Origin of the sequence: Algoriphagus sp. PAP.12 (assembly GCF_026652115.1) — a bacterium.
In the GTDB taxonomy this organism is placed as follows: Bacteria; Bacteroidota; Bacteroidia; order Cytophagales; family Cyclobacteriaceae; genus Algoriphagus.
Map to the genome: position 1 here is coordinate 749,730 of NZ_JAPPSQ010000001.1, position 52,986 is coordinate 802,715.

Annotated in this window: 49 protein-coding genes (1 of these 49 cut by a window edge); 28 read left to right on the forward strand and 21 right to left on the reverse strand. The window is 38.2% G+C overall.

The features are described from left to right. Positions 1–1,643, forward strand: the 3' portion of a protein-coding gene (locus O0V13_RS03180; RefSeq protein ID WP_268033537.1) for an ABC transporter ATP-binding protein. Its footprint begins 148 nt before the window's first position; 1,643 of the gene's 1,791 nt are visible here — the last part of the coding sequence; its start codon lies beyond the left edge, outside the window; it ends in the stop codon at positions 1,641–1,643. Between the two features lie 20 nt (positions 1,644–1,663). Here the strand turns inward: O0V13_RS03180 and O0V13_RS03185 are convergent, their stop codons facing one another. Next, positions 1,664–2,332, reverse strand: a complete 669-nt coding sequence (locus O0V13_RS03185) for a class I SAM-dependent methyltransferase (RefSeq protein ID WP_268033538.1) — start codon at positions 2,330–2,332, stop codon at positions 1,664–1,666. 155 nt (positions 2,333–2,487) lie between these two features. Between O0V13_RS03185 and O0V13_RS03190 the strand changes: the two genes are divergently transcribed. Continuing rightward, entirely contained in the window at positions 2,488–3,858 is a 1,371-nt protein-coding gene (locus O0V13_RS03190; protein ID WP_268033539.1) for an exopolysaccharide biosynthesis polyprenyl glycosylphosphotransferase, read from the forward strand. After that, on the forward strand, positions 3,848–4,783 hold the full coding sequence (locus tag O0V13_RS03195; protein ID WP_268033540.1) for a class I SAM-dependent methyltransferase: 936 nt from the start codon (positions 3,848–3,850) through the stop codon (positions 4,781–4,783). The genes O0V13_RS03190 and O0V13_RS03195 overlap by 11 nt, the downstream gene beginning before the upstream one ends. Here O0V13_RS03195 and O0V13_RS03200 read toward each other — a convergent pair. Further along, positions 4,769–5,683, reverse strand: coding sequence for a universal stress protein (locus O0V13_RS03200; protein ID WP_268033541.1), 915 nt, complete (start codon positions 5,681–5,683; stop codon positions 4,769–4,771). The two genes, O0V13_RS03195 and O0V13_RS03200, sit on opposite strands and share 15 nt — an antisense overlap. A gap of 103 nt (positions 5,684–5,786) precedes the next feature. Between O0V13_RS03200 and O0V13_RS03205 the strand changes: the two genes are divergently transcribed. The 3 genes from O0V13_RS03205 (at position 5,787) to O0V13_RS03215 (ending at position 11,488) form a co-directional block, all read left to right on the forward strand. Further along, positions 5,787–6,338: a 2'-5' RNA ligase family protein gene (locus O0V13_RS03205; RefSeq protein ID WP_268033542.1), complete on the forward strand. Its 552-nt coding sequence runs from the start codon at positions 5,787–5,789 to the stop codon at positions 6,336–6,338. A gap of 491 nt (positions 6,339–6,829) precedes the next feature. After that, a complete protein-coding gene (locus tag O0V13_RS03210; RefSeq protein WP_268033543.1) occupies positions 6,830–9,982 on the forward strand; it encodes a SusC/RagA family TonB-linked outer membrane protein in 3,153 nt (1,050 codons plus the stop codon). Positions 9,983–9,994: 12 nt separating this feature from the next. After that, positions 9,995–11,488, forward strand: a complete 1,494-nt coding sequence (locus tag O0V13_RS03215) for a RagB/SusD family nutrient uptake outer membrane protein (RefSeq protein ID WP_268033544.1) — start codon at positions 9,995–9,997, stop codon at positions 11,486–11,488. Between the two features lie 247 nt (positions 11,489–11,735). Here the strand turns inward: O0V13_RS03215 and O0V13_RS03220 are convergent, their stop codons facing one another. Next, the gene (locus O0V13_RS03220; protein WP_268033545.1) at positions 11,736–12,227 is read right to left on the reverse strand and encodes a DUF6702 family protein; all 492 of its coding nucleotides are present in this window, start codon (positions 12,225–12,227) and stop codon (positions 11,736–11,738) included. A gap of 83 nt (positions 12,228–12,310) precedes the next feature. Here O0V13_RS03220 and O0V13_RS03225 point away from each other — a divergent pair, with 83 nt between their 5' ends. The 3 genes from O0V13_RS03225 to O0V13_RS03235 all read left to right on the forward strand — a co-directional run bounded on the left by O0V13_RS03225 (position 12,311) and on the right by O0V13_RS03235 (position 16,175). Next, entirely contained in the window at positions 12,311–12,892 is a 582-nt protein-coding gene (locus O0V13_RS03225; RefSeq protein ID WP_073571652.1) for a HupE/UreJ family protein, read from the forward strand. Between the two features lie 13 nt (positions 12,893–12,905). After that, positions 12,906–15,239, forward strand: coding sequence for a M1 family metallopeptidase (locus tag O0V13_RS03230; RefSeq protein WP_268033546.1), 2,334 nt, complete (start codon positions 12,906–12,908; stop codon positions 15,237–15,239). A 156-nt stretch (positions 15,240–15,395) separates the two neighbouring features. Next, entirely contained in the window at positions 15,396–16,175 is a 780-nt protein-coding gene (locus O0V13_RS03235; RefSeq protein WP_268033547.1) for an NIPSNAP family protein, read from the forward strand. A gap of 100 nt (positions 16,176–16,275) precedes the next feature. On the opposite strand, the gene O0V13_RS03240 is transcribed toward O0V13_RS03235, so the two are convergent. Next, on the reverse strand, positions 16,276–17,403 hold the full coding sequence (locus O0V13_RS03240; protein WP_268033548.1) for an amidohydrolase: 1,128 nt from the start codon (positions 17,401–17,403) through the stop codon (positions 16,276–16,278). Positions 17,404–17,577: 174 nt separating this feature from the next. On the opposite strand from O0V13_RS03240, the gene O0V13_RS03245 reads away from it, so the two are divergent. The 6 genes from O0V13_RS03245 to O0V13_RS03270 all read left to right on the forward strand — a co-directional run bounded on the left by O0V13_RS03245 (position 17,578) and on the right by O0V13_RS03270 (position 25,527). Continuing rightward, positions 17,578–17,754, forward strand: a complete 177-nt coding sequence (locus O0V13_RS03245; RefSeq protein ID WP_166669819.1) for a hypothetical protein — start codon at positions 17,578–17,580, stop codon at positions 17,752–17,754. 9 nt (positions 17,755–17,763) lie between these two features. Beyond that, a complete protein-coding gene (locus O0V13_RS03250; protein WP_268033549.1) occupies positions 17,764–18,369 on the forward strand; it encodes a pseudouridine synthase in 606 nt (201 codons plus the stop codon). Between the two features lie 199 nt (positions 18,370–18,568). After that, a complete protein-coding gene (locus O0V13_RS03255; RefSeq protein ID WP_268033550.1) occupies positions 18,569–19,540 on the forward strand; it encodes an AAA family ATPase in 972 nt (323 codons plus the stop codon). Positions 19,541–19,725: 185 nt separating this feature from the next. Beyond that, complete coding sequence (locus tag O0V13_RS03260) at positions 19,726–20,958, forward strand: hypothetical protein (protein WP_268033551.1); 1,233 nt, start codon at positions 19,726–19,728, stop codon at positions 20,956–20,958. 80 nt (positions 20,959–21,038) lie between these two features. Further along, positions 21,039–23,942 carry a TonB-dependent receptor gene (locus O0V13_RS03265; protein ID WP_268033552.1) on the forward strand — a complete coding sequence of 968 codons (2,904 nt, stop codon included), beginning with the start codon at positions 21,039–21,041 and terminating at the stop codon, positions 23,940–23,942. 151 nt (positions 23,943–24,093) lie between these two features. Beyond that, positions 24,094–25,527, forward strand: coding sequence for an ATP-binding response regulator (locus O0V13_RS03270; protein ID WP_268033553.1), 1,434 nt, complete (start codon positions 24,094–24,096; stop codon positions 25,525–25,527). Between the two features lie 10 nt (positions 25,528–25,537). Here the strand turns inward: O0V13_RS03270 and O0V13_RS03275 are convergent, their stop codons facing one another. The 5 genes from O0V13_RS03275 to wecB form a co-directional block, all read right to left on the reverse strand. Beyond that, positions 25,538–26,362: a mechanosensitive ion channel gene (locus O0V13_RS03275; RefSeq protein ID WP_268033554.1), complete on the reverse strand. Its 825-nt coding sequence runs from the start codon at positions 26,360–26,362 to the stop codon at positions 25,538–25,540. Next, on the reverse strand, positions 26,355–26,594 hold the full coding sequence (locus O0V13_RS03280; RefSeq protein ID WP_268033555.1) for a hypothetical protein: 240 nt from the start codon (positions 26,592–26,594) through the stop codon (positions 26,355–26,357). Before O0V13_RS03280 ends, O0V13_RS03275 begins: the two co-directional genes overlap by 8 nt. Continuing rightward, the gene (locus O0V13_RS03285) at positions 26,584–27,171 is read right to left on the reverse strand and encodes an RNA polymerase sigma factor (protein ID WP_268033556.1); all 588 of its coding nucleotides are present in this window, start codon (positions 27,169–27,171) and stop codon (positions 26,584–26,586) included. The genes O0V13_RS03280 and O0V13_RS03285 overlap by 11 nt, the downstream gene beginning before the upstream one ends. Before the next feature lie 181 nt (positions 27,172–27,352). Beyond that, entirely contained in the window at positions 27,353–27,838 is a 486-nt protein-coding gene (locus O0V13_RS03290; protein ID WP_268033557.1) for a cupin domain-containing protein, read from the reverse strand. Beyond that, positions 27,835–28,932, reverse strand: coding sequence for a non-hydrolyzing UDP-N-acetylglucosamine 2-epimerase (gene wecB, locus O0V13_RS03295; protein WP_268033558.1), 1,098 nt, complete (start codon positions 28,930–28,932; stop codon positions 27,835–27,837). The genes O0V13_RS03290 and wecB overlap by 4 nt, the downstream gene beginning before the upstream one ends. Before the next feature lie 128 nt (positions 28,933–29,060). On the opposite strand from wecB, the gene O0V13_RS03300 reads away from it, so the two are divergent. The 3 genes from O0V13_RS03300 to O0V13_RS03310 are packed head-to-tail and all read left to right on the forward strand — an operon-like array spanning position 29,061 to position 31,958. Further along, complete coding sequence (locus O0V13_RS03300) at positions 29,061–29,726, forward strand: hypothetical protein (protein ID WP_268033559.1); 666 nt, start codon at positions 29,061–29,063, stop codon at positions 29,724–29,726. Further along, positions 29,723–31,429, forward strand: a complete 1,707-nt coding sequence (locus O0V13_RS03305) for a capsule assembly Wzi family protein (RefSeq protein WP_326492700.1) — start codon at positions 29,723–29,725, stop codon at positions 31,427–31,429. Before O0V13_RS03300 ends, O0V13_RS03305 begins: the two co-directional genes overlap by 4 nt. Positions 31,430–31,445: 16 nt before the next feature. Next, positions 31,446–31,958, forward strand: a complete 513-nt coding sequence (locus tag O0V13_RS03310) for an FKBP-type peptidyl-prolyl cis-trans isomerase (RefSeq protein ID WP_268033560.1) — start codon at positions 31,446–31,448, stop codon at positions 31,956–31,958. A 256-nt stretch (positions 31,959–32,214) separates the two neighbouring features. On the opposite strand, the gene O0V13_RS03315 is transcribed toward O0V13_RS03310, so the two are convergent. Both O0V13_RS03315 and rlmH read right to left on the reverse strand, forming a co-directional pair. Further along, positions 32,215–33,051, reverse strand: a complete 837-nt coding sequence (locus O0V13_RS03315; protein ID WP_268033562.1) for a hypothetical protein — start codon at positions 33,049–33,051, stop codon at positions 32,215–32,217. Positions 33,052–33,153: 102 nt separating this feature from the next. Then, positions 33,154–33,627, reverse strand: a complete 474-nt coding sequence (gene rlmH / locus O0V13_RS03320; protein WP_268033563.1) for a 23S rRNA (pseudouridine(1915)-N(3))-methyltransferase RlmH — start codon at positions 33,625–33,627, stop codon at positions 33,154–33,156. A 93-nt stretch (positions 33,628–33,720) separates the two neighbouring features. On the opposite strand from rlmH, the gene O0V13_RS03325 reads away from it, so the two are divergent. Together O0V13_RS03325 and O0V13_RS03330 are read left to right on the forward strand one after the other, a co-directional pair. Beyond that, positions 33,721–36,846 (forward strand): S41 family peptidase, encoded by a 3,126-nt coding sequence (locus tag O0V13_RS03325; protein ID WP_268033564.1) that lies wholly within the window; start codon positions 33,721–33,723, stop codon positions 36,844–36,846. Between the two features lie 159 nt (positions 36,847–37,005). Continuing rightward, positions 37,006–37,506: a fasciclin domain-containing protein gene (locus O0V13_RS03330; RefSeq protein WP_268033565.1), complete on the forward strand. Its 501-nt coding sequence runs from the start codon at positions 37,006–37,008 to the stop codon at positions 37,504–37,506. Between the two features lie 41 nt (positions 37,507–37,547). On the opposite strand, the gene O0V13_RS03335 is transcribed toward O0V13_RS03330, so the two are convergent. Continuing rightward, on the reverse strand, positions 37,548–38,018 hold the full coding sequence (locus tag O0V13_RS03335) for a YcxB family protein (RefSeq protein ID WP_268033566.1): 471 nt from the start codon (positions 38,016–38,018) through the stop codon (positions 37,548–37,550). A 150-nt stretch (positions 38,019–38,168) separates the two neighbouring features. On the opposite strand from O0V13_RS03335, the gene O0V13_RS03340 reads away from it, so the two are divergent. Beyond that, the gene (locus tag O0V13_RS03340) at positions 38,169–38,396 is read left to right on the forward strand and encodes a hypothetical protein (protein ID WP_268033567.1); all 228 of its coding nucleotides are present in this window, start codon (positions 38,169–38,171) and stop codon (positions 38,394–38,396) included. Here O0V13_RS03340 and O0V13_RS03345 read toward each other — a convergent pair. Next, positions 38,393–38,803, reverse strand: a complete 411-nt coding sequence (locus O0V13_RS03345) for a Fur family transcriptional regulator (RefSeq protein ID WP_268033568.1) — start codon at positions 38,801–38,803, stop codon at positions 38,393–38,395. The genes O0V13_RS03340 and O0V13_RS03345 overlap by 4 nt on opposite strands. Before the next feature lie 91 nt (positions 38,804–38,894). Next, positions 38,895–41,423, reverse strand: a complete 2,529-nt coding sequence (locus tag O0V13_RS03350) for a zinc-dependent metalloprotease (protein ID WP_268033569.1) — start codon at positions 41,421–41,423, stop codon at positions 38,895–38,897. A gap of 455 nt (positions 41,424–41,878) precedes the next feature. On the opposite strand from O0V13_RS03350, the gene O0V13_RS03355 reads away from it, so the two are divergent. Then, complete coding sequence (locus tag O0V13_RS03355; RefSeq protein ID WP_268033570.1) at positions 41,879–42,712, forward strand: mechanosensitive ion channel family protein; 834 nt, start codon at positions 41,879–41,881, stop codon at positions 42,710–42,712. A 41-nt stretch (positions 42,713–42,753) separates the two neighbouring features. Here the strand turns inward: O0V13_RS03355 and O0V13_RS03360 are convergent, their stop codons facing one another. The 3 genes from O0V13_RS03360 to O0V13_RS03370 are packed head-to-tail and all read right to left on the reverse strand — an operon-like array spanning position 42,754 to position 44,496. Next, complete coding sequence (locus O0V13_RS03360; protein WP_268033571.1) at positions 42,754–43,431, reverse strand: nitroreductase family protein; 678 nt, start codon at positions 43,429–43,431, stop codon at positions 42,754–42,756. A gap of 55 nt (positions 43,432–43,486) precedes the next feature. After that, complete coding sequence (locus O0V13_RS03365) at positions 43,487–44,308, reverse strand: hypothetical protein (RefSeq protein ID WP_268033572.1); 822 nt, start codon at positions 44,306–44,308, stop codon at positions 43,487–43,489. 23 nt (positions 44,309–44,331) lie between these two features. Further along, positions 44,332–44,496 (reverse strand): hypothetical protein, encoded by a 165-nt coding sequence (locus tag O0V13_RS03370; RefSeq protein ID WP_268033573.1) that lies wholly within the window; start codon positions 44,494–44,496, stop codon positions 44,332–44,334. A gap of 284 nt (positions 44,497–44,780) precedes the next feature. Here O0V13_RS03370 and O0V13_RS03375 point away from each other — a divergent pair, with 284 nt between their 5' ends. The 4 genes from O0V13_RS03375 to O0V13_RS03390 all read left to right on the forward strand — a co-directional run bounded on the left by O0V13_RS03375 (position 44,781) and on the right by O0V13_RS03390 (position 48,288). Further along, positions 44,781–46,364: a MutS-related protein gene (locus tag O0V13_RS03375; protein ID WP_268033574.1), complete on the forward strand. Its 1,584-nt coding sequence runs from the start codon at positions 44,781–44,783 to the stop codon at positions 46,362–46,364. Between the two features lie 80 nt (positions 46,365–46,444). After that, entirely contained in the window at positions 46,445–47,587 is a 1,143-nt protein-coding gene (locus O0V13_RS03380; RefSeq protein ID WP_268033575.1) for a 5-(carboxyamino)imidazole ribonucleotide synthase, read from the forward strand. Continuing rightward, positions 47,584–48,099: a 5-(carboxyamino)imidazole ribonucleotide mutase gene (purE, locus tag O0V13_RS03385; protein WP_268033576.1), complete on the forward strand. Its 516-nt coding sequence runs from the start codon at positions 47,584–47,586 to the stop codon at positions 48,097–48,099. The genes O0V13_RS03380 and purE overlap by 4 nt, the downstream gene beginning before the upstream one ends. 33 nt (positions 48,100–48,132) lie before the next feature. Next, on the forward strand, positions 48,133–48,288 hold the full coding sequence (locus O0V13_RS03390; RefSeq protein ID WP_268033577.1) for a hypothetical protein: 156 nt from the start codon (positions 48,133–48,135) through the stop codon (positions 48,286–48,288). Here O0V13_RS03390 and O0V13_RS03395 read toward each other — a convergent pair. Both O0V13_RS03395 and O0V13_RS03400 read right to left on the reverse strand, forming a co-directional pair. Then, positions 48,278–48,739 carry a hypothetical protein gene (locus tag O0V13_RS03395; RefSeq protein WP_268033578.1) on the reverse strand — a complete coding sequence of 154 codons (462 nt, stop codon included), beginning with the start codon at positions 48,737–48,739 and terminating at the stop codon, positions 48,278–48,280. The genes O0V13_RS03390 and O0V13_RS03395 overlap by 11 nt on opposite strands. A 24-nt stretch (positions 48,740–48,763) precedes the next feature. Further along, positions 48,764–49,111: a DUF3127 domain-containing protein gene (locus tag O0V13_RS03400; RefSeq protein WP_073571682.1), complete on the reverse strand. Its 348-nt coding sequence runs from the start codon at positions 49,109–49,111 to the stop codon at positions 48,764–48,766. Between the two features lie 339 nt (positions 49,112–49,450). Between O0V13_RS03400 and O0V13_RS03405 the strand changes: the two genes are divergently transcribed. Continuing rightward, positions 49,451–50,053, forward strand: coding sequence for an RNA polymerase sigma factor (locus O0V13_RS03405; protein ID WP_268033579.1), 603 nt, complete (start codon positions 49,451–49,453; stop codon positions 50,051–50,053). Continuing rightward, positions 50,028–50,261, forward strand: coding sequence for a hypothetical protein (locus O0V13_RS03410; protein ID WP_268033580.1), 234 nt, complete (start codon positions 50,028–50,030; stop codon positions 50,259–50,261). Before O0V13_RS03405 ends, O0V13_RS03410 begins: the two co-directional genes overlap by 26 nt. A 30-nt stretch (positions 50,262–50,291) precedes the next feature. On the opposite strand, the gene O0V13_RS03415 is transcribed toward O0V13_RS03410, so the two are convergent. Continuing rightward, positions 50,292–51,143: an alpha/beta hydrolase gene (locus O0V13_RS03415; protein ID WP_268033581.1), complete on the reverse strand. Its 852-nt coding sequence runs from the start codon at positions 51,141–51,143 to the stop codon at positions 50,292–50,294. Positions 51,144–51,169: 26 nt separating this feature from the next. Next, positions 51,170–52,600, reverse strand: coding sequence for an aldehyde dehydrogenase family protein (locus O0V13_RS03420; RefSeq protein WP_326492701.1), 1,431 nt, complete (start codon positions 52,598–52,600; stop codon positions 51,170–51,172). Between the last annotated feature and the right edge of the window lie 386 nt (positions 52,601–52,986).

Genomic DNA, 52,986 nt, shown 5'->3' on the forward strand with positions numbered 1-52,986 from the left:
CCCTGACCTTACTAACTTTTCCATATGTAGCTGGGAAATTGATAGATACAGCACAAGGAAAGGACTGGTATGTGACGGATATCAATTCAATTGCTTTGATCCTCATTGCGATTTTGGGTGTTCAGAGTTTGTTCTCATTTTTCAGAGTTTGGACCTTTGCCTTGGTTTCTGAGAGATCAATGAGAGATGTGAGATCGGCTCTATATAGTAGACTGCTTCGCCTGCCGATGACATTTTTTGATAAAAGAAGAACAGGAGAGTTGATTTCCAGAATTACTTCAGATGTCAGCCTGCTTCAAGATACATTCTCTGTGACCTTAGCAGAGCTTTTTAGGCAGGTGATTACCTTAATAGCAGGTATCGTATTCCTGATGGTCACTACCCCAAAGTTGACTTTGTTTATGTTGGGGACATTCCCTGTTCTGGTTCTTTTGGCCATGTTTTTTGGAAGGTTCATTCGAAATCTATCCAAGAAAACTCAAGATGAATTGGCAGCTGCTAATGTGATTGTTGAAGAAACTCTTCATTCTATCAGTACTGTCAAATCATTTGTAGGTGAGGTTTATGAGTCAAAAAGATATCATAAGGGGCTGAATAATGTAGTCGATGTGGCTTTAAAAACTGCCAAATATCGAGGTGCATTTATTTCATTTATCATTTTCGCCCTTTTTGGAGGAATAGTAGCCGTTATGTGGTATGGAGCGAGCCTGGTTGCTTCAGGTGAGATGAGTATTGGAGAGTTAGTTTCATTTGTTCTTTATACCACCTTTATAGGTGGCTCCATTGCAGGGCTGGGAGATATTTATAGTCAAGTACAGAAGGCAATTGGGAGCTCTGAAAGAGTTTTGGAGATTCTGGAAGAGCCTTTGGAGAAAAGTTCTACTTATCATAAATCCGAGCTTGAAGGTAAAATTGAATTTGAACATGTAAGCTTCAGATATCCTACCCGTCCTGAGGTCGAGGTGCTTAAAGATTTGTCTTTCTATGTCAATCCTGGAGAGAAGATAGCCTTGGCTGGTCACTCTGGGGCTGGAAAGTCTACGATCATTCAGCTCCTATTGAAATTTTATGATCTTGATTCAGGAGAAATATTGGTTGATGAGAAAGGACTTGATACGTGGGATCTAGAAAAGCTTAGATCGCATATCGGGATGGTTCCTCAAGAGGTATTGCTTTTTGGAGGTAGTATTCGAGAAAATATAGCATATGCTCGACCAGATGCCTCAGAGGATGAGATTATCCTGGCAGCTAAAAAAGCAAATGCTTGGCAATTTATCTCCAAGTTCCCTGAAGGACTGGACACCATGGTTGGTGAAAGAGGAGTTAAACTCTCTGGAGGTCAAAGACAGCGGGTTGCAATTGCAAGAGCGATATTAAAGGATCCATCTATTTTGATATTGGACGAGGCGACTTCTTCATTGGACGCGGAGTCTGAGCATCTTGTACAGGAGGCTTTGGACGAATTGATGAAAGGAAGGACAACTATCATCATTGCGCATCGATTGGCTACAATCAGAAAAGTGGACAGAATCTATGTCTTAAGTGATGGAAAAATAGTGGAGCAAGGTAGTCACACAGAGCTCCTCCACGAGAAAGACGGCTTTTATGCTAACCTTGTTAAGCTTCAATTTGCTGAAAGCTAAAGAAAGATTCTTCTTTGAAATTAAAGGTTGTGTGCAGTGATTGATTTGCACATCCCTAACCAATTTTCCTTATAGATTTGACTATCAGGGAACAAGGATTTCATTTCCTTTTCATCCAAAAGGCGGATTTCTTCCAAATATTGTTTTGCGTCTTCCTCTGACCATTTTTTCAATCTGCTCAGTCTGGTTTTGGTTAAAATAAACTCCATCCATGATTTTGGAAGGTTTTGAGCAAAAGGAAGCGCATAATGTGCTTCAATTGGAAAATACCTGTTTGGTGTTTGGATGTAGTACTTTTTACCTACTCGAAGAATCTCCTTAGCCATTTTTTGCTGATTCTCCCAAGTATAAAGATGTTCTATTACAGAGTTGGAAAAGACTAGATCAAAGTGATTATCAGTATATTCTGGCATATTGGTGCCATCGCCAATTTTACTAATCATATTGGGATTTCCAGTTTCCTCTATTGTTAAATTCAATAATGTAATCTCAATGTTAGGCATTGAAAGTAACTGACTTTGACTCCAGAAATATGCTGTTCCACCAACATCTAAAATCTTAATTTTCTGGTTGTGCTTATAATTGTTATAAAAAAGTGATTCAAATATAGCTAAACGCTTTTTACGAAATTTAGCACCAATAGAATCGGAATTGTCTGAGGATGCAAATAAATTACTGATTAAATTCATGGTTTGCCTTTAGGCTTTACTGTAAATAAATTCCGGGCAAAAGTAACCATGCTTGGGGATTCTTTTCGTAATTTTGGAAACAAATCATAAATCCTTTTCCTTGATTAGGTTTTGCAGGGTTTTTGCAAAAAAAAATTGTTTGGTGTAGAATTTTTATGAAACGTAGATTTGACAAGTATTTTCCTTGGCTTTTTTTAGGAAGTGATTTCATTGCCTCCCTTGTTTCATTGATTTTTTGTTATCTATGGCTACGATCTTTTGAATTAATTCAAGAAACTCAAATTCAGTCCCTTATATCACTTTCTTGTTTGTGGATTCTGATTTCTGCTTTGAGGAAGGATTTTAAAATTGGGAGGACAGACGAATACGATCATACTTTAGGGGTTTTAGCAATTACCGTAGTTTGGTTTGTAGGCGCTTCAATTTTTCTCTGGACTCCTTTTCATGCTCCATCTTTCCAATTCATTCCAATATTATTGTTCAGCTTAGGCATGATGTTGGTGATGGGAATTTTCAGAGTTGGTGTTCACATGGTTTTGAGGCGATATAGAGCAAAAGGGAATAATTTTCAAAATGCCGTAATTGTTGGAAAGGGAGGAACAAGTCCAAAGCTTGCAGATGTTTTCAAAATTAGAAAGGAGTTTGGGATCAATTTCTTGGGATATTATGATAATCAAACTTCTTGTAATCAGACAAGAGGAGGGATTATTGATTTCTTCGAAGAAGCTCCCAAATTAGATTTGGACCTAATCTATATTCACGAGCATCTCGAACCAAAGTTGGTCAAAAAAGTAATTGACTTTGCAGATGAAAATTATGTTAAGGTCAAGATGATACCTGGAGGTAGTCTTCAACTTGAAAAAAATCTATCTTTTTCTCGATATGGGGACTTTTTCGTCATCAATGTCAATGAAATCCCATTAGACAATACATTTAATAATTTTGCAAAAAGGACGTTTGATGTGTTCTTCGCCAGTTTGGTGATAGTTCTTATCCTTTCGTGGTTAATTCCTTTGGTAGGCCTATTGATCAAATTGGAATCAAAGGGACCTGTATTTTTTATACAGAAAAGGAATGGAGTGAATAATAAAGAATTCAATTGTTTGAAGTTTAGATCTATGACTCCAAATGATTATTCAGATACACACCAAGCGACTAAAAATGATCCTAGAGTAACAAAAATTGGTTCATTTCTCAGAACCACATCCTTAGATGAAATGCCTCAATTTATAAATGTTTTATTAGGTGATATGTCAATAGTTGGTCCTAGACCTCACACTATACCAATGAACAAATCCTTCAAATCTCAAATTGAAAAATATAATTCAAGGCATAAAATTCGTCCAGGGATTACGGGGCTAGCTCAAGTAAGAGGATTTAGAGGTGAAATAGAAAACCCACATCAAATTAGATCTAGGGTAAGATTGGATTCATTCTACATTAATAATTGGTCTTTTTTATTAGATATGAATATCATGGTTAAAACTATCCATGAGCTAATATTCAATAGAGAAAATGCCTATTGATTTTTCACCTTGTAGGTGCCATTATTGCGGTTCGACAGCTTTGGGAGAATTTTCTGCCCAAGAGCGAATGTTTGGGAAGGGAGATACGTTTTCATATCAAGAATGTGAGGAATGTGCGTCCATCCAGATTAATCCAATTCCGGTTAACCTTGGAGATTATTACACAGGAGATGAGTATTATTCTTTCATTCCTCTAGTTAAATCAGGTTCTTTTTCAAATCTATTAAAGGCAATCAGACTTCGAGGGTTTTTGAATTTGAAAATTGATGGATTGGCGCCAAAAGTTTATGGCTATTGGCTAAAAAAGGTTTTTACAAATTTCGATGTTTCTGTTGCGGATGTTGGATGCGGGAATGGACAGCTTTTGTATGAATTAAATGCTGGAGGATTTAAGGACTTGATCGGGTTTGACCCATTTTTAGATAAATCAATTGAAGTTGCAGAGGGGCTATGCCTTTTGAAATCTGAGTTAAGTGAATCCGATCAAAAGTTTGATCTGATCATGTATCATCATGCGTTCGAACACCTGAGGGACCCTGAAAAGGAGTTGCAAGTTTGCTTCGATAAATTAAACTCAAAGGGGAAAGCCTTGATCCGGATACCGGTTACAGATTCAGAAGTTTGGCAAAAAGAAAGAGAATATTGGGTACAACTGGATGCTCCTAGGCATTTAACTATCCCAAGTGTCAAAGGGATATCAGGACTTTCCGAGAAAATAGGGTTTAAGGTTGATGCCGTTGAATTTGATTCCACTGAGTTTCAGTTTTGGGGAACAGAGCTTTACAAAAGAGGTCAAAAACTAAGAAGTAATGGCTGGGATGAGTTTTCACAGACAGAAATGGAGAAGTGGAAAAAGAAAGCCCTCCACTTTAACAGGGAGGGCAAAGGAGATCAAATTTGTTTGTATTTATCAAAGCCTGAATAAGGCATCAAAGAATCCCATCGTTTCACCTTTCTTTTTAAAGATCAACATTGGAAGAACATTATTTGCTTTGATGACTTTTTCAGCAGTACTTCCTAGAAGGATTGCTGCTGATTTTGTTCTGCCTCTTGAACCCATAATAAACATATCCACTCCCAATTTCATGGCCTCTTTTAGTAGCAATTCTCCTGCATCTTCCCCTTCGTCCAAAACGAAGTCGCATTCTAGCTCTGGATGATCATGATGAGAGACAAAAGCTTCAAAATCCTTTTTTGCATTCGCTTTCATGATGTCAGCAAATTCTTCATATGATTTCCCTGTTTTGGAATACCCATGAGGAACCTGATAAATGTGAACTGGAACCAATTGGGCTTTTAATTGATCGGCGATTCTTTCTCCGAAATCATAGATCATATGATTGTGCTCGGAGAAATCTGTAGGAACCATTATTTTTTTCGGAAGCCCTGCAGGTCTCTTTTCCTGCAATAACATCACAGAACAAGGAGCTTTTTTAGCTACGCCATTTGCAAGAGCACCAGAACCTTTTAGAGTTTCTTTTCTACCCATTACAATTAAATCAACATCCTTGATTTTAGCCCATCTTAGTACTGTGTCTAAAGGATGATCACCTTCTTCAGCGAAAACTTCAATCTCAATAGACTCTGGAAATGCCTTTGATTTGATTTTATTCATCATAATTGCCTCAACCGATTCATCTCCAGCGGCCAAAAGATCAGGGTATTCTTTGAGGATTTCGTCTGGAATCGCAAGGCTTTTGGCGACATGGACAAAGTAACACTTCTCCACTCCCCAGAATTTGAGGAATACAACTGTCTTTTCGATTAGAATTTCATCCATTTCGGTCAAATCAAGACCGATCATTACTTTTGAAAAAAACTTCATGGGCGCGTATTATTTGTAGCCTTTAATTTAAAATTTTGATTTAGTTATTTAAATAGTTTTTTTGTTTTTGACTTTTGAGAAGTACCCAAGGTAATTAAATGAGATGAGAAGCTTGCAAAAATATTTTTTGGCGATCATACCACCAGATGAGTTTTTAGATCAGGTAAATCAATTAAAACTTGAAATCAAAAATCAATTTGGAGTCAAGTATGCTTTGAAATCTCCTGCTCATATTACTTTGAAGATGCCATTTTTATTTGATGAAAATAAAATCTCAAAATTGACGGATTCACTATTTGATTTATTTCAGGATTCTAGTCCATTTCCTGTTCAGATTTCAGGTATTGATCAATTTAGAAGAAGAGTCATTTTTTTTAAAGTTGGATTTTCAAGGGAGCTATTAGATTTGCAGGGAGAGATTAAAAAGCATTTGAAAAAAAACTTTCATTTGATCGAGGAGCTGAGCGATAAAAATTATCATCCTCATATGACTGTGGCATTTCAGGATATTAAAAAAGAGCAATTTGATCTACTGTATCAATTCATTTTTGAGAGAAAAGTAGAATTTTCTTTTGTTGCCAATTCCATAGTACTTCTCAAAAAAGAAGAAGGGTTTTGGAAAGGGGACAAATCCATAGATTTGTATTTTAAATAGAGAAATAGTGACTTTTTTACCCACGCTCACAAAAAAAACGCACATTTTATTAAAATTTACTTTAAAAATTAAATTCTGAGTATTAATTATTTGTGAATTATTTATTTGGTGGACACTTTTTTAATTTCGGACACCTTGAGAATTAAATGTCGAAACATCTATTATTTTAACAAAATTTCAGAATAAAATATTGAATTTAACGAGTTTTAATATTCTTAATTTTTGTTGAAATATTTTTAGAATAGGAATAAAACATCAGTGTTCTTTAAATATTCAAAATTTTTGACTGGATAATTATAGAAAAGAGAAATAAGAAATTGGCGTACACTGTCCGATCAGGTATTTAATAGAACAATAGATTGAAAATCTAAAAAACACGAAATAATATTTGGAAATATCTATAGTATCGAAAGAATACCAAATTTGTTCCTTTTCACAAATCCTCCGTCCTTAGCTTCTTGAAAATTAAATCATCTACAAAAATTTAACCTATGAAGAAAGTTTTACTGGGTTTTGTGTTCGCCCTACTGACTACTTTGTCAGTACTAGCACAAAACAGAACGATCACCGGTAGGGTGACTTCACCTGACGAACCAGAAGGCCTTATAGGGGTCAACGTACTGGTGAAAGGAACAACAATCGGAGTAGTGACCGACCTTGATGGTGGGTTCTCTTTGTCTGTTCCAGAAAATGCAACTACACTTGTATTCAGCTATATTGGCTATTCAAGTGTTGAGGAGGTGATTGGTAACAGATCTGTTATCAATGTATCTATGGAGCTAGATTCTCAAAATCTAGACGAAGTAATTGTTACCGCATACGGTACTGCTGACAAAGGAAACTTTACTGGTTCTGCGATTGCCTTGAAAGGTGACCAGATTGCAAACAGACCAATTAACAACGTTGTAAATGCGATTGAAGGTCAATCTCCAGGTGTAATTACTACATCTGCTTCAGGACAGCCAGGATCTACTCCGGGTGTTCGTATTCGTGGTATTGGTTCTGTTAACTCCTCAAGCTCTCCGCTTTATGTAGTTGATGGTGTTCCTTATGATGCGAACATTTCTAACTTGAATCCAGATGACATCGAGGATATGACTATCCTTAAAGATGCTGCATCTGCAGCATTGTATGGTTCGAGAGCTGCAAACGGTGTGATCATGATTACCACCAAAAAAGGGAAGAAGAACAAGCAAAATTTCAACTTCAGAGTTCAGACTGGTACCGCTTCAAGAGCTCTTCCTGAGTATGATAGAGTAAATGCTGATCAGTATTATCCTTTGGTTTGGGAGTCTTTGAGAAATTCTCAACTAGGTCAAGGAAAAACTGGAGCAGAAGCAGCAGCTTATGCTTCATCTAACTTGATTACAAATGTATTGGGTTACAATGTCTACAATGTGCCAAATGATCAGGTAGTAGGTGCAGACGGTACTTTGAACCCAAATGCAGTCAACAATTTCACCGATCTAGATTGGTTTGATTATGTAGCTGGAAGCGGTGGAAGACAAGAGTATAATATGACTTATTCTGGAGGTACTGAGAAATCAGATTTCTATACTTCAGTAGGTTATTTGGACGAAAAAGGTTTCGTTATTAACTCTGACTTTAAAAGATGGACTGGTAGATTGAATGTAAATACCAACCCTGTAAAATGGTTCAAGACTGGTTTAAACCTTTCTGCAACCATGAGTGAAGGAAATAATGCAAGAACAGGTGGAAGTACTTCTTATGTAAACCCAATGTTCTTCGCAAGAAATATGGGGCCTATCTATCCAGTTTATGCTCAAAATAACATGACTGGTGGATTCATTTATGATGAATTTGGTGGTAAAATCTTCGACACTGGTGACAGAACTGATCTAGGTCTTCCTAGAAGAGGTACAGGAGGTTCTCCAGGTCGTCATGCTTATCAAGAGGCGTTGTTGAACGTCGATAGAATTGATAGAGACGTGATTTCTGCAAGAGCTTATGCTGAGGTTAATTTCTTGCAGCACTTTGCTTTGAGAACAAACATCGCTACTGATGTGACTTCTCTTTTGGATATCGGATATGATAACCCGATCGTAGGTGATGGTGCTCCAGCTGGTCGTATGAATAGAACCAATGGAAGAACTAATTCCATGACCTTTAACCAATTGTTGACCTATACTAACACTTTCAAAGACAAACATTTCTTGGAAGTATTGGTAGGACATGAGAACTACGACTACGAATACAACTACCAGTATTTGGCGAAGCAAGATCAAATACTTGATGGAAATATTGAAGGTGGTAACTTCGTAACCATTTCTTCTGCGACAAGTAGAGTGGATCGACATACGATTGAATCTTACTTGAGCCGTGTGAACTATGTATTTGATGACAAATACTCACTTTCTGGTTCATTCAGAAGAGATGGATCTTCCAAGTTCTTCAGAGATGTAAGATGGGGTAATTTCTACTCTATCGGTGGTGCTTGGAATATCGATAAAGAAAACTTCTTCGATTCTCAATTCTTCGATATGTTGAAATTGAGAGCTTCTTATGGTGAAGTAGGTAATGATAATTTGCAAGGTGATGGAGGTACATTGTACTATCCTTGGCAGGCATTGTATGACCTGGGTTATAACAACGCTTCCGAAGCTGGTATCCTTCAAGCTTCTCTTGCTGCTGCTGACCTTACTTGGGAATCTAACAGCACCATTGATATCGGTTTGGATTTCGCTTTCGCTAGAAGGTTTACTGGTAGCTTGGAATACTTCCAAAGAGAATCCAGAAACTTGTTGTTCGAAGTTCCTTTGTCATTGACAACTGGATTGGAAAATAAGTATCAAAATATTGGTACAATGGGTAACTCAGGTATTGAATTCAGTATCCAAGGAGACATCATCAGAAAAGAAGATTTTAAATGGTCTGCAAGCTTCAACATCTCTACTTTCAAGAATGAGTTTAAAGAGCTACCATTTGATGAGCAAATCGTAGGTACCAAAAAATTGGTAGTAGGTAGATCTATCTATGACTACTGGTTGAGAGATTGGTATGGAGTAGATCCAGAAACTGGTGAAGGTCTTTACAGAGCTGATTCTTATGATGAAGATGATGCAAACACAAGAATCATTGGTCAGGATACTGTTACCACTCAGCAAAACAATGCAAGATTCCACTTTGCAGGAAGCTCTATTCCTGATTTCTTCGGTGGTTTGTCTAACTCATTCTCTTACAAAGGTTTGACTTTAAGCGTGTTGCTGTCTTATTCTGTTGGAGGTAAAGTATATGATGGAGTTTATGCAGCCTTGATGACTGCTGACCCTGATGGAAATGCACTTCATGTAGATGCATTGAACAGATGGACTACTCCAGGTCAAATCACTGACGTTCCTAAAATGGATGTAACTGGTTCTGCACAAACCAATGTAGGTTCTGACAGATGGTTGATCGATGCTTCTTATCTAAACTTGAGATCTGTCAATTTGAGTTATGTACTACCAAAAACATTGCTTGATAGAATTAACGTGAGCAATGCTACTGTTTACGTAGCTGGTGAAAACCTAGGATGGGCTTCCCAAAGAAAAGGAATGTATGTATCTGGTAGCTTTGCCGGAACTACTTCCAACACCTATACTCCAGCTAGAACCTTTACGGTTGGTCTAAATGTCAACCTTTAATCTTTGACTAACATGAAGAAAATATTTAAACCAATAGCTGCTCTAGCACTTGCCCTTGTAACATTTGGCTGTGCTGAAGATTATTTGGAAACAGTTCCTACGGATGCAGTTTCTTCAGAATCTGTATTTACTACGACCAAAAATGCGATGACGGCATTGAATGGGATTCACAGATCTCTTTTGCTTCGTTACGATAGCCAGGGCCAAGCTGGTGAAGGTGCTGTAGCGATTATGAGAGAGGTCCTTGCCGATGATGTGGTCATGACTACCACAGGTAATGGATGGTATGTTTCTATCTCTAGATGGCAAAATCACGTAGTTCAAACAAGTGGTGATGTTCGCTTTGTTTGGAGATTCTACTATAAAGTAATTGGTAATGCGAATATGATCATTGCTAATATTGATGCTGCAGAAGGTCCACAATCTGAAAAAGATGAGATCAAAGGTCAAGCTTTGGCTTACAGAGCTTGGGCACATTTCAACTTGGTTCAATTGTTTGCCAACAGATATGACTTTGCAGGTGGTAATACTCAATTGGGTGTTCCTATCGTTACCGAGCCGATTACTGAAGGTGGTGCAAGAAATTCTGTTGAGGAGGTTTATACTCAAATCAATACTGATCTTGATGCTGCAATGGCATTGTTGGATGAGAGCAGAAATTTCAAATCTCATTTAAACATCAATGTTGTGAATGGTATCAAAGCAAGGGTATTGGCTACTCAAGGCAAATTTGCTGAAGCTGCTACTTATGCAAATGCAGCAAGAAGCGGATATGAATTGATGTCTGAATCTGATCTGTATGATGGCTTCAACAACTATGACAACGCAGAGTGGATTTGGGGTTCTCATCAGGTAGATGATCAGCAGACATACTTTGCTTCTTTCTTTGCTTATATGTCTTTGAACTTCTCTTCTACAAACATCAGAAACAACCCTAAAGCTATCAATAGCACGCTTTATGGAATGATCTCTGATTCTGATTACAGAAAAGGACTTTGGGATCCGAATGCTTCTGATCCTGAATTGAGAGATCCGTACATTGACGAAATGACCCTTTCTTCATTTGCGAAAATCAATTACATGAACCGTAAATTCATCGCACAGGGAAATGCATCTTCAGTGGGTGATGTACCTTACATGAGAGCTTCAGAAATGATTCTTTTGGAAGCTGAGTCTTTGGCTAGATCTGGAAATGATGCTGGTGCTACTGCTCTTTTGAATGAGTTTATGGCTGCTAGAGATCCTGAGTATACTCCTTCTGGAAATACAGGAGATGCTTTGATCGATGAGATCATGATTCAGAGAAGAATCGAATTGTGGGGTGAAGGTTTCAGATTCTATGATCTGAAGCGTTTGAACTTGCCTTTGGACAGAACTGGCGCTAACCACGTAGAGTCTGTAATCAACGGTAAATTCACCGAGCCAGCTGGAACAAATGCTTGGACTTGGCAAATTCCAATCGATGAATTGAATGCTAATGATAACATGGTTCAAAACCCATCTTAAGGTTTAGAATTATTCAATAAATAGAAAGTCCGGCTCAATTGAGTCGGACTTTTTTATGTTTATAAACCCGGATTATGCAATAGGTTTCGTCATGAAGGTACTAATTGCAAGAAAATCAGGCTGTTTGGAAACTCAGGCATAGCACCGCTATGGTGATCCCGAAAGATGTCGGGATGAAAACAGTAATGAAATGATTGATTTTGAAGCAATTAATGAATGAAATAGAATTGCTATTGCATATTTCGGGTTAAAATTCTAGAGAATCTGTTTCCTTTCCTTTTCCCAATAATAAGCTTCGGGGACTTTTACTGTTTTTGTAGATATGGATGATGTTTTGCTGAGTTGCAAACTGATCTACCAAGATGCTGTTTCGAACCTTTATTTTACTTTTCCATTCGACTGGCTCTGATTCTATATAAAACCAGGCAGCGTCATCCTCGACTTCAAATCCTAACAGTGAAAGTGAAGTAGGTTTTCCATCTAATTCAACTTTGAAATGGCTTAGGATATATGCTCTGACTTGTTTGTTGAGTTTTTCTGGATCATCCGGATTGAGGAAATCAATTTTTTGATTGTGAAATTCACGAAGCCCTTCCTCCAAATCATCCCAAAATATCTTTTGAGCAATCTCTAATCTATGAGTATCAGGATTCTGTCTGATTTCTGTCAGGGATATGAAAAAGGGGTGATATAAAACCATCCATCCCAAGGAAATCAAGGAGATGTAAAACTGTTGCATTTGGTGGGGATTGCTTGTCTTTTGTGGGAATAAACCAGTATTATTGCCGCTAATTTACTTCAATAGAAGTATTTTCTCAGTATATGAACCCTTTTGAACTTTATTTTAAACTTGGCCTCCAGCATATCTTAGATATTCAAGGCTACGACCATATCCTTTTTGTACTAGCGCTTTGTGCTGTGTATATCCCACGGGATTGGAGAAAAATAGTTATCCTCATCACTGCATTCACGATTGGTCATTCTTTGACTTTGGCATTAGCCACTTTCAAAGTAATAGAAATACGATCGGATATTATTGAGTTTTTGATTCCAGTTACGATTGCGATTACAGCATTGGTGACTATTCTAAAGCCTAAACCTTCATCCGGTCGAAATATCCAATTGAATTATATTTTGGCTCTCTTCTTTGGCTTGATCCATGGCTTAGGTTTTTCTAATTATTTGAGAGAATTATTGGGAAAAGAAGCGATCATTTGGAAACCTTTATTAGCTTTCAATTTGGGATTGGAAGCAGGTCAGCTTGTAATAGTAGCGGCTTATCTCTTAATCACTTCAGTTTTGGTTGGAATTGCTGGAGTCAATAGAAAAGAATGGACTTTGGTGGTTGCTTCCATGGTACTGGGAGTTTCCCTGATGTTAATGTTAGAAACGAAATTTTGGTAAAATAAATCACCCTATGAAAAAGACAGGATTAGCCTTTTTGCTTTTGGCTTTGGTGTCCACCCAATCTTTTGGGCAAGCCAAGCGCTCTGAGCAAAACCATGCTGAGCGATTCGAGCAACTTGGAACGATGCTTCGCACTCCAAACGTCTATCGAACCGCTTCTGGTGCTCCGGGACATATGTACTGGCAGCAGCAAGCAAACTATAAAATTGAAGTTGAGCTAAATGATGACAACCAATCCATCAAAGGAAAGGAAACTGTCACCTATATCAACAATTCTCCTGACCAATTGACTTACCTATGGGTTCAGCTGGAGGAAAACCAAAGAGGAGCAGAATCTATGTCTCCAAAAGTGGCTCAGAGTTCTGTGGATTCTAAAATGAGCTTGAGATCTTTGGAAGGTATTCTTTGGGAAAATGAGGAGTTCGGATATAAAGTTTTGAATGTAAAAGATGCTCAAGGGAATGCGCTTCCAGTAGCAGTGAACAACACCATGATGAGAATTGATTTGCCTCAGCCTCTAAAAGCTGGTGAGACTTTTTCTTTCTCTGTAGATTGGTCTTTCAACATCACCAACCGTGTAGGATACATAGCTGGTAGACCTGGATATGAGTTTTTCCCTGAAGATGGAAACTACTTGTATACCATGGCAGAGTGGTTCCCAAGAATGGCTGTTTATTCAGATTTCGAAGGATGGCAAAACAAGCAGTTTTTGGGTAGAGGAGAGTTTGCTTTGACCTTCGGAAACTATGAAGTTCACATCACAGTACCTGCTGATCATATGGTAGGAGCTACTGGTGTATTGCAAAACCCAGAAGAGGTTCTTTCTTCGACTGAAATGGATCGTTGGAATCAAGCAAAGCAAACCTATGACAATCCAGTTGTAATCCGTACTCAGGATGAAGCTGAGAAGTTGGAAAAAGGAAAGTCGAAAGACAAGAAAACTTGGGTTTACAAAGCTGAAAACGTAAGAGACTTTGCTTGGACATCATCAAGAAAATTCATCTGGGATGCGATGGCAGTGAAGCAGGCTGGTAAAGACGTCATGGCGATGTCTTATTATGGCAAAGAAGCCAATCCCCTTTGGGGCCAATATTCCACTAGAGTAGTAGCTCATACCATTAAGTCTTACTCTGGACATACATTTGATTACCCTTATCCAACTGCAATCTCTGTAGAGGCTAGCAATGGAATGGAATACCCAATGATCTGTTTCAACTATGGTCGTCCTGACAAGGATGGTACCTATTCTGAAGCAATCAAAAACGGAATGATTTCCGTGATCATTCACGAGGTGGGTCACAACTTCTTCCCAATGATTGTGAACTCTGACGAAAGACAGTGGACTTGGATGGATGAAGGCTTGAATACTTTCATGCAGTTTATGGCAGAGCAAGAGTGGGACAAAAATTATCCTTCTCGTCGTGGTCCAGCTCATAAGATTGTTCCTTACATGAAGAGCGACATCAGTACCTTGGAGCCTATCATGACCAATTCTGAAAACATTATTCAGTTTGGGCCAAATGCCTACGCGAAACCAGCCACTGCCTTGAATATCCTTCGTGAGACAGTGATGGGACGTGAATTGTTCGATTTTGCTTTCAAAGAGTACGCAAGAAGATGGATGTTTAAGCACCCAACTCCAGATGATTTGTTCAGAACTTTGGAAGATGCTTCTGCAGTTGATTTGGATTGGTTCTGGAGAGGATGGTTCTATGGCGTTGAGCCTGTTGATATCGCTATCCAGGATGTGAAATGGTTCAAGTTGGATAACAGAACCCCTGCGGATAAAAAGGCTGCTGCGAAAGCGGAGCATGATTTAGAAGAAGATTATATCAGCCGCAAATTCAACGCAGATCAAGTTACCGTATTAGAGACTGATCCAGCAACACGCGATTTTTATACTTCTTACAATCCATTTACAGTGACTCCTGAGGATGAGGAAGAATACAAGAAATACATGGCAAGCCTATCAGACAAGGAAAAAGCCTTGTTGAATTCCAATATGAATTTCTACGAAATCACCTTTGAAAATGTAGGTGGTTTGGTCATGCCTTTGATTATTGAGTTCCAGTATGCAGATGGTACTTCTGAGATCGAAAGAATCCCAGCTGAAATCTGGAGGCATAATGAAACACAAGTGACCAAGATTTTCCCTAAGAAGAAAGAGGTGGTTAGCTTTGTTTTGGATCCATTGAGAGAGACTGCAGATATTGATGAGGCGAATAATTATTACCCTAGACAATATCAACCTACTCGTTTTGAATTGTATAAGAGCAACATGGGAGCTAGAGGAGCTTCCTCTGGTAGCAACCCAATGAAAAAAGCTCAAAACAAAAAGAAATAATCTTTTCTAAGAATTGATTTAAAAGCCGACGAAAGTCGGTTTTTTTCGTTTTTGAAACCTTAAAATCTCCTTAGGATTCTATAGATCAGGATACTTAATAAATAAGAATCCATTAGATTAGGCAGAAATACCCAATCTTAACCTAATACCAATCTTATGAAACTGATTAAAACCTTACCTATTGGTTTATTTACGATTTGCCTGCTTCTAAGTATTTCTGTTTTTGCTCAAAAGCGGGATATCTATGAACTGAAAACTTATCATATTTCTTCGCCAGAACAGGAAGCTATCTTGGATAGCTATTTGGAAAAAGCATTTATCCCTGCAGCCCATCGGAATGGCGTCGAAAAAGTAGGGGTTTTCAAGCCCATCGGTAGTCAGGAAGATGCGGGCACCAAAGTTTATGTTTTTTTACCTTTCAAATCTATAGGAGACTGGGAGGGTTTTGAAGACAAGCTATTGAAAGACAAAACCTATTTATCAGATGGAGATGCCTATATCAATGCAGCTTTTGACCATCCTCCTTTTGATAGAATCGAAACTGCAGTAATGCGTGGGATGAGTGAGCATCCTCATTTTGCTGAGTCTAAATTGACCAATGCCAAGAAGGACCGAGTTTATGAATTGAGAAGTTATGAAGGTCCTACAGAAAGACTTTATAGACAAAAAGTAAAGATGTTCAACTCAGGTGAAATGGACATTTTTGAAAATTTGAATTGCAGTCCTGTTTTTTATGCAGAGACCATCGCGGGGCCACGTATGCCGAATTTGATGTACATGACAACCCATGAAAATATGGATATCAGAAATGAACATTGGAAGCAGTTTGGATTAGATCCTGCCTGGGTGGCCATGAGAGATCTAGCGGAATATAAAAATACAGTGTCTAGAAATGATACTCGATTGCTTTATCCTGCTGAATACTCTGATTTTTAAACGTCTTTTCGAGAGGGCCAAAAGCCTATGAAGCAATCTCTAAAAAACTGCTTCGTCAATGCACCTCGCAAAAATTCATTTTTAAGACCCTCCAAGGACCTCAGAGCCCTTGGAGGGTTTTTATTTGTATTATTTTTTCAAAAACCTGAACCCCGGTTTCAATCAATTCATCTGGAAAATCATAGGTAGGTTCATGAAGTTGAGGACAATTTTCTCCAGCTCCTATCCCAAATAAGTAAGAAGGGCAAGATTGGCTGAATAAACCAAAATCTTCAGACCATCGAAATGGTTCAGGATTTTCATAGACTCTCATGCCTAAACTTCCGAATGCTAATTCTGCGATTTCGGAAGCTTTTGTATGATTGGTTGAAACTGCAAAGCTTTCTTGGTATTCAATTGAGATACCTAACCTTGCTTCTTCTGCCAAAGATTTTGCCTTTTCCTCCATTTGATCAATCAATTGCTCCAAAACATTCTGATCAAAGGCCCGAAGTGTCAAGCTAAGACTACCACTTCCTGCACTCGTTCCAAAGGCTAAACTACCCAGGGAAACCTGAATTACAGTAGCCAAAGCAAAGCTTTCAAGGCCTTTGACTAGTTCAGGAATATCCAGGATCATTTTTGAGATAGCAGTTGCCGGATTGATACTATCAGCAGGATGGGCTGCATGGGAGGTTTTTCCTTCAAAGAGATAAGTCACTCCGGTACTCCCTGCGGCAAAAGTTCCTTTTCTGGTGATGATTTGATGTTTAGGAAAACCTGGAAGATTATGCAAGGCAAAAGCAAAATCAGGTCTGATTGATTCAAACCTAGGGTCTCCTAACACTCTTTTGGCGCCTTCACCTGTTTCTTCTGCAGGCTGAAACAGGAGAACTACTTCTCCCGAAACGGGCCTTTTTACAGCTAATTTTTGAGCTAAACCACAAATAATTGCCATATGTCCATCATGCCCACAGAGGTGAGCTTTTTCTGGACTTTTACTCCTATAAGAAGGCATCCCATACTCCTCAATAGGCAAGGCATCCAATTCACAACGGAATAAAAGTCGATTTCCTGGCTTTTTACCTTTAAAAACAAAAGCCAACCCTTCTCCCCCCAGACCTTCCAAAATGATGTCAGGACTTAAGGGTTTGATGAATTCCAGAATTTTTTGTGAGGTTTCTCTTTCCTCTCCTGCGATTTCTGGGTTTTGATGAAGTTTGTGCCTGAGCTGAATCAAATCATTCATACTTTGATATTAGGAATTATTCGGAAAAAGAAGAAAATCTAGGTTATTGAAATTTTTATTGTCCCTGATTTTCAATTGGAACCATTTTTGTCAAAAAAAATTGAAGAGCATTGGGAACTTCCCGTCCCTTCTTGTTATTTTCATCCAATCACACATCCTTAACCCATTACTTTTATGAGCGAAGTACAACTGAAAGAACTAGAAGCACAGATTGCTGAATTGAAAGGTCAATTGACTGGTGACATGTTTGCTGACATGGAGGTGCGCGATCAAATTCACAACTTGGAGATGAAGTTGAAAGGCGTGAAGCCAATGGATTCAAGTATTGATTGCGTAGGTTGCGGTAGTTAATTAGACGATTTGGCACGTTACTTTATCATTTACAAGCCCTACGGGGTTTTAAGTCAATTTAGTGGAGAGGGGCAAACATTGGCCTCTCTTTTTCATTTCCCCAAAACTGTCTATCCTGTAGGTCGGCTGGATAAGGACAGCGAGGGATTGTTGCTAATTACCGACGATAAGCAACTCAATCACCATTTATTAAATCCAAGATTCGGACATCAAAGGACTTATTTGGCACAAGTCGAAGGAGAGCCTGATCAAGAAGCGTTGAAAAATCTTGGAAATGGAGTTATCATCAATGTGGAGGGCAAGATGTACCAAACAAAGCCTGCCATTGCCAAGATTCCTGAAAGTGTCCCAGAATTGCCGGACAGAGATCCACCTATCCGATACCGGAAAAATGTACCTGATACCTGGATTTCATTGACATTAATAGAAGGGAAAAACCGTCAAGTAAGAAAGATGACAGCTGCAGTTGGTTTTCCAACATTGCGATTAGTGAGATGGTCTATGGAGAAAATTACAATTGAAGGGTTTCAAGTAGGAGAGGTCAGAGAATTGGAACAACAAGAAGTTTATAGAGCATTAGGTCTGACAGGATTCGGAAAAACCAATAGGAAGTAATTTTTGGATTCATTAAATCTAATCACCACTCCTTTTTAATTCTTTTCGAATACCGGGTCTTAAGGGTATGATTTATTTATTCTTAAAAAATCCTAAAAATCCGTTTGACCCAATGCAATACCGCTTCTAAGAATTAAGATTGTGTTGGGTTTAAAATGTTCTATTTTAGTGTCCCTTTGAATTAAACCAATTTAATTCCATGCATCAGGAAAAAATCGCAGCAGTAATACAGGAAGTAGGTAAAGTAGTAGTTGGACAAGATAAAATGGTCAATAGATTATTGATCGGTTTATTTACTAATGGCCATATTCTATTGGAAGGTGTACCAGGATTGGCAAAGACCTTAACTGTAAATACACTTGCCAAAGTACTTCATTTGGATTTCAACAGAATTCAGTTTACTCCGGATTTGTTACCAGCTGATTTGATCGGTACCATGATTTACAATCAGCAGACGGCGAATTTTGAGGTGAAGAAAGGACCGATTTTCTCCAATTTAATCTTGGCAGATGAAGTAAACCGTTCTCCTGCAAAAGTACAATCAGCACTTTTGGAAGCGATGCAAGAAAAGCAAGTGACTATCGGTGAGACTACTTATCAGTTGGATCGCCCATTTTTGGTTTTGGCTACTCAGAACCCAGTAGATCAAGAAGGTACTTATCCGCTTCCGGAAGCTCAGGTCGATCGTTTTATGATGAAAGTCCATATTGACTACCCAAGCAAGTCTGATGAAATGGAAGTAATGAGACGTATGGCCAACATGTCTTTTGTATCAGAAGTCAATGCAGTACTCTCTAAGGAGGATATTTTTGATATTCGAAACGGTATTAATGCGGTGAATATCGCCGAACCATTGGAGCAATATATTATTGAATTGGTATTCGCTACCAGATTCCCTGAGCAATATGGATTAAAGAATGAATCAAAGTATATCCAGTTTGGAGTATCCCCTCGAGCAAGTATCAATTTGAACCTAGCTTCAAAGGCAGTAGCCTACATGGACGGTAGAGATTATGTACTTCCAGAGGATATTAAGGAGATCGCAGAGGATGTCTTGAATCACCGAATAATCCTAAACTATGAGGCCGAAGCAGACAATATCAACACAAGAGACCTTGTGAAAATACTATTGGAAAAAGTACCGATAAACAAGTCGGTAACATTGAAGTAACATTGAAATGCGGCTATCTGGGCTTTCTGACAGGAAAGCCTTTTTTTTTGTCAAATCTGTTAATCCAATATTAAATTCTGTTTTCATTTTTAAAAAAACCATAATTCAAAAAATTCTCTTGGCCTGATTAATTGAACCAGTTTTGCATCATCGAAAGAGACAAAACCACAATTCAATTAATACAAATGAAAAAGTTTAACTCCCTGTTGTTGATTTTCGCAGCAACTCTAATCGGGTTCACAAGCTGTATCGAAGGCAATGATAAGCCTGTTGTAGATCCAGATCCAGAACCAGACAGTGAAGTGTTGATTACTTCAAACATCACTTCTAATACTACTTGGGAAACTGGTAACACTTATGTGCTAGGAGGAAGAATTTCTGTGACTTCTGGAAACACTCTAACCATCGAGCCAGGTGTAGTGGTAAAAGGTGAAGTTGGTACAGGTTCCAACGCTACTGCTTTGATCATAGCAAGAGGAGCAAAGATTATGGCTGAAGGTACTGCTACTTCTCCAATCATTTTCACAACTGTAGCTGATGAGATCACTCCAGGTGAAATCGTTTCTCCAAATCTAGAACCAAATCTTTCTGGTCTTTGGGGAGGTTTGATCATCCTAGGAAATGCAAAAGGATCTTTTGCTGGTGATGTAACAGAAATCCAAATCGAAGGTATTCCACCATCAGATACAAATGGTCTTTACGGTGGCGACAATGATGCTGACAACTCTGGTGTTTTGAAATATATTTCTATCCGTCACGGTGGTGCTAACATCGGTGAAGGTAACGAAATCAACGGATTGACACTTGGTGCAGTAGGTTCTGGAACAGTGATCGAAAACGTTGAAGTAATCGGTAACCAAGATGATGGTATCGAATGGTTCGGTGGAACTGTAAACGTTACAAACGCTCTAGTATGGAATCCAGGTGATGATGGAATGGATACTGACCAAGCTTGGGCTGGTACTTTGAATAACTTCATCGTAATCGCTGGTAGCGAAACTGACCACACTTTAGAAATTGACGGTCCAGAAGGATCTTACAACGCTGGTCATACTTTGAAAAATGGATCTATCAAAGGAAATGATGTTGCCGAGCTTGGTGACTTCAGAGATGGTGCAAGAGGTACATTTGAAAGCATTTACTTCTTCGGATTTGCTAACCCTGCAGATACTGACGGAAGAGGTGATCTTTCTCTAAGCGGTGATGCTTCTGTAGCAAACTTCGCTGACGGAGTATTGAACTTCGCAAGCCTTGAAATTACTCTAGCTGATGGTGTTGAACTATCTACTGTATTCAAAGCAGGAACTGACGCTTATGCAAGTTCAGTAGCTGCTGGTGCTAACACTGTAGGTGCTACTAAATCAGCATTCACTGGTTGGACTTGGGCTGATGCTGCAGGTCAACTAGCTGATTTCTAATCATAAAAATTGAAAGGGGGGGAGTACTTGCAAGGTAGCTTCCTCCCTTTTACCCATAAGATTTCAATATCAATTGCTGTATGAAAAATAAATCTACCAAGTTGTTCACTAAAGGAACGCTTATCTTATTGATTGTGGTGATCTCTCAAATCATCGCAGGTTTTGCATTTGCGCAAAAAGGTACTATTCGTGGTGCCATCTTCGAGGAATCGACTGGAGAGCCATTATTCGGTGTCTCTGTCCTTGTAAAAGAAACTGCTACTGGAGCAGTAACTGATTTCGATGGGAAATTCGAGATTCAAGTAGATCCAGGAACTTATACTCTCCAAATTTCTTACATCTCTTATGCGACAGTTGAATTGACCGAAGTAGAAGTGACTTCTGGAGAAGTAAAAGTTATCAACGACATTCTAATGGCTGATGAAGCCTCAGATTTGGAAACTGTGACAGTTTCTGCATCTGCAATTAGAACCACTGAATCAGCTTTGATGTCAGTGAAAAGAAATGCCGCCAACCTAATGGATGGTATTTCTGCAAGTACTTTCCGTCAAATTGGTGATGGTGACGCTGCTGCTGCAGTAAAAAGAGTAACCGGTGTATCTATCGAAGGTGGTAAATACATCTATGTTCGCGGTTTGGGTGACAGATACACCAAAACTGTATTGAACGGTGTAGATATCCCTGGATTGGATCCAGATAGAAACTCTATCCAAATGGATATCTTCCCAACAAACGTAATTGATAACATCATCGTTTCTAAGTCATTTACTGCTGATCTTCCTGCAGACTTTACAGGGGGTGTGGTTGATATTGAGACCAAAGATTTTCCAGAAGAAAAGACAATGCGTCTGAGCCTTAGTGGTGGATTGAATCCATCTATGCACTTCAACTCCAACTATTTGAAATATGATGGTGGAAAGACAGATTGGTTAGGTTTTGATGATGGAACAAGAGCTATCCCTACAGATGGAAGAACTGATATTCCTCAATATGGTGATGCAGTAGGTAACCCAAATGGTCCAAGAGGTCTTGAATACCAAGAAATCCTAAGAAGCTTCAACAAAAACTTGGGAGGGTATAGAACCAACAGTTTGATGGATATGGGATTGAGTTTCTCTTTGGGAAATCAAATCGCAAGAACTAAAGCAACTTGGGGATATAATTTCGCCTTGACCTATAAAAACGAGACTGAATTCTACCAAGATGCAGAATTCAACTTGTACGCTAAGCCTAGAGAATCTTCTGATATCGAATTGGAAGCTTTAGAGAAACAAAAGGGTGACTACGGTGTAAACAATGTGTTGCTAGGTGGATTGGCTGGAATCGCTTTGAAGACAGACAATTCAAAATATAAATTGAACATCATGCACTTGCAAAATGGTGAATCCAAAGCAGGTGAGTTTGATTTCGTGAACACCAACTTGGGAGCAAACTTCGAAGCGAAGCAGTACAACCTTGAATATAGCCAAAGAGCATTGACCAGCGTATTGTTGGGTGGTACTCATTACTTCAACGCAAGAGACTGGGAAGTAAACTGGAAATTGGCTCCTACAAGATCTACAATCGATGATCCAGATGTAAGATTTACAAGATTCAGAGTTCCTAACAACACTGTTTCTACAGAGGTTGGTTTGCCAGCAAGAATCTGGAGAAGTCTAGAAGAATACAGTGTGGCTGGTAAAGTGGATGTAGCAAAGCAACTTTCTTTATTCCAAAGAGAATCTAAATTGAAAGTAGGTACTAACTACGTATTCAAATACAGAGATTTCAACATCCAAAGCTTCCAGTTCGCTACCGGTGATTCTGAATTCACTGGAGATCCAAATGAGATCATGCTAGAAGAGAACTTGTTCTCAGCTGACAATAGAAATGGAGTTAGATACAATGCTGACTTTATTCCAATCAACCCGAATGAGTATCAGTCTATCGCTACTAACGTAGGTGGATATGCATCTTTGGAAGCAAAGCCTTCTGACAAATTGAAAGCTATCGTTGGTTTGAGAGTTGAAAAATTCAATCAGTATTACACTGGTACCAACCAGACGGGTACAATCAACTTTGATTTGGTTACCATGTTGGACGATATCGATTTCTTCCCAACTGTTAACTTCATTTACAACTTGAAAGAAAACCAAAACTTGAGAGTTTCTGCTTCTAGAACTATTGCGAGACCATCTTTCAAGGAACTTTCTTACGCAGAGATTTTGGACCCTATTACTGGTAGAACTTTCATCGGCGGTTTGTATCCAGAAACTACCAATGGTGGTTCTGAGGTTCTTTGGGACGGTAACTTGGTTTCTACTCGAATCAACAACTTTGATGTAAGATGGGAAGCGTTCCAGGATAGAGGTCAAATGTTCTCTGTTAGTGCATTCTACAAGACTTTTGATAAGCCTATCGAAATGGTTCAGTTCCTTTCTGATCCAGGTGCTTTCCAGCCAAGAAACGTAGGTAATGGTTCGGTTGCTGGTTTGGAGTTTGAATTCAGAAAATCTTTGAAATTCATCGCTCCATCATTGGAGAACTTCAACTGGAATACTAACGTGACGATCACTCAGTCTCAAATCAAAATGTCTGAATCTGAATACAGATCAAGAACTTTGACTGCTCGTGAAGGACAAGAAATCAAGGATACCAGAGACATGGCTGGTCAGGCTCCTTACATTATCAATACTGGATTCGGTTATCAGGATTATAATACTGGTTGGGAAGCTGGTTTATTCTACAACGTTCAAGGACCAACTTTGAACTATGTAGGTTTCGGTAACAGAACTGATACGTATACTGTACCTTTCCATAGCTTAAACTTGAATGTAAATAAATCATTCGGTGCTGACGAAAGAATTCAGGCAGGATTTGGAGTTCAAAACATCTTGAATGACAAAAAAGAATTAGTATTTAGTTCATACCAAGCTCAAGATCAAATCTTTACAAGACTTGCTCCAGGTACAAAAATGACATTTAGAGTGGCTTTCTCATTCTAACTTAGTTGATATTTATCTTTAAAAGCTCCAATTTATTGGAGCTTTTTTTATGCCTAAAATCCTGTAGCTCAGGAATTTTTTCAAAAAAATATTAGATAAGAAGTGACTTTTATCAGATTTTCTAATCTAATAGTTGTACACCCTTGGTATTATGAAGAGGTTAACCAACTATCTGTTTTTTTTAGACTCTGATTTTAAGCTTGATAAAATAATTCCAATAAAGAATATTGCTGGAATTTATCAAGAGGAGGAGTATGTAGAAAAATTATTCAAGGATTTATTGGAATCAGAGGATATTATTAAATCTGCTTTAAAACAAGGATTGATTAAAAACCCGCAAACTATTGAGTTGGGATTTCATTTGGGAAATTTAAATATGGAGATCCATCCACTCGAATTTACAATTGAAAGTGACTCTTCTTTGCTAGTGACTTTTTTTGAAGGGAATAGTAAGGATAGACTGGATTCTTTGGATACTCTTTCAAAAAGTAAACGTTCCTTAGAGTATGTGGATGAATTCAGCCATGAAATCAAAAATTCTGTAAATATAATTCATGGAATATCTGACTTGATGAATTCAAGTGATAAGGATGAATTATCAGAGTTGATTCCTACTTTGAGTACTTCTGTACAACATTTGAAAGGCTTGGTTACCAATTATTTGCTTAACAGAAAGAATGAAAGTATGAAGTGGGAAAGGTCAGAGTTCGCGCTCGAGACTGAACTGGAATCAATTATCAAGCAGTTTAAATATTTAAACAAATCGGAATCGAAAGTAATTAGACTTCAAGTTGATTCACAAATCCCCTGCAGATTAATTGGCTACCCGGCCGCCATGATACAAGTCTTAATCAATTTAGTATCCAATGCTATAGAACATACTGCAAAGGGAGAAGTGGTTCTGGAAGTGATGTTGGTTAGAGAGGAGTTTGATGAAGTTATTTTGAAGTTTGTGGTATCTGATTCCGGGGAAGGCATCAAGGAAGAAGATTTAAATAGGATTTTTAAGAAGCTTCAATATTCAAGTGTAGAAAAGAATGGTTTTGGTTTAGGACTGAATATCTGCAAGGGTATCCTTGGTTCGCTCCAAAGTGAATTGATGATATCTTCGGAGCTTGGAATAGGGAGTAGTTTCTATTTTGAATTGCTTTTCCATAAGCCCGTATTGGGTTCAAGTTTGGTAGAAAAATCAAACGAATGCAAATCCAATGGGATTCAAACTTATGAAAAAAGAGCGCTAATTGTCGATGACGACCATCTCAATAGATTAGTAGCGACCAAGAAATTAACCAAGTTTGGGCTACATTGTGAGTCAGCTTCAAATGGTGTTCTGGCTATTCAAAAACTGTATGACACAAACTATGATCTCCTGATTTTAGATATCCACCTTCCATTAGTAGATGGGTGCACATTATTTAACTTGATCCAAAACCGTTTTCCAGATCTAAAAGTAGTTTTTTCTACAGGAAGCTCTAATTCGACCGTTTTGGAGACAATGAAAGCAGGTAAAGCTCAATCCATTTTAAGGAAGCCTTATTCGCAAGAAGATTTATCAAAAGTTCTTGAAAAGGAGTTCGGAAAATGAGGAAAAAAAATTAGTCTTCAAGGATTGAAACTCGATTATCCACAAGCTCTTTGATAGGAATAATATATGTTTCTTTGGTTCCTTTGACTACAACAGAAATCCCATCTATCGCTACAATTCTTCCTTTGATATCATCCATTTGGATGACTTGCCCGATTTTGTAATTCTTTTTGAAGTAGAATCCGAATAAGATTCTTCTTACAATCTCCACTGATCCTAGGCCCAATGCTATAGCCACTGATATCATCATTGCTCCAAGTATTATCGAAATGTTGGTAGTGATAATACTGGTGTCAATCCCAACCAATTCAATCGCGATGATCACAATTACAAAAAGAAGGATCGAACTGATAATCCGAGCTATCAATTTCGCACCTGAAATATTGAGTGATTGGAAAAGGTTAATCAGAAACTTGGATACCGATGCCGAAAGCCCAAAAGCCACAATAATCAAAGCAATAGAAACAAGTCCTCTTGGCAGGTATCCTATAAGAATACTGATTTGAGTAGATATGATTTCTAGTCCAAAGAGCTCTGAACCAAAAACGACTAACAACAATAGAATTGTAATCTTTAAAAATGCAAGGATGATTGAGGAGAAATTTATCTTTAGATCATCGAGTTCTAGTGAAGGAAGCCATTTTTTAAGGGCGTCTTCAGGTTTAATCCTGTTGAGTAGCTTAGAAAATAGCATGATGATAAGCTTGAATACCAAATAGGCTACAATGACGTAAACTATCAATCCTATAAGGTAAGGAGTCCAGGAGACTAGTTTGGAAACCAATTCTTCGAACAAACTGTAATCGGTGCTAAAACTTAATTCAGGACTATTCATCTTCTTTAGTGTTTGGGTCTGTGGTTGGGGGGGTATCATTTTTTGGATCGTCCAAAGGAAAATCCATAATGGTGAAAATGGCTTCAGGTGCCTTGACCATAAATAGGTCAGCCATGTCCAATGAGAGATTGATCAAGTCAATGTCATCAATGACTTTCTTCCTGATGATTTCAGGCAATTGCTCGTTTTCCAATATGTCAGTAAATGGATTGTTCACGGCATTATAAGTCATTATAAACGTCCAATATTCGACGTTTGGCTCGGTTAATTCTCATTTTCACGGCAGATTCGCTTAGCTGTAAAACTGTGGCGATATCTTTAATCGAGCTTTCATCCAGATATTTCATCAAGAGAATCATCCGATCCTTTGAATCAACCCTTTCCATGGCAAGTTTTAATTTCTCAGCCTTTAGGGCAAATATCTCAGAATCCTCAATTTCCTCCATTGAACTATCTGGGGTGCTATCCAATAGTCTCTCCTCATTATCAAGAGGGAGTTTATTTTTTTTATTTAAATAATCTAAACAATGATTATATGTTACAGCATAAAGCCAGGTCGAGAAGGAAGATTTGTTTTGGAATTTACTCAGGTTGTAAAACACCTTAATGAAGAGATCATGCGTTAAATCCTGAGCCTCCTCCACTTGGGAAACAAATTTTAAACACCTTGAATAGACTTTTTGGGAATACCGATCATACAGTATCCCGTAAATCTTGGTGTTTCTGCTTTCAATTATCAATTTAACTAACTCTTCATCTGAAAGAGATATGGCAGAATCATGTTTACCTGAATTTCCGTTACCTGCCATTTACGTTCAAAGTCACTATTAGTCTTTTGCTTCCTTCCTCCTTCTCTAATTACCTGGCTGTCCTCTTTAGACTGAGGTTTGTAGAAAAGGTCACTTTATTTTTTAAAGTTTTTTTCAAAAAGGAATAAAAAAGAGGATAAGACCTTATCCTCTTTATAATTTAAAGAAAATTGTGTCAGAACTAAGTGAGTTGTTCTATAATTCTTTGAGATGATGGAAAGTTTTTCAGTAGTTCTTCTGAAGTAAAAAGTTTAAAGTCTTCAAAATCAAATCCTGGAGCAACTGCACAGGAGACTAATGCATAGGAGTCCTCTTCATCGACTGTACTTCCAAAAATTGTATGTGCAGGGACAATATGTTGAGGAAAAGTATTTTCATTTCCTATAGCTCCTAATTTGAGAACGCGGTGTTCATTTTTCTCTAACAAATAAATAGATAAAGTACTTCCTTCATGCCAAAACCAATGTTCGTCACTTTTGATCTGGTGAAACTTAGATATGTTCTCTGAGGTTAGTAGAAAATAAATGACAGTGCAGAGATTTCTTTCACCTTCCGGAGTATTCAATTTGTCGACACTCCGGTAGGTTTCTTTGTAAAAACCTCCTTCGGGGTGTGCATTCAATTCTAAAGATTTGACTAGATATTCAATTCTTTCCTCTATTGTCATTTTGAATAAGTGGAGATTAATATATCAATGATTCTTTCTGCGGTTTTTCCGTCCCAAAGGGGAATTCCCTGATATTGCTTCCAGTCATTTTTCATGACCTTTTCGAGGAATGGTTTCAATTTTTCAGGATTAGTGCCTACAAGCTCATTAGTGCCCAGATTGAGCGTTTCTGGTCTCTCTGTATTATCTCTAAGTGTGATACAAGGGACATTCATTACTGATGCTTCTTCGGTGATTCCTCCTGAATCCGTGATGACACCTTTAGCATTTTTCACCAAATAATTGAACTCTAAATAGCCAAGTGGTTCACACATTAATAAGTTGTCTGCTGCAATACCTATTGCCTGAAGATTTTTAGCTGTCCTTGGATGAACAGGGAAAATAATTGGTAAGCCTTGAGTGCCCTGAAGAATTGCATCGATCATGGCCTTAAGTTTTTGTTCCTGATCCACATTTGCAGGGCGATGCATCGTCATGACAAAATAGTTTTTAGGCTCAAGCCTCTCAAAAATTTCTCCTTCCGGCTTTTGAAATCGAGGCATTTGAGTCATCAAGGTGTCAATCATGGTATTCCCAACAAAATGTATCTGTGTTTCCGAAAACCCACTTTTTCTTAAATTCTCATTGGCAATTTCCGATGTGGTAAAAAAATGATCTGTAATGGAATCAGTAACCATCCTGTTGATTTCCTCCGGCATAGTTAAATCCCCCGATCGAATCCCCCCTTCAACATGGGCTACATCGATACAAAGCTTTTTTGCTGTGATGGAGCAAGCTAAAGTACTTGTCACATCTCCCACGACCAACACCAAATCTGTTGGGTTTTCTATCAATTCTTTTTCAAAAGATACCATGATGGAGGCAGTCTGCTCAGCTTGAGTTCCACCACCACCTCCTAGATTGGCATGTGGCTCAGGGATGTTCAATTGTTCAAAAAAGTCTCCGGACATTTTTTTATCATAATGTTGTCCTGTATGAACCAGTCTAAATTTGATGGAAGGGTTGTCTGCTTGACGCTTTTGTAGTTGATGGATAATCGGGGCAATTTTCATGAAATTAGGTCTCGCACCAGCGACAATTGTAAAAGTAGGCATAGTTCTTTCTAGAATTTGCTTCAAAAATAAGGAAACAAGTTGAGGAGAAAGAGATTTTACGAAGAAATGCTGTCAGCTAATTGGTTCCTTTTTTGTTTCTTTGTACGTACTCAAAACTAATCGACTACATGAATCAAAGTACCTGGAAACAGGGAGGCATATTTATTTGGTTAATAGTATCAATTTTTGGAATCAGCGCCTGTACCGATACTTTAGAATCCTCCGAGATAGTTTATGACAACGATTTTTCTGATTTGAATTTAGCTGGATTTGAAAACGGAAAACTTTTTGTTTTTCAAAATGATACCGTGGCGGGTTATTATCATAATGATGAAGTTTCTCTCAAATTGGAGAATCTGCCCTCACATAATATGTTGAAGATCACAACAGAGATATTGATCCATGATTCTTGGGATGGTAATCCGGATGATGGTCAATCTGGACCTGATTATTGGTTTTTTGGAGTGGATAATGCAGAAGTATTTAGAACTACATTTTCCAATTCTCCCTGTGAGTCTACTTATTGCTTAATGCAGTCTTACCCAAATTCTTATTTCAGACAGAATAATCCTAAGTCAGGAGCTGTCCAGACAAACCTACCTGGATTATGTATTTTTGGTGCATTCGCAAACTATACTACTCGATATAGTATTTCAAAAATTATTGAAAACAGAAGTTCTAACGTGAAGATTTATTGGAATTCTGAGTTGAGACAAGAAGGTCTTCCTGATCCTGTTTGTGATGAGTCTTGGTCATTGGCTAGAGTTACAGTTGAAGTTTTGAATGTGAAATGATGATGAAAAAATATATTTCTCCTATTCAGCTTTTTTTCTTCCTGTTAATTCTTGGGTTTTCAAGTATTTCATATTCTCAGACTGTTCCTGTCGGGATGCCTGTCCTAGATCAATACCTACGAAGAGCCCAGCTTTTGGGTAAAGTGGATTCATTATCTAGTTGGATGGTTAGGCCGGTCTATCCTACAGAGGCGTTTGGAATAGAGGATGGCTTTGATGTCGATGGAACTATGGTGGATTTTGACCTAAGCGATGTACATGCTAGGTTCGGTAAAGATGGAAAAGGGAAATTTTTGATGCTACCCGCAATACTAAAAACCCAATACAATTCCACTTATGCTTTCGGTGCAAATGACGGTGCTTTTATCCCAAATAGAGGATTTCAAAACATATTGAGTTTTGGAGGATATGTAGAGATGGGGAATTTTTCTCTTCAATTTCAACCGGAAGTACTTCTAGCTCAGAATAAAGATTACGATGGTTTCCCTATTGAGCATCAAGCGACGATTTTGTATTACTATGAATACATGAACCGGATCGATATGCCGGAGAGATTCGGAAATAGTGCTTACAATAAAATTTATTTGGGCCAATCTTCATTTCGATATAATTACAAAGAATATTCAATTGGAATATCGACAGAAAACTTATGGTGGGGCCCAGCCCGAAGAAATTCTTTGATTTTAGGAAATAATGCACCTGGATTCCTACATTTTACCTTGAATACCAGAAAGCCTGTTCAATCTAAAATTGGATCTTTTGAGGGGCAATTGATTTCTGGGTTTTTGAAATCTACTGATTTTCTTCCTCCACATGCGGACTATTCCATTCAGGAAAACCCGGTTTATATTCCAAAAAGAGAGAATGGAAATAGGTATTTGGGAGGTTTGGTATTAACCTACCAGCCGAAATGGGTACCTGGACTGTTCTTGGGATATTCTTCTGTGAATCATTTGTATCGTGAGGATATCACAGATTTCGCAGATGTATTACCAATCTTCAATGGTAGAAAAGGATCTGAAAATGTTGAGGATCCAATCCGAGATAAAAGACAGCAATTTAGTTCAGGATATTTCAGATGGTTAAGTCAGGAAGGTAACTTCGAATTCTATGGAGAATTCGGGACTCGAGGAAATAGCCAGAGATTGGGTGATTTTATGATCACTCCTGAAAAAGGGAGAGCTTTCACTTTCGGATTCTCTCATTTGATGGCTCTAAAGAAACCAGGTAGATATTTCCAGGTTAGTTCGGAAATGACCCAGACTGGCCAGCCTGTTCGAGAAGAGATTCGTCAACTTCGGACTTGGTACATTCATGATTATGTAAGACATGGCTATACTCATAATGGTCAAGTACTTGGAGTAGGGAACGGCCCAGCAAGCAATCAAATTTTTGTTGAGTTTGCCTGGGTGGAAAAGATGAACAGAATTGGTTTACAGATCGAACGAATCGTCTATAATAATGATTTCTACTATTATCGATATGAGGCTTCCAAAGATTGGAGAAACAAATATGTTGATATAGTGCCTTCCGTAGTTGCTGATTATAGGTTTGGTAACCTATTGGTGAGTGGAAGATTCCAATATGTAAGTACTTTGAACTATAAATGGTATCTGGAAAACAACCCAGATCAATACTTTGTGCCGGGCTATGATAGAAAGAATTTTGTAGCCAATATTGGCCTTGCCTATATTTTCCAATAGGAATGAAATTATAAAAATGAAAGCAGAAAAAGACAAGGTAATAGCAATTAGCTATCAACTAAAAGTAGATGACGGAGAGTCAGGTCAGGAATTGTTTGAGCAGGTTAGCGAAGAGCAAGCTTTTCACTTCCTTTTTGGGCATCAGAATATCCTTCCAATGTTGGAAGAAGCTATCAAGGGTAAAGAGGTAGGAGAGGAATTCTCCGTATTTATTGACTTTGAAAATGGCTATGGGGATTACGATGAAAATAAAAAGGCTGTCATCCCGAAGTCTAATTTCAAAGAAGATGGAAAGAAGAACAAAGCGATTCTAAAAGTTGGAAATGTAATCCCCATGCAAGATGACAAAGGAAACCAGATGCGTGGAGAAATTACCAAAGTAGATTACAAAGGTGTTCATATGGATTTCAATCCTCCTTTGGCAGGATATGATCTTTATTTCGAAGGAAAAATAGTCAGTATCAGAGAGGCTGAAAAAGAGGAAATTGAGCATGGACATGTTCATGGCCCAGGAGGCCACCATCATTAATAAAAAAAGAAAATGCCCTATTGAAAAATAGGGCATTTGTCGTATTGAGCAGAAATGCTGGCAAGACTAGATTTGATCTATGATCTCAGCCAATTTTATTCCTACTCAAGCAATCAAAAAGTGGTGGCCAAAACTGGCCTTGATCGCATTCATCCTTGCATTTATGATTTGAATGGATACTTTTTAGAAAGATTTGGATGGTTAGGGGTGACCATTCCAAATTCTGGATCGGTCTCTTCTTTCAAGAGACCATTTTTTATTTCTTTAAATCAACTCCCAAGTTTTTATAAGCCTGATCAATTGCTAAATCTTTCAACCCTTCAATTCTATCTGAATCATATAGGTTGTGAGCTTTTTCCAATTGGGAAGCGGCGACTCTATAGGCTTGCTCGTTGAAATGCATAATAGCATCATTGTAGTATTGAAGTCCAGCTAATTGAGATAAGGAGACCTTTCTGAAGATAGTCTTTTCACTGTCCAAAATGTCTGGGGAACCAATCCTTTGATTCAGATTAAGGTAATTTCCTTTTTCTTCTGGTAAATATGCCTGAATATACTTTTCAACCTCACTTGGACTTGTAATCATACCACCTACTCTTAATGTACTCTCTAAAAGAATTGGTTTTTCTTCATGATTTACAACCAAGAAAACATGGTAATCGGTTTCGATAATTTCGTACTCAAAGCCATAGCGGTCGAGTAGCATTCCCAAAGTCGCAGTTCCACTCACACAATCAAACCTGCCATCATTTAGCATCTGATTGAAAGTGGCATGCTTCTCATAGGATTTGAATAGGTTTTGATGACTCTTTTCGAAGATTGTTCTAATAAAGTTTTCTGACTGTCCTTTCTTCTCGAATTTTTTGTCCAAAATGTTTACTAACTCATCCCATTTCTTCGAGTCCTGAGATTCACTTGCATGAACTGCTCTAAAAAGCGATAAATGATCTTGAGAAACAGTATGATACTCCCAATAGGCCTGCTCTGTTGGTGAATCAAATTTTAATTCATCCAGATTAACAGGCATAGTTTGACCTGAGGCTAATAGCCCTAGAATCATAAATACGCCTACCAATGTGAATGTTTTGAACATGAACTTGTAAACTCAATGTTATCGAATATAGCATAAAGTTAACAATTTGGTAACATTGGAAAAAATATTCCTGAAAACTTAACATTGGAAATGTCTTCTAAGTCATTGGTGGTGATAGGGTTCTCCCCTTAAAATGGTGAATGCGCGGTAGATTTGTTCTATGAAAAAAGGACGTATCATTTGATGAGAAAAGGTCATTTTGGATAAAGAGACCTTTCCATTGGCGCTGGAATACACCTGATCCGAGAAACCATAAGGCCCGCCGATTACAAAAATCAATTGTTTCAAACCCGAGTTCATTTTCTTCTGGATGTACTGGGAGAAATCAAGCGAGGTATAGCTTTTTCCTTGCTCATCCAAAAGGACCAATTCATCCGAAGGAACCAATTTTTTTAAAATCAATTCACCTTCTTTCTCCTTTTGCAAAGCCTCTGAGAGTGATTTGGTATTTTTCAAATCAGGAATGATTTCCAGCTCAAACTTGATATAGAAATTCAATCTCTTGGAATATTCCTCGATCAGATCAATAATAGCCTTATTATCAGTTTTACCGATAGCAATGAGTTTGATAGTCATCTTCAAAATTAACAATTCCCCACTAGTTTCATTTGGCTTTCTAATTTGATCGAATAGCAGTATTTTCCTTTTTGCTATTCGAATAACCAATCCATGATGAAAAAACTAACCTTACTATTTTCTTCTCTTTTGGCAGTTTCTACTGCTTTTGGACAAGGAAATTCGCCGTATTTTACTTTTGATCCCACATTGACTCCAGATGGGGAGACCATCATCTTCAGTTACGAAGGGGATCTTTGGAAAGTCCCTACTTTAGGAGGCCAAGCAGTGCGAATGACAGGGATGGAAGGGGATGAAACCGACCCAGCCGTATCTCCTGATGGAAAATGGTTGGCATTTACGGCTCAGCAGTTTGGCAATAAAGATGTTTTCATCATGCCACTGGAAGGGGGAGAAATCCAGCAATTAACTTTTCATGAAGCTACTGATGAGGTAGAATCATGGAGCTGGGACAGCAAGACGATCTTTTTCAATTCAGATCGGTACAATCGCTATTCGGCTTATTCTGTAGATCTATCTGGGGCTACACCCAAAAGACTTTTCCCTCATTATTTCAATACCATTCACAATGTCGCAGTAAGTCCGACGACGGGTGAGATTTACTTCAATGAGTCGTGGGAAAGCAAGAATTTTGCTCATCGAAAGCGCTACAAAGGCGACTACAATCCCGATATTAAGTCCTATAATCCCAAAACTAAGGCCTATCAGGAATACACAGATTATGAAGGGAAAGATTTTGGAGTGACTATTGACGAAAGTGGGAATGTTTACTTTATGTCGGATGAGGCCAATGGAGAATATAACTTATACACCTTCAAGAATGGTGAGAAAACCCAGTTGACCAAGTTCCCAACTTCCATCAAATGGCCTAAGGTGAGCGCTAATGGTGAGAAGATTGTTTTCCAGAAAGATTATCAAATCCATGTTTATGATGTAGCCTCAGGTAAGACTACACAGCCTGCTTTTACACTTTTTCAAAATCAAACTCTAGGCAAAGATATTTCAAGACAGGTTGGAGGAAATGTGAGCAATTTTGATGTGTCACCGGATGGTAAAAAGATGGCGTTTGTATCGCGAGGAGTCCTTTTTGTCTCAGATATTGAGGGGAAATTTATCAAACGTATACCTACCAATCCTAAGGAGGCTGTAGCTGAGGTGAAATGGTTGGATGATAACAAAACACTGATCTATTCAAGAACTGTCAAAGGCTATCATAATTGGTTTACGATCTCTGCACAGAATCCAAGTGAAGAAAAGCAATTGACAAAAGATGTGGATCGAAACAGAAATCTGAATTTGAACAAGGACAGAACTCTTGGTGTCTATATCAGTGGTAGAAATGAGATCAGGGAAATTGATCTGAAGACTTTTGAAAGCAAAACATTGGTGGAAGATGAAATGTGGGGACTTTATACTCCTGACCCCTATTTCTCACCAGATGATCAATACATCGTTTTCTCACCTATCAGAAATTTTGAAAGAGAGGTGGTGATCTACCATAGACCGACCAGGAAAACGATAAATCTAACCCAGACTTTGGTGACAGAAACCAGCCCAGTTTGGTCACCAGATGGGAAATACATCTATTTCGTCACTGACCGAACTCAGCCAAGTTATCCTTATGGAACGACAGATTCTCATGTTTATCGAATGAAACTTGAGAAGTTCGGAGATTTGTTCAAGTCTGATCAAGTAGCCAAGCTTTTTGAAGAAAAGAAAGAAGAGGATAAGGACAAAAAAGAGGAGAAAGTTGAAGTAAAGATCACGCCTGGTGATTTCATGGACAGACTGGAAAGAATCGGTCCTGGATTTGGTCAACAAAGCTCTCCTTATGTGTATCAAAAGAATGGAAAGACGACTGTTTTCTACATTTCCAATCATGATGAGGGTACTCCTAAAATGTGGAAAACCACTTTGGAAGATTTTGAAAATCCTAAAACAGAAAAAGTGGGCGATCAGAGAATGGGAGGTTATTCCATCGTGGAGGCGAAGGATAAATTATACCTTTTGGCCAGCGGAAAAGTGAATAATTTTGATCCAAACAGTGGGAAAACTGAAGAGATCAAACTCTCAGAAACTTTCTCGAAAAATCTTAGAGATGAATTTGAACAGATGTACTATGAGGCTTGGGCCGGAATGGAACAAAACTTTTACGATGGAGATTTCCATGGGGAAAACTGGCAGGAGCTAAGAGATCGATATGCTAAATTTTTGCCTTTTGTGAGAAGCAGAGAAAACCTGACCACCATTTTTAATGAGATGTTGGGAGAGTTGAATACATCTCATTTTGGCTTCAGTTCCTATGGCGATGAAAATGATATTTACCTAGGTTCCAGATCCATGGAAACGGGAATTGTCTTCAAAAATGATTCGCCATATATCGTGGATAGAATAGTCAAAGATGGGCCTTTGGATTTAGATCCAGTTCCTGTGAAGTCTGGGGATGAATTGATTGCTGTGAATGGCCAAAAAGTAGATCCATCAAAAAACCGGAATACCTATTTCATAGGCTCATCCATGGCTGATGAGATTGATTTGACTTTCAAAAGAGGAGGGGAAGAAGTAAAAGTGAAGGTGCACCCTACTTCCTATTTCTCGATGAAAAATGAGTTGTATGATGAGTGGATGGATGCAAATGAAGCTTATGTTGATCAGAAAACAGGGGAGCGGATCTCTTATGTCCATATGAAAAATATGGGTGGTGGAGAGCTGGAGCACTTCTTAGAGTACATGGTTTCCAACAAAGGAAATAGAGAAGGGTTAATTCTGGATTTGCGATACAATACCGGTGGAAATGTCCATGATAGAGTACTTCAGTTTTTAAGTCAGAGAAGTTATTTACAATGGAAATACCGCGATGGGGAGTTGACCAATCAACCGAATTTTGCTCCATCTGATAAGCCAATTGTCCTTTTGGTAAATGAGCAATCTCTTTCTGATGCGGAGATGACAGCACAAGGATTTAAGCAACTTGGGTTAGGAACTATCATCGGAACGGAGACATACAGATGGATTATTTTCACCTCTGGTCAAGGATTGGTAGATGGCTCTTTCTACAGACTTCCGTCTTGGGGATGTTATACCTTGGATGGTAGAAATTTAGAAAAGGATGGGGTGACGCCTGATATTAGAGTGGAGGAGAATTTTGTGGACCGATTAGAGGGCCATCAAAATCAATTAGACAAAGCGATTGAGGTGATTATGGAGAAGTTGAAGTAATTGGAAAAAAATATCTTCTGCAGGTCAGAGACATATTTTGGTAATTGAACCATCTTTTCAAACAGTTGAGAGTTTTTTGGTGAATCCTATTGTTAGGATGAAAAACATTTGGTGTAAGTGTTTGTTTTTCAATTACTAACCAATAAATCTTTAACTATTATGAAAAAGACTTTGAGTGTATTTATCATGGCTATGTTTATTGTAGCCAGTTCTTTTACTCCAAAAACTGAAACTGTTCATGAAGTAGATGCCGATATTGTTGATTTGGCAGTTGGTACCGAATTCCTATCAACCCTAGTAGCTGCAGTTAAGGCTGGAGATCTTGTGGATGTTTTGAAAGGTGATGGTCCTTTTACAGTTTTTGCACCTACCAATGAAGCTTTCGCAGCTCTGCCAGCTGGTACTTTGGAGGACCTCTTAAAACCAGAAAATAAAGAAAAGCTGGTTTCAATTTTGACTTACCATGTAGTGCCAGGGAAAATCATGTCCTCAGATTTAAAAAATGGACAAACAGTAAAAACTGTTCAGGGGGGTGAAATTTCCGTTATGCTAAAAGATGGGAAAGCAATGATCAATAATGCTACGGTGACAGCTGCAGATATTGAGGCTGATAATGGGGTAGTTCACGTAATTGATAAAGTGATACTCCCTACGATGTAGAAAAAAAGGCTGTCAATATCATCATTTTGACAGCCTTTTATTTAAATCAATTCTTTTCTTTTCAAGATGGTTTCTAAGAATTTTTTCTCATTCTCAGAGTTGAAGATTTTATATGGCAAGTGAATGAATTGTGCTTTGGACATGTAAAGTATAAAGGCATCTTTATTCATTTCTGCTTTTTTGATCATGTTCCATTGTACAGGCATACCTTGTTTGGTATTGATTTTCATTAGGATTTGGCGGGAATCAATCTCGTAGGCCATTTTATCAAAGATAACCTTGTTTTGCTCCATTTGAGTTACTCCAGTGAATTGGATAGCCCAGAACAATACATACAGACCATAAGCTATCAGGGCACCTATGATCCACCAAATAGAAGGGATCCAGAAGTATCCACAGCAAATTGCCAATGCGATAAGGATAACCCACCACTGCTCTTTCAAGACACTGGTTAATCCCATTTTGATATAAGTACTAGTTGGAAGTTGGTATTTTTTGGTTTTTATAATCATCACTTTTCAATTTCAGATCGCAAATATCCAAGTATCCGAGGGATAAAACAAGCCAAACAAAATGATAGACGTCGGAGAATTGTGAAAACAATTCTACTAAGACATTGATTTAAAAGGTCTATTGATTTATCTTAAGTAAAATTTTTACCTATGAGTAGTCTGATGATCAATCTTTTCCTAGCAGGTTTTGCCTACATCATTCTGATATATTTTGTAGCTGCAATGACCAAAAACTCCTTGAAAAAAGGGAGAGGAAGCAATGATGATGGTGATGGAGGAGTTGAAAATTTGAGTCCTCCCAAAATTGATTTACCGCCAGGTGTGATTTGGCCGAGTGATTCCCCAAGGAAAAGAAAACCAGAACCAGTGGATTTTTAATTACACTTATCGCAGGTTCCCTGAACCAATAAGCTCATTTCTCTTTTTTTGAAGCCTTGAGGAAGTTTGATCTCAGGCAAGCTTATTTTCTCCAAACAGGTAGTTTCGCCACATTTTTCACATTTGAAATGTACATGTTCATGATCGTGATCATGTAAATCTTCATGAGAGCAAAGTGCATATTTGGTAGCTCCACTATCATCCAAAACTTTGTGGATGATATCTTTTTCCAAAAAAGTATTTAGCGTTCTATAAATCGTCACTCGGTCGAATTGATTGTCGAGTTTATCCTCCAAGTCACTATGAGCCAAGGCAACTTGTCTATCAAGAAATTCTCTTACAATCTCTAGCCTGCAGTCTGTAATTCGCAGTTTGTGGGTTTTTAATATGGACAGTGGTGTGTTCATCTCTCTTAATCAATACCGCAAATTAAGGTAATTGGTTCATTACAAAAAAAGGGCGCCAATCTGACGCCCCTTTTTTAGAGTATTTTTGAAATTATGGTTCTAGAATTTTTTCGATTCTATCAGCCAAATCTTCTAAGTGAAGTTTTGAAACTCGGTCTGCTGTTCTTGGGATAGCAGCTCTAATTTGTCTTTGCAGTGTTTTCAATTCACCTCTTGCCATCGGACGGATATCAGATTGAGATGCATTGATCTGAGGGCCATAAAATCTTCTAAACTGAGCTGGAATATCTGGCCCATCTGAGGTCATCAGGTATTCCAACCTTTCGATATGAGCTCTTTGTAGAGCCCTACGATGAACATCGATTGTTTTACCAGATGGCAGCTCTGTCCAGATACCTTTTCTCAAATCATCAAAAAGCTCGGTGATTTTATAAGCTTCATTTCCATTCAAAGCTTCGTTTTCAATCACACGGCCTAAGCGACCCCACTCAAGCACATTGTTCAAAGTACCCACCTGAAGTCCTCTGATTCTTTCCAAAGCACCGAAGTCACCAGTTCTAGCAATGATTTCCTCTTCCATCATCCACTCAGGAGTTTGGAACAAATGCTCATTCAAGAATGCTACTGCGGATTTCTGTAGTTCTTTCGGATTATGAGTATAAACTGGCTCATCTTGGCCAATGGCTTTGTAAACTTCCATTACTCCACCTACGTGAGTCTTCACGTGACCCATATATCTGTTAAACTGAGTCAAAACCTGTCCGTACATTTCTTCCAAATCACTAAAATCCTTATATGGTTTGTCCATTTCGGAAGTCCATTCCATCAGGTTTGGCATGATACGCTTCAAGTTTTTGATGCCATATTCGGAAGCTAGCATGGAATTGTCACCCAAATCTTCACTTTGAGCAGTAGGATCATAGGAATTCCCTTGTCTACCATATCTGTAAACTGGGTCACCTTTTTTGTCCAAAATCCATTGGTTTAAAGTTGGCTGCTCATCTTCTGGAGAAGCTGCATCCAAGATTGGCTTATAGCCCCAAGCAACAGCATATTTATCATAAGGACCTACATTCGGCATCAAGCTAACTCCTTCATCCTCAGGCTGAGCGATGTAGTTGAATCGAGCATAATCCATAATGGATGGTGCGGTTCCCATCTCTTTTGTAAATGCTGCATCTCTCAATTTTTCAACTGGGTATGCGTGAGAAGAAGCAAAGTTGTGAGGAAGACCTAAAGTATGTCCCACTTCGTGAGAGGAAACGAATCTAACCAATCTACCCATCACTTCATCATCAAACTTCATCGAACGTGCATCAGGATTGATTGCCGCAGTTTGGATAAAGAACCAGTTTCTCAATAGGTTCATTACGTTGTGATACCATCCGATATCAGACTCGATGATCTCACCAGATCTAGGATCGGAGACGTGTGGTCCGTATGCATTTTGAATATCAGATGCGAAATATCTGATTACAGAGTATCGAGCATCTTCGGGGCTCCAATCTGGATCTTCTTCTGGAGTAGGAGCTTCTTTTGCAATAATTGCGTTTTTGAACCCGGCTTCTTCAAAAGCTGCTTGCCAATCTTCCACACCAGCAATTAGGTGAGGCACCCATTGCTTTGGAGTCGCTGGATCAATGTAATAAACAATAGGCTTCTTAGGTTCTACCAATTCTCCTCTTTTGAATTTCTCAATATCCTCATCCTTCACTTCCAATCTCCATCTGTCAAGGAATCTTCTGGAAGCTGCCTTTTGCTGATCAGAGCCATAATCCACATAAGATCTGCTAAACCAACCTACTCTCTGATCAGCCAGTCGCTGCATCATTGGAGTCTCAGGAAGCAAAACCATGGAAGAATTCATTTCCAATGTGATTGATCCGGTAGAACTGTTCGATGGTGGATTTTGAGCAATATACGTCATGATATACCTTGCCTCAATATTGATTGGGAAGGTCTTGATGCTGGAAATATAGGATCTATCACCATCCAGTCTCTGGACTCTATATTGGGTTCTTCTCCCTTGAGGAAGGCCTAATGCTGGAACATCTTTTGCAAAAAGATCCGTTGCTTCGATGACAGTGCCTGTAGAGTCAGTTCCTCTTGATTTTACTTCAAATCTTTGAAGTAATGGCTCCAGGTTGGAATTTTGAACTGCTTTAGCGATAGGTAATGAGTCTGCAGCATAGTTGTCTACAGAAACGACTTTAAGCAAGATAGCGTCGTTTTCTTTTTCCCATCTAAGCATCAAGGTGTTGGTACGCTCACCACCGTAACCGATTCCATCTGCAGTTCTTGCGATGGTAGTCACCATCAACATGTCTCTGCCAAATAATGAATCAGGAATTTCGTAAAAGTATTTGTCGTCAATTTGATGAACTTTGAAAAGACCGTCTTTAGACTTGGCTTCTTTTGTAATTACATCCTTATAAGGTTTCGGACCTTTGTTATTTCCCCCATTTTGAGGCTTTGGAGGAGTCGCTGGAGCTTCTGTGGCATTTTTGGAGTTTTTCTTCTTTTTCTTTTGAGCAAAACTGTCATGGGAATAGAAGATAATCCCAAGAACACCTAAAAGCATTGTAAATCTCTTTAGGAATTTGGGTAATCTGTGTTTCATATAGGTATGATGTTATTTGAAGATAAAATAACTTTCAAAAAACGGCATTTGTAGTAATTGAGAGTTTATTTTTGATAGACGGTTGAGTATAAGCGATGAAGGGAATGTGTAATCTAAAATCCGATGAACTATGAAATATTTCTTTTTGAAAAAACTCTAAAAAATGGTCAAAATCGGACGTTTTTTATTTTTGGACTTACATTATTTAATAATTTTGAAATCTATTTAAAAGAGAAGAACAATATCTAATTCTATTTAGTTATCATTTATAATTATCCGAAAAACAATTTTGGGTTTCTCTGAAAATTTTATCTAATCTTCCTTTTTTTATTTCATCAATTTTATTGATTTGAATACATCAATAAATAAAAAAGTAGTGGAGGTTTTTTAAGGCCATACATGAGAGAAAAATTTTCAAGAAATCAATTTCTAAAACTTAACCATCACAATTTATTATGGAAATTTCACCAGAAATGACAGATACCCTTATTCAGAAAGCTATTGAATTAGCTTATGAAGTGGTTCCTAGGATTATCTATGCACTGGTCTTTTATTTTGTAGGAAAATTCATTGTCAAAAGAGTTCTCAAGAGCTTCAATAAAATATTGGCAAAAAGGGATTCCAATCCTTCTCTAAATATTTTCTTATCTGGATTGGCAAAAGTCTTATTGATTGCATGCCTCTTTTTAGGTGTATTGGCGATTCTGGGAATTCCTGTATCGTCCTTTATGGCGATTTTGGGTGCAGCAGGTTTGGCCATTGGTCTTGCTCTTCAAGGTTCCCTTTCAAACTTTGCAGGAGGAGTCCTGATTTTGCTTTTCAAACCATTCAAAGTGAATGATGTGGTTACAGCACAAGGGCATACTGGGACTGTAAAAAGAATTGATATTCTTTATACACACATAAACACATTTGATAACAAGGAAATAATTATTCCAAATGGAAACTTAGCCAATTCTGATGTTGTCAATATGAGTACCCAACCAACCAGAAGAGCTGACCTAACTGTAGGTGTTGCTTATGGTACCAATATCAAAAAGGCGAGAGAAATCATCTTGGGTATTTTTGAAAAAGACGAGCGAGTACACAAAGACCCTCAGCCGGTTGTATTCTTAAACAATTTTGGGGATAGCTCATTGGATTTGGTAATCCGGGCCTGGACAAATGCAGAAACTTTGTGGCCTGTTTATTTTGATACCATGGAAGCTATCAATACTGAATTTGAAAATAATAATATTGAAATTCCATTCCCTCAACGAGTGGTACATCAAGTGAAAGAAGAAGCATAAAGAAAGAAAGGCGGTCAAATTTGATCGCCTTTTCTGTTTTTTTAATATTCCTTCATGATTTCCGAAAGATCTTTCCGTTTGATTTTGGGTACGTAAGTTTCATCTTTTGGGTAACCTACTGGCAACAGAAGAAAAGGCTTCTCGTTTTCTGGCCTGTTGAGGATTTTGGAAAGAAAATTCATAGGGCTTGGAGTGTGAGTGACGGTGACTAAACCAGCATTGTGAATCGCTGAAATCAAAAAGCCACATGCAATTCCAACTGATTCGTTGACATAATAATGCTGAGTTTTCTCCCCATTTTCCAAACCATAAGATTGCTTAAAAACCACTATCAAATATGGAGCGATCTCCAAGAATGGTTTTTCCCAATCAGTTCCAAGAGGCTTTAAGTCTTCTTTCCAAGTGTCGGACATTCGACTTCGGTAGCTGATTTTTTCTTCCATTTCAGCCCCGATACGAATTTGCTTTTTGATAATAGGATCGGAGATTAGGCAAAAAGTCCAGGGTTGTTTGTTTGCTCCAGAAGGGGCTGAACCAGCTGTTCGGATGATGTTCTCCATCACTTCTTGAGGAATAGGTCGAGAATCAAAATCTCTAACAGTTCTTCTTTTACTCATAAACTCAAATAACTTCTCAGATCTTGAGATGCTTTGGGTTTCTGAATAATATTCTCTTGAATAGGGGATGTGAGCAAACCCCTTGATTATCTTGTCATTCATATCAAAAAAAACGGCTATCTCGGAAAGATAGCCGTTTGATTTATTTTAGTGAAAATTAATCCACCGTAATTTCTTTTACACCTCCAGGATAGGTTACAGTAAGGACCTTGTCACAAGCTCCCGTTCCATAATCAACAGAAGCTGAGATTCCGTCAATCATGAAATTAATGACTCCTGTGCTCGGTAAAAATACCCCGGAGTCAACACAATCTTGTTTGATTCCCAATTCTGTATTGGTAACGGCAGTGTAGGTAGCTCCTGATCGACTGACTCCACTTGCGGTGCCTGTAATTGTAATTTCATACCCTTGATCATCTAATTTTAGTGTTCTTACTTGATCAGAAGAATAAGAAACAGACGTTCCATCAGGCCAGGTTACTTTTCCACCGTCAACTTTTACCGCCAAAGTGATTTCACTATTAATTAAGTCTATACCTGTGTTTGTAAGTGTTCTTGTACCTTCCACTTTTAAACCATTGACTTCATATCCATCCAAGATTGTAGTAACTTTTGAACTTGGAATTAGGAAGTTTCCAGAGTATTCAAGGATTACTTTCCCTTTTCTGACCACACCTGTCGAACTTGTACAACCAGTTCCAAAATCAATTTCAATTCTCTGGGACTCCGAATCAAAATCAATATTCACACCTTCACAGATTGAATTTGTAAAACTTGACTTTACACGAGAGACCATTCCGCTCGATTGTAAAACCTGAATGGTATAATTATCCATATCCTCAAAAACAGCATTAACGGCAATGTCATCATTGACCACCGTAAAATCCGGCTCTTTGTTGGTGGGCTCATCATCTGAGCCGCAAGATGAAAGTCCAAATGCAATTAGACTTAGCATAGCAATAATTGAATACTTTTTCATAAAGGAGTTTGGTTAAAAATGAATTATTGATCGGTATTGGGTTTTTTGGGTTTACTGGTGCTTGCACATCCCAAATTCCGAGTGAAAGGAATCTCTTCAGGAAAAAGTCCCATCCCTTGGATAGGTGTTTCCTCAGTTTCTTTTGGAAGAATAATGCTTTTCGATTTTTTTGATTTCTTAGATTTCATGTCTCCCATTTATCTAAAATTAACAATAATGGCATCCTAAAGCAATCGGAGAAGCTTTTCTTTTACTTCCATTATTCCCATTCTCTCTATATTTGAGGATGAAGGATTTTGATTTTAATAACGATAGGTTATTCGATAAAATTGCTAAGATCAAAAGTGGTACCATTAGTCTTGGGCTTTTAAGATTACTCTCGTTTTTTGCTTTAGGAGGTTTTTTGATTCTTTTTTTGTCCGATTCCGCATGGTGGTTAATTCCTTCTTTTATTGCGGGCTCACTCTTTATTATGCTGATCAAAAGATTCAATCATCTCAAAGACCAGGAAAAAATTTATCATTCCATTATTAAAATTGATGAAAATGAGTTCTTGAGAAAAAATCGGGACCTTATTACTTTGGATGCAGGTGAGGAATATTTGGACAAACTCCATCCATTTTCCAACGATTTGGATTTATTTGGAGCTCATTCACTTTTTCAATTGATCAATCATACCTCCAGCGAATCGGCAAAAAGTAAGCTCGCTTCGAAACTAAAATCCAACTTTCAATTTGAAAATGCAGGTGCTAGAAGAGCTGCAGTCGATGAATTGGCTAGTAAAGGGGAGTTTTTGAGAGCTTTTGAGGCTGTTGGATTGTCCTTTTTTGATAAAAATATTCCTCAAAACCAATGGGAGAAATGGTTGGAAAAAGAGGAGAAAGGCCAGACGTGGATGCTCGGGGCTGGAATTGTTGGAATGCTTGGTGGGGCTTCGGTTTTCTTTCTTGCTTATGCTGGGCTGATTCCATTTGGGTATTTGGGACTTTGGGTTTTGATAGGAATAGGTTTGTTGTCTTTTGTTTTTCAACCTCTGAAGGAGGCTGGTGAAAAAGTCCCGTCAAAGCAGACTCTTAAAGCTTTCAGGAATTGGTTGGTTTTATTGGAAAAGGAAGACTTCAATTCCAATGAACTACTGGAGTCTATTCAAAAGTTGAAAGACCAGGATTTAAAAGCATCTGAAAAGCTCAAAGGGCTGGACAGGCTCGGGTATTGGATTGAAAATAGAGTCAATATTCTATACATCCCCGTGAATTTGATTCTATGGACAGATTTGATCCTGTACTATAGATTGACCCGATGGAAAAAGAAATTCGGAAATAGTGTGTCCCATATTCCAGATGTGCTGTCAGATTGGGAGGCTTGGACATCTTTGGGAGCTTTTCAAAAGGAGGTAGGAATGAAAGGAAAAGTGGAATTATCTGAAGAGCTTTGCTTGGAAGTCAAAAACCTCAACCATCCTCTTTTGAAACCCGAAAAGGCTGTTTCCAATAGTTTCTCAATAGACAAGGATTCAAAGCTTACCCTTTTGACTGGTGCAAATATGTCTGGGAAGACTACTTTTCTCAGGACTCTGGGTACCAATCTAGTTTTGATCAATTTAGGTTTGAGACCTTTTGGTGATTCAGTCAAGTTTGGGCAGTTCCAATTGTTTACAAGTATGCGAAATTCAGACAATTTGGGAGAAAGTGTCAGTTCTTTCTATGCTGAATTGAGCCGAATCAAATCTTTGATTGATCGATTGGACAATGGAGAAAGAATTTTATTCCTACTGGATGAAATCCTCAAAGGGACCAATACCGAAGATAGAGTCTCGGGGAGTGAGGCATTGATTCGCCAATTGTCAGATTCTCCGTCTTTGGGGATTATCAGTACCCACGATATTGAATTGTCCCAATTGGAGGAAAAAATTCCTTATGTGAGAAATTACAGTTTCCACTCCGAGATTCATGAGAAAACTATCGATTTTGATTATAAAATCAAGTCAGGTCCTTGCCCCAATTTCAATGCTCATAAATTGATGGAATTGATGGGAATACGATTTCAAACCACTTAATCGTAAGATTTCTTGTCTCAAGAATTGGACTTATCCACATTCTGAAGGATAATCTTCCAGATTGTCTTATTTTTGCGGCGATGAAAACTGCTCAGTCTACCATTTTGGGAGTGCTTGGAGGAGGACAACTCGGCCGAATGCTCATCCAATCCGCAATTAATTACAATCAAGATATCCACATCTTGGACCCTGATCCCAATGCTCCCTGCAAGGATTTGGCTCAAAAGTTCACTGTGGGATCACTGAAGGATTTTGACACAGTTTATGCTTTTGGTCAAAATTGTGATGTGATTACCGTTGAGATAGAAAGTGTCAATACTGATGCTTTAGCAAAATTGGAATCCGAGGGAAAGCAGGTTTATCCACAGCCTCATATCCTAAAGTTGATCCAAGATAAACGAGAGCAAAAGCAATTTTATCAACAACATGATATCCCAACAGCAGAGTTTATCTTGACTGATACAAAAGAAGCCGTTATAGCAAATCAAGGTTTTCTTCCTGCGGTAAATAAATTGGGAAAAGAAGGCTATGATGGTCGTGGGGTTCAGATTCTTCGTGGTGCCGATGATTTGGAAAAGGCTTTTGAAGCTCCAAGTTTATTGGAGAAACTGATAGATTTTGATAAAGAAATTGCAGTAACTGTCGCTAGAAATCAAGCAGGTGAGTTGATTGCTTATCCAGCTGTAGAATGTGCTTTTCACCCAACGGCCAATTTGGTAGAATTCCTTTTTGCGCCAGCTGAAATTACTCCTGAAGTGGAGGCAAAAGCTCAAGAAATCGCCAAAGATGTGATCCTGAAATTAGATATGGTCGGGATTTTAGCAGTAGAAATGTTTGTAACCAAAGATGGAGAGGTTTTGGTCAATGAAATTGCTCCTCGTCCTCACAATAGCGGTCACCATACGATCGAAGCAAATTTCACTTCTCAATTTGAACAACACCTAAGATCTGTGATGAATTGGCCATTGGGTAATCCTGATCTTCGTTGTCCCGCTGCAATGATCAATCTGCTTGGAGAAGATGGTTATACTGGAGAAGCATATGTGGAAGGAAAAGAAGAGGCCATGCAGGAAAAAGGAGTATATATTCACCTTTATGGTAAAAAGTTGACGAAGCCTTTTAGAAAAATGGGGCACGTGACTCTTTTGGATGAGAACGTGGATCAGCTGAAGGAAAGAGCAAACAGAATCAAGGATCTAATTAAAATCAAATCATATTCATGAATCCACAGGTAGGAATTATCATGGGAAGTCAATCAGATCTTCCTGTAATGGCAGAAGCAGCTGAGATTTTAGAGGAATTGGGAGTCAGTTTCGAAGTGACCATCGTGTCAGCTCACCGAACTCCAGATAGAATGGTTGATTATGCAAGATCAGCTAGAGAACGAGGATTGAAAGTGATCATCGCCGGAGCAGGAGGTGCAGCTCATTTGCCAGGGATGGTAGCTTCTATGACCAGTCTTCCAGTGGTGGGTGTTCCTGTCAAAAGTTCTAACTCAATCGATGGCTGGGATAGTATTTTGTCCATTTTGCAAATGCCCGGAGGAATTCCAGTTGCAACGGTTGCCTTGAATGGAGCAAAAAATGCCGGAATTCTGGCTGCATCTATGGTAGGAGCGTATGATGAGAAAGTCGGCAAGAATTTGGATGTTTATAAATCTTCTTTGAAAGAAAAAGTGGAAAAAACCGCTGAAGACTTGGAGAAGAAAGGATGGAAAGAGATTTTGAAAAAATAAAAAAGGGCTGTCAAAAATGACAGCCTTTCTCATATGAATTGGAAACGAATTATCCGTTTTAAGATTGGAGACGTTCCTTGGGAGATTCCATTGAATGTGTTGATTTTACTCCTTGCTATTACTTTGCTTTTGATGGCAGGAGGAGCTTACATGGGTGTGCAATTTGCCCAAAGTCAAACTAATCCGTAAAGATTCCCCAGCCGTCATCGTATTTTTCATTGGGATCGAATCCTTTGACCCAGTTCAAGAATAACTTTCGAAATTCTTCGATAGCCTCTCTGAGGAGTTGAAGGTGTTCCTCAGCATGAGTTTCCTCCATAGCGAGTTGATAGGTCATAGAATTGAGACTTTTTGCATGAACCTTCATCAATACAGCATTTTCCATTTTGGACACATAGTCTGGAATTGCTTCAGCTCCAGCAAATTTAGAACTCATGATTGTGGCATCTTCCATCATAATCCCTCCATAGAGCTCCCTTCGAGCTTCATCCAAACTTCCCACCAAGGCTTTTGTCAGTCCGACAATTTCTTTGGCTTTTTTCATCAAGGGATGTTTATAAATTCGCTCTTGCTCTTTTCTATAATCAAACTCATCGTCCTCTTCAAAATCGGACTCGTCGTCTTCAAAATCGTCCCACATAGTATTAAAAAATAGGTTTTGTTTTTAGAAAGGTAATTTGTCCTCTTCGCTATCAGAATAGAAAGTGTCGACTTCTGGCATATTAGTAGAAGGTGCTGGGCTTCCACCACTTTTCTCAACTCTAAAAGCTTTCACCTCAGTATACCATCTACCATTATATTCGCGGCTTTCTACGTCGATACTTAGATTCACCTGATCTCCAATAGCCATTGGCATTTGGTCAATTTTATCTCCCCAAATAGCCACACATACTTTTTTAGGATATTGACCAGGAGTTTCGACAATGTATTCTTGCTTTCTCCAGTTATTTCCGCTTTTAGAATTTCCACTTACCTCAGCAAGTTTTTGGATTACTTTTCCAGACAGTTCCATTTTTACTTTTTTAAATTTTCTCGAACAACGAAGGTAAGAAATGTGCTTTGAAAGTCCTGATTTGACTTGTCTAAAACTATTTTATCTTCTTCTCAATTTTAACATTTTTTGGCATTATGATTGGATAGAATAGCTTCCCATTAGTTTTATGAGAAATTTAATTTAGGATTAATATTCATTTTCAAAATTTAATTTTGTGTAAATGTTAAAGTTTAAAAACCTAAGCTAATTCTTTGTGCCAATTGGGACAAAAACATATTTTTAAAATTGTTTCAAAATCTTTCACTCTAAAAAAATACTATGGCCTAGACTTTTACGTTGATCATAAACCAGCTTAAAATGAGTAAACGAATAGGTCCAAGAGACAGCGAGTTGATAGCTCAGTATAGGAATGGCAGTGAAGCTGCTTTCGATCTTTTAGTAGATCGCTATAAGAACAAAGTATTTACCACAATCTTCCTGATCGTGAAGGATCAGGATTTGGCGGAGGACCTTTTACAAGATGTCTTTGTAAAAGTGGTCAAAACCCTTAGTTCGGATAGGTATAACGAAGAGGGGAAATTTCAGCCTTGGATTATGAGAATTGCTCATAATCTGGCAATTGACCATTTTAGAAAGGCAAAGAGGTATCCGACAATTATGATGGAAGACGGTTCCAGCCTATTTAATTCTTTGAGATTTGCTGATGAAAATGCAGAGGATAAACAGGTTAGAGAAGAGGATATTGATTTGGTTAAAAGATTGATCGAGGAATTGCCAGATGCTCAAAAAGAAGTGCTGATCATGAGGCACTATATGGAAATGAGCTTTCAGGAGATTGCCGATCAGACTGGAGTCAGTATCAATACTGCCTTGGGTAGAATGCGATATGCGCTGATTCACCTGAGGAAAAAGATGAAACAATTAAATTTTGCCTATGATAAAACTATTTACCCCAAATGACCTGGTACGATATATCTATCAGGAAATGCCGGAGGTAGAACAAGAGCTCTTAATGCAGGCCTTGCACAATGATGAAAACCTGATGCAAGAATACATGGAATTGCTGAGCGCGATAGAGCAACTGGATCAAATCCAGCTTCAACCTTCGGAAAAAGTAGTAAAAGCGATCAAAGCGAAAGCTAAATCTACGGGACTACAAAAAGTCTGACCTATGGTAACCCCGCATCTGCGGGGTTTTTTATTGATTTTCTAGAATGAATTCAGCAGCGGCTGTTAATACTGATGGATATGTCTCCGGTAAGAACCCATGACCTTCTCCCGGGATTTTCTGGTATTCATAAATGACGCCGTTTTCTTGAAGTGTATTTGCTAGCAGCTCAGATTGAGAAATAGGAACTACCATGTCCTGATCACCATGAAAGAATATGGATGGTACTGAATTGGGACTGATATAATTTACAGGACTTGACTCTTTATAAAGAATAGGATTGCTTTCAGGAGTGCCTTCTAATAAGGCAGATAACAAAAGTGCGGCTGTATTGTCTGATTCAAATAATTCAGATAATTCTGTGGGAGGAAATAATACAGCAACTGATTGTATATCTCCGATCTCTTGATGCTTATAGGCATGCAAAAGAGCCAAATGTCCTCCGGCACTTGCTCCAACTAAAATCAAACCTCCTTCAACATCCCAATCTGCTTTCATCCTTTCAATAAATTCGATAGCATCAATGACATCATTTTCTTGAGTGGGAAATGGGTTTTCAGATGTTGAAATATCAAAAAGGCTATAATTGATTGATGCAAAGGCATATCCAGGAAGAAGGGTATTCATACTAGATTTGAATGGGAGAAATTCCTCTTTACTTCCTTGAATCCAACCACCTCCATGTATATATAGTATAAGAGGTGTATCTGAAAGGTTTCTTCCTTCAGGTAAAAAGACATCAATTTGTTGCTCTGAGCCAGAGCCATATGTGAGATTAGTCATTTCCAATGCTGCTAAAGGAGCCTCCGGTTGGGGATCATCATTTTTATCACAGGAAAATATGATGATCAAAAAGAGTATCGGTAAAAGTTTTCTGGTCATTTCTAAAAATTTTTGATTTCTTTAAGTTAAAACCATTTGATTAAAGATTTGATAATCTGACGCGTTTTAACTCCATACGGAGGCCTGAGTAGTGTTGCATTATTTAACCCCACTCTTTGGTGAAGCACTCCCTTTTCATTGCTAAAAGCCAAAAAGCCAAAATAGCCATGAGATTTTCCTATCCCGCTATGATTGATCCCTCCAAAAGGTAAGTTCGGATGAAGAAAATGTAGGACACAATCATTTACTACAGCATTTCCGGAACTGGTTTCCTCTAGTACTTGATTTACTTCGTTTTTATTTTGAGAAAATACATATAGAGCTAATGGTTTTGGCTTCTGATTGATATAATAAATAGCTTTATTCAGATCAGAATAAACAATAATGGGAAAGATTGGACCAAATATTTCTTCTTGAGAAATATTCATTTTTTCAGAAATCCCACTGATTAAGGTAGGTTCTACATATCTATGGTGCGGGTTGCATTCTCCTCCAAATTCCAATTTGGCCCCTTTAGAAATTGCATCTTTTAATAGACCTTCAAGCCTTTCAAAGTGACGATCATTTACTATTCTTGCTAGATCAGGACTTTCTATGATGCCTTTATAATTAGGATCGTACATTTCTCTTATGGCAATAATGAGTTCATCCCGAAACCTTTCAAAGATGGATTCATGTACGAGAGCATAGTCTGGTGCAACACAAGTTTGTCCGCTATTGAGTAGTTTGCCATAAACCAATTTTTTTGCGGAATCGGGGATATCTGCATTTTCGGAAACTATTGCCGGCGATTTCCCCCCTAATTCAAGTGTTACAGAACTAAGATTTTTCGCTGCATTCCCCATTACTATTTTACCAACTTGTGGGCTTCCTGTAAAAAAAATATGATCAAATGGGAGTTTTAGTAAATCTTGGGATGTATCCACTCCTCCTAGAATGGCTGCTACTTCATGATTTGGAAATATCTCTGATAACATCCTTTCTATTAAAAAAGATGTGTGAGGTGTAAGTTCTGATGGCTTTAAAATCACGGTGCATCCAGCTGCCAATGCAGAAACTAGCGGACCAATGGCTAAATTAAAAGGGTAATTCCAAGGAGAAATGATGAGTGTCCTTCCCTTAGGTTCAAATTGAACCTTGGATTTAGTTCCAAGCATTGACAAAGGTGTTCCAACTGGCCCGGGTTTCATCCATGATTTCAAGTTTTTGATGGTGTGGTTTATTTCCGAGGTAACGGGGAAAATTTCACTGAGATCGGTTTCTACCTCTGGCTTTCGAAAGTCATTCCATAGAGCTTCTCGAATATCATTTTGATTTTTTTGTATCCAAGATCGGATTTTTTTAAGGCGATCAACTCTTTCTTCAACATTTGATTTTCTCCAATTAATCGAGGTCCGCAATTGGGAATTGAATAGAGCTAGGTATGGATTATCACAAGTAGTATCAAGTTCCATCATAATTGTAAAAGGTAATGAATTGAAGTTAACAATTCGATTCTATGATTAGACTGGCTTTTTCTAATCATTTTTTTTGATAAAAATCAATAGCCGGAATTTATGCCTTAGAATTAGCTTGTTAGGCAAGTTTTGTTTAATAAATACTTGATAATAGTTAAACAAACTATATTTTTATAGCTTGGTAAAGTCATTTCATACCAAAAAAATTGCATTACGTATTATTTTTTTGCCCAAATGCTTTGATATGAAAAACATAAAAGTGTATTTTTATAGCATAAAAATGTTTACGATCTAATATTTTTTTTACATCGTCAATCTGAATTTGAATATATCTTGTTATGAAAAGTCAAATGATAAATTTTCTAAAGGCCAAAGAGATCTTGCGA

Coding starts and splice junctions, on each gene's coding strand:
- O0V13_RS03185 (WP_268033538.1), bottom strand. CDS start 2,332: ATGAATTTAATCAGTAATTTATTTGCATCCTCAGACAATTCCGATTCT.
- O0V13_RS03190 (WP_268033539.1), top strand. CDS start 2,488: ATGAAACGTAGATTTGACAAGTATTTTCCTTGGCTTTTTTTAGGAAGT.
- O0V13_RS03195 (WP_268033540.1), top strand. CDS start 3,848: ATGCCTATTGATTTTTCACCTTGTAGGTGCCATTATTGCGGTTCGACA.
- O0V13_RS03200 (WP_268033541.1), bottom strand. CDS start 5,683: ATGAAGTTTTTTTCAAAAGTAATGATCGGTCTTGATTTGACCGAAATG.
- O0V13_RS03205 (WP_268033542.1), top strand. CDS start 5,787: ATGAGAAGCTTGCAAAAATATTTTTTGGCGATCATACCACCAGATGAG.
- O0V13_RS03210 (WP_268033543.1), top strand. CDS start 6,830: ATGAAGAAAGTTTTACTGGGTTTTGTGTTCGCCCTACTGACTACTTTG.
- O0V13_RS03215 (WP_268033544.1), top strand. CDS start 9,995: ATGAAGAAAATATTTAAACCAATAGCTGCTCTAGCACTTGCCCTTGTA.
- O0V13_RS03220 (WP_268033545.1), bottom strand. CDS start 12,227: ATGCAACAGTTTTACATCTCCTTGATTTCCTTGGGATGGATGGTTTTA.
- O0V13_RS03225 (WP_073571652.1), top strand. CDS start 12,311: ATGAACCCTTTTGAACTTTATTTTAAACTTGGCCTCCAGCATATCTTA.
- O0V13_RS03230 (WP_268033546.1), top strand. CDS start 12,906: ATGAAAAAGACAGGATTAGCCTTTTTGCTTTTGGCTTTGGTGTCCACC.
- O0V13_RS03235 (WP_268033547.1), top strand. CDS start 15,396: ATGAAACTGATTAAAACCTTACCTATTGGTTTATTTACGATTTGCCTG.
- O0V13_RS03240 (WP_268033548.1), bottom strand. CDS start 17,403: ATGAATGATTTGATTCAGCTCAGGCACAAACTTCATCAAAACCCAGAA.
- O0V13_RS03245 (WP_166669819.1), top strand. CDS start 17,578: ATGAGCGAAGTACAACTGAAAGAACTAGAAGCACAGATTGCTGAATTG.
- O0V13_RS03255 (WP_268033550.1), top strand. CDS start 18,569: ATGCATCAGGAAAAAATCGCAGCAGTAATACAGGAAGTAGGTAAAGTA.
- O0V13_RS03260 (WP_268033551.1), top strand. CDS start 19,726: ATGAAAAAGTTTAACTCCCTGTTGTTGATTTTCGCAGCAACTCTAATC.
- O0V13_RS03265 (WP_268033552.1), top strand. CDS start 21,039: ATGAAAAATAAATCTACCAAGTTGTTCACTAAAGGAACGCTTATCTTA.
- O0V13_RS03270 (WP_268033553.1), top strand. CDS start 24,094: ATGAAGAGGTTAACCAACTATCTGTTTTTTTTAGACTCTGATTTTAAG.
- O0V13_RS03275 (WP_268033554.1), bottom strand. CDS start 26,362: ATGAATAGTCCTGAATTAAGTTTTAGCACCGATTACAGTTTGTTCGAA.
- O0V13_RS03280 (WP_268033555.1), bottom strand. CDS start 26,594: ATGACTTATAATGCCGTGAACAATCCATTTACTGACATATTGGAAAAC.
- O0V13_RS03285 (WP_268033556.1), bottom strand. CDS start 27,171: ATGGCAGGTAACGGAAATTCAGGTAAACATGATTCTGCCATATCTCTT.
- O0V13_RS03290 (WP_268033557.1), bottom strand. CDS start 27,838: ATGACAATAGAGGAAAGAATTGAATATCTAGTCAAATCTTTAGAATTG.
- wecB (WP_268033558.1), bottom strand. CDS start 28,932: ATGCCTACTTTTACAATTGTCGCTGGTGCGAGACCTAATTTCATGAAA.
- O0V13_RS03300 (WP_268033559.1), top strand. CDS start 29,061: ATGAATCAAAGTACCTGGAAACAGGGAGGCATATTTATTTGGTTAATA.
- O0V13_RS03305 (WP_326492700.1), top strand. CDS start 29,723: ATGATGATGAAAAAATATATTTCTCCTATTCAGCTTTTTTTCTTCCTG.
- O0V13_RS03310 (WP_268033560.1), top strand. CDS start 31,446: ATGAAAGCAGAAAAAGACAAGGTAATAGCAATTAGCTATCAACTAAAA.
- O0V13_RS03315 (WP_268033562.1), bottom strand. CDS start 33,051: ATGTTCAAAACATTCACATTGGTAGGCGTATTTATGATTCTAGGGCTA.
- rlmH (WP_268033563.1), bottom strand. CDS start 33,627: ATGACTATCAAACTCATTGCTATCGGTAAAACTGATAATAAGGCTATT.
- O0V13_RS03325 (WP_268033564.1), top strand. CDS start 33,721: ATGATGAAAAAACTAACCTTACTATTTTCTTCTCTTTTGGCAGTTTCT.
- O0V13_RS03330 (WP_268033565.1), top strand. CDS start 37,006: ATGAAAAAGACTTTGAGTGTATTTATCATGGCTATGTTTATTGTAGCC.
- O0V13_RS03335 (WP_268033566.1), bottom strand. CDS start 38,018: ATGATTATAAAAACCAAAAAATACCAACTTCCAACTAGTACTTATATC.
- O0V13_RS03340 (WP_268033567.1), top strand. CDS start 38,169: ATGAGTAGTCTGATGATCAATCTTTTCCTAGCAGGTTTTGCCTACATC.
- O0V13_RS03345 (WP_268033568.1), bottom strand. CDS start 38,803: ATGAACACACCACTGTCCATATTAAAAACCCACAAACTGCGAATTACA.
- O0V13_RS03350 (WP_268033569.1), bottom strand. CDS start 41,423: ATGAAACACAGATTACCCAAATTCCTAAAGAGATTTACAATGCTTTTA.
- O0V13_RS03355 (WP_268033570.1), top strand. CDS start 41,879: ATGGAAATTTCACCAGAAATGACAGATACCCTTATTCAGAAAGCTATT.
- O0V13_RS03360 (WP_268033571.1), bottom strand. CDS start 43,431: ATGAATGACAAGATAATCAAGGGGTTTGCTCACATCCCCTATTCAAGA.
- O0V13_RS03365 (WP_268033572.1), bottom strand. CDS start 44,308: ATGAAAAAGTATTCAATTATTGCTATGCTAAGTCTAATTGCATTTGGA.
- O0V13_RS03370 (WP_268033573.1), bottom strand. CDS start 44,496: ATGAAATCTAAGAAATCAAAAAAATCGAAAAGCATTATTCTTCCAAAA.
- O0V13_RS03375 (WP_268033574.1), top strand. CDS start 44,781: ATGCTGATCAAAAGATTCAATCATCTCAAAGACCAGGAAAAAATTTAT.
- O0V13_RS03380 (WP_268033575.1), top strand. CDS start 46,445: ATGAAAACTGCTCAGTCTACCATTTTGGGAGTGCTTGGAGGAGGACAA.
- purE (WP_268033576.1), top strand. CDS start 47,584: ATGAATCCACAGGTAGGAATTATCATGGGAAGTCAATCAGATCTTCCT.
- O0V13_RS03390 (WP_268033577.1), top strand. CDS start 48,133: ATGAATTGGAAACGAATTATCCGTTTTAAGATTGGAGACGTTCCTTGG.
- O0V13_RS03395 (WP_268033578.1), bottom strand. CDS start 48,739: ATGTGGGACGATTTTGAAGACGACGAGTCCGATTTTGAAGAGGACGAT.
- O0V13_RS03400 (WP_073571682.1), bottom strand. CDS start 49,111: ATGGAACTGTCTGGAAAAGTAATCCAAAAACTTGCTGAGGTAAGTGGA.
- O0V13_RS03405 (WP_268033579.1), top strand. CDS start 49,451: ATGAGTAAACGAATAGGTCCAAGAGACAGCGAGTTGATAGCTCAGTAT.
- O0V13_RS03410 (WP_268033580.1), top strand. CDS start 50,028: ATGATAAAACTATTTACCCCAAATGACCTGGTACGATATATCTATCAG.
- O0V13_RS03415 (WP_268033581.1), bottom strand. CDS start 51,143: ATGACCAGAAAACTTTTACCGATACTCTTTTTGATCATCATATTTTCC.
- O0V13_RS03420 (WP_326492701.1), bottom strand. CDS start 52,600: ATGATGGAACTTGATACTACTTGTGATAATCCATACCTAGCTCTATTC.